General features: G+C 36.9%; 59 protein-coding genes (1 of these 59 running past the window's edge). 22 read left to right on the forward strand and 37 right to left on the reverse strand.

The features are described from left to right. Positions 1 to 483: 483 nt before the first annotated feature. Entirely contained in the window at positions 484 to 1,653 is a 1,170-nt protein-coding gene (locus RBU60_RS08015; protein ID WP_308864281.1) for a dicarboxylate/amino acid:cation symporter, read from the reverse strand. An 81-nt stretch (positions 1,654 to 1,734) separates the two neighbouring features. Between RBU60_RS08015 and RBU60_RS08020 the strand changes: the two genes are divergently transcribed. After that, entirely contained in the window at positions 1,735 to 2,301 is a 567-nt protein-coding gene (locus RBU60_RS08020) for a GNAT family N-acetyltransferase (RefSeq protein WP_308864282.1), read from the forward strand. Here the strand turns inward: RBU60_RS08020 and RBU60_RS08025 are convergent. The 3 genes from RBU60_RS08025 to RBU60_RS08035 form a co-directional block, all read right to left on the reverse strand. Next, positions 2,298 to 2,897 (reverse strand): acyltransferase, encoded by a 600-nt coding sequence (locus RBU60_RS08025; protein ID WP_308864283.1) that lies wholly within the window; start codon positions 2,895 to 2,897, stop codon positions 2,298 to 2,300. The genes RBU60_RS08020 and RBU60_RS08025 overlap by 4 nt on opposite strands. Before the next feature lie 36 nt (positions 2,898 to 2,933). Then, the gene (locus RBU60_RS08030; protein WP_308864284.1) at positions 2,934 to 3,302 is read right to left on the reverse strand and encodes a four helix bundle protein; all 369 of its coding nucleotides are present in this window, start codon (positions 3,300 to 3,302) and stop codon (positions 2,934 to 2,936) included. A gap of 72 nt (positions 3,303 to 3,374) precedes the next feature. Beyond that, positions 3,375 to 4,130, reverse strand: coding sequence for an enoyl-CoA hydratase/isomerase family protein (locus RBU60_RS08035; protein ID WP_308864285.1), 756 nt, complete (start codon positions 4,128 to 4,130; stop codon positions 3,375 to 3,377). Between the two features lie 253 nt (positions 4,131 to 4,383). Here RBU60_RS08035 and RBU60_RS08040 point away from each other — a divergent pair, with 253 nt between their 5' ends. Next, positions 4,384 to 6,525 (forward strand): S46 family peptidase, encoded by a 2,142-nt coding sequence (locus RBU60_RS08040; RefSeq protein ID WP_308864286.1) that lies wholly within the window; start codon positions 4,384 to 4,386, stop codon positions 6,523 to 6,525. 116 nt (positions 6,526 to 6,641) lie between these two features. On the opposite strand, the gene paaZ is transcribed toward RBU60_RS08040, so the two are convergent. The 19 genes from paaZ to RBU60_RS08135 form a co-directional block, all read right to left on the reverse strand. After that, on the reverse strand, positions 6,642 to 9,179 hold the full coding sequence (gene paaZ / locus RBU60_RS08045) for a phenylacetic acid degradation bifunctional protein PaaZ (RefSeq protein WP_308864288.1): 2,538 nt from the start codon (positions 9,177 to 9,179) through the stop codon (positions 6,642 to 6,644). 111 nt (positions 9,180 to 9,290) lie between these two features. Beyond that, positions 9,291 to 9,623: a type II toxin-antitoxin system PemK/MazF family toxin gene (locus RBU60_RS08050; RefSeq protein ID WP_308864289.1), complete on the reverse strand. Its 333-nt coding sequence runs from the start codon at positions 9,621 to 9,623 to the stop codon at positions 9,291 to 9,293. Next, a complete protein-coding gene (locus RBU60_RS08055; protein WP_308864290.1) occupies positions 9,620 to 9,865 on the reverse strand; it encodes a ribbon-helix-helix domain-containing protein in 246 nt (81 codons plus the stop codon). Before RBU60_RS08055 ends, RBU60_RS08050 begins: the two co-directional genes overlap by 4 nt. A gap of 307 nt (positions 9,866 to 10,172) precedes the next feature. Next, positions 10,173 to 11,378, reverse strand: coding sequence for a 3-oxoadipyl-CoA thiolase (gene pcaF / locus RBU60_RS08060; RefSeq protein ID WP_308864292.1), 1,206 nt, complete (start codon positions 11,376 to 11,378; stop codon positions 10,173 to 10,175). Positions 11,379 to 11,401: 23 nt separating this feature from the next. Then, the gene (ypfJ, locus tag RBU60_RS08065; protein ID WP_308864293.1) at positions 11,402 to 12,262 is read right to left on the reverse strand and encodes a KPN_02809 family neutral zinc metallopeptidase; all 861 of its coding nucleotides are present in this window, start codon (positions 12,260 to 12,262) and stop codon (positions 11,402 to 11,404) included. A 194-nt stretch (positions 12,263 to 12,456) separates the two neighbouring features. Further along, positions 12,457 to 12,891, reverse strand: coding sequence for a PaaI family thioesterase (locus RBU60_RS08070; protein WP_308864294.1), 435 nt, complete (start codon positions 12,889 to 12,891; stop codon positions 12,457 to 12,459). A gap of 31 nt (positions 12,892 to 12,922) precedes the next feature. After that, positions 12,923 to 13,336: a hypothetical protein gene (locus RBU60_RS08075; protein ID WP_308864295.1), complete on the reverse strand. Its 414-nt coding sequence runs from the start codon at positions 13,334 to 13,336 to the stop codon at positions 12,923 to 12,925. Positions 13,337 to 13,346: 10 nt separating this feature from the next. Further along, entirely contained in the window at positions 13,347 to 14,516 is a 1,170-nt protein-coding gene (locus RBU60_RS08080; protein WP_308864296.1) for a 3-hydroxyacyl-CoA dehydrogenase NAD-binding domain-containing protein, read from the reverse strand. 50 nt (positions 14,517 to 14,566) lie between these two features. Continuing rightward, the gene (locus tag RBU60_RS08085; protein WP_308864297.1) at positions 14,567 to 14,932 is read right to left on the reverse strand and encodes a four helix bundle protein; all 366 of its coding nucleotides are present in this window, start codon (positions 14,930 to 14,932) and stop codon (positions 14,567 to 14,569) included. Between the two features lie 95 nt (positions 14,933 to 15,027). Then, on the reverse strand, positions 15,028 to 15,810 hold the full coding sequence (locus RBU60_RS08090; RefSeq protein WP_308864298.1) for an enoyl-CoA hydratase-related protein: 783 nt from the start codon (positions 15,808 to 15,810) through the stop codon (positions 15,028 to 15,030). Positions 15,811 to 15,891: 81 nt separating this feature from the next. Next, positions 15,892 to 16,392 (reverse strand): 1,2-phenylacetyl-CoA epoxidase subunit PaaD, encoded by a 501-nt coding sequence (gene paaD / locus RBU60_RS08095; RefSeq protein ID WP_308864299.1) that lies wholly within the window; start codon positions 16,390 to 16,392, stop codon positions 15,892 to 15,894. Positions 16,393 to 16,464: 72 nt separating this feature from the next. After that, positions 16,465 to 17,244, reverse strand: a complete 780-nt coding sequence (paaC, locus tag RBU60_RS08100) for a 1,2-phenylacetyl-CoA epoxidase subunit PaaC (RefSeq protein WP_308864300.1) — start codon at positions 17,242 to 17,244, stop codon at positions 16,465 to 16,467. 246 nt (positions 17,245 to 17,490) lie between these two features. After that, complete coding sequence (gene paaB, locus RBU60_RS08105) at positions 17,491 to 17,790, reverse strand: 1,2-phenylacetyl-CoA epoxidase subunit PaaB (RefSeq protein ID WP_308864302.1); 300 nt, start codon at positions 17,788 to 17,790, stop codon at positions 17,491 to 17,493. A 47-nt stretch (positions 17,791 to 17,837) separates the two neighbouring features. Then, a complete protein-coding gene (locus RBU60_RS08110) occupies positions 17,838 to 18,188 on the reverse strand; it encodes a four helix bundle protein (protein WP_308864303.1) in 351 nt (116 codons plus the stop codon). A gap of 117 nt (positions 18,189 to 18,305) precedes the next feature. Further along, positions 18,306 to 19,262 carry a 1,2-phenylacetyl-CoA epoxidase subunit PaaA gene (gene paaA, locus RBU60_RS08115; RefSeq protein WP_308864304.1) on the reverse strand — a complete coding sequence of 319 codons (957 nt, stop codon included), beginning with the start codon at positions 19,260 to 19,262 and terminating at the stop codon, positions 18,306 to 18,308. Positions 19,263 to 19,329: 67 nt separating this feature from the next. Beyond that, positions 19,330 to 20,403, reverse strand: a complete 1,074-nt coding sequence (locus RBU60_RS08120) for a 2Fe-2S iron-sulfur cluster-binding protein (protein WP_308864305.1) — start codon at positions 20,401 to 20,403, stop codon at positions 19,330 to 19,332. A gap of 97 nt (positions 20,404 to 20,500) precedes the next feature. Then, positions 20,501 to 21,454, reverse strand: a complete 954-nt coding sequence (locus tag RBU60_RS08125) for a Fic family protein (RefSeq protein WP_308864307.1) — start codon at positions 21,452 to 21,454, stop codon at positions 20,501 to 20,503. 60 nt (positions 21,455 to 21,514) lie between these two features. After that, positions 21,515 to 22,084 (reverse strand): TetR/AcrR family transcriptional regulator, encoded by a 570-nt coding sequence (locus tag RBU60_RS08130; RefSeq protein WP_308864308.1) that lies wholly within the window; start codon positions 22,082 to 22,084, stop codon positions 21,515 to 21,517. Between the two features lie 11 nt (positions 22,085 to 22,095). Next, positions 22,096 to 22,704, reverse strand: coding sequence for a DUF4230 domain-containing protein (locus RBU60_RS08135; protein WP_308864310.1), 609 nt, complete (start codon positions 22,702 to 22,704; stop codon positions 22,096 to 22,098). Between the two features lie 304 nt (positions 22,705 to 23,008). On the opposite strand from RBU60_RS08135, the gene RBU60_RS08140 reads away from it, so the two are divergent. Both RBU60_RS08140 and RBU60_RS08145 read left to right on the forward strand, forming a co-directional pair. Next, positions 23,009 to 23,416, forward strand: coding sequence for a hypothetical protein (locus RBU60_RS08140; protein WP_308864311.1), 408 nt, complete (start codon positions 23,009 to 23,011; stop codon positions 23,414 to 23,416). Positions 23,417 to 23,574: 158 nt separating this feature from the next. After that, positions 23,575 to 23,883: a rhodanese-like domain-containing protein gene (locus RBU60_RS08145; protein WP_308864312.1), complete on the forward strand. Its 309-nt coding sequence runs from the start codon at positions 23,575 to 23,577 to the stop codon at positions 23,881 to 23,883. Positions 23,884 to 23,896: 13 nt separating this feature from the next. Here RBU60_RS08145 and RBU60_RS08150 read toward each other — a convergent pair whose 3' ends face one another. Together RBU60_RS08150 and alaS are read right to left on the reverse strand one after the other, a co-directional pair. Then, positions 23,897 to 24,847, reverse strand: coding sequence for a GSCFA domain-containing protein (locus RBU60_RS08150; RefSeq protein ID WP_308864315.1), 951 nt, complete (start codon positions 24,845 to 24,847; stop codon positions 23,897 to 23,899). Positions 24,848 to 24,959: 112 nt separating this feature from the next. Next, a complete protein-coding gene (gene alaS, locus RBU60_RS08155; RefSeq protein WP_308864317.1) occupies positions 24,960 to 27,584 on the reverse strand; it encodes an alanine--tRNA ligase in 2,625 nt (874 codons plus the stop codon). Between the two features lie 121 nt (positions 27,585 to 27,705). On the opposite strand from alaS, the gene RBU60_RS08160 reads away from it, so the two are divergent. Genes RBU60_RS08160 through RBU60_RS08180 form a run of 5 tightly spaced genes read left to right on the forward strand, consistent with a single transcriptional unit; the run spans position 27,706 to position 30,878 of the window. Beyond that, the gene (locus RBU60_RS08160; protein ID WP_308864319.1) at positions 27,706 to 28,680 is read left to right on the forward strand and encodes a M23 family metallopeptidase; all 975 of its coding nucleotides are present in this window, start codon (positions 27,706 to 27,708) and stop codon (positions 28,678 to 28,680) included. Beyond that, a complete protein-coding gene (locus tag RBU60_RS08165) occupies positions 28,680 to 29,009 on the forward strand; it encodes a MerR family transcriptional regulator (protein ID WP_308864320.1) in 330 nt (109 codons plus the stop codon). The genes RBU60_RS08160 and RBU60_RS08165 overlap by 1 nt, the downstream gene beginning before the upstream one ends. 12 nt (positions 29,010 to 29,021) lie before the next feature. Further along, positions 29,022 to 29,618, forward strand: coding sequence for a LemA family protein (locus RBU60_RS08170; RefSeq protein ID WP_308864322.1), 597 nt, complete (start codon positions 29,022 to 29,024; stop codon positions 29,616 to 29,618). 4 nt (positions 29,619 to 29,622) lie between these two features. Then, positions 29,623 to 30,054, forward strand: coding sequence for a TPM domain-containing protein (locus tag RBU60_RS08175; protein WP_308864323.1), 432 nt, complete (start codon positions 29,623 to 29,625; stop codon positions 30,052 to 30,054). Beyond that, positions 30,054 to 30,878 carry a TPM domain-containing protein gene (locus tag RBU60_RS08180; RefSeq protein ID WP_308864324.1) on the forward strand — a complete coding sequence of 275 codons (825 nt, stop codon included), beginning with the start codon at positions 30,054 to 30,056 and terminating at the stop codon, positions 30,876 to 30,878. The genes RBU60_RS08175 and RBU60_RS08180 overlap by 1 nt, the downstream gene beginning before the upstream one ends. Before the next feature lie 343 nt (positions 30,879 to 31,221). Here the strand turns inward: RBU60_RS08180 and RBU60_RS08185 are convergent, their stop codons facing one another. The 4 genes from RBU60_RS08185 to era all read right to left on the reverse strand — a co-directional run bounded on the left by RBU60_RS08185 (position 31,222) and on the right by era (position 37,032). Next, positions 31,222 to 34,014 carry an outer membrane beta-barrel protein gene (locus RBU60_RS08185; RefSeq protein WP_308864326.1) on the reverse strand — a complete coding sequence of 931 codons (2,793 nt, stop codon included), beginning with the start codon at positions 34,012 to 34,014 and terminating at the stop codon, positions 31,222 to 31,224. Positions 34,015 to 34,221: 207 nt separating this feature from the next. Continuing rightward, a complete protein-coding gene (gene der, locus RBU60_RS08190; RefSeq protein WP_308864327.1) occupies positions 34,222 to 35,526 on the reverse strand; it encodes a ribosome biogenesis GTPase Der in 1,305 nt (434 codons plus the stop codon). 64 nt (positions 35,527 to 35,590) lie between these two features. After that, positions 35,591 to 36,136, reverse strand: coding sequence for a hypothetical protein (locus tag RBU60_RS08195; protein ID WP_308864328.1), 546 nt, complete (start codon positions 36,134 to 36,136; stop codon positions 35,591 to 35,593). Between the two features lie 11 nt (positions 36,137 to 36,147). Further along, a complete protein-coding gene (gene era / locus RBU60_RS08200) occupies positions 36,148 to 37,032 on the reverse strand; it encodes a GTPase Era (protein WP_308864329.1) in 885 nt (294 codons plus the stop codon). A 121-nt stretch (positions 37,033 to 37,153) separates the two neighbouring features. Between era and RBU60_RS08205 the strand changes: the two genes are divergently transcribed. Beyond that, entirely contained in the window at positions 37,154 to 37,384 is a 231-nt protein-coding gene (locus RBU60_RS08205) for a hypothetical protein (protein ID WP_308864330.1), read from the forward strand. A gap of 54 nt (positions 37,385 to 37,438) precedes the next feature. Here the strand turns inward: RBU60_RS08205 and RBU60_RS08210 are convergent, their stop codons facing one another. From RBU60_RS08210 to RBU60_RS08225, 4 genes are all read right to left on the reverse strand, one after another. Then, a complete protein-coding gene (locus RBU60_RS08210) occupies positions 37,439 to 39,373 on the reverse strand; it encodes a M1 family metallopeptidase (RefSeq protein ID WP_407660196.1) in 1,935 nt (644 codons plus the stop codon). Further along, positions 39,370 to 40,053, reverse strand: a complete 684-nt coding sequence (locus RBU60_RS08215; protein WP_308864331.1) for an HAD family hydrolase — start codon at positions 40,051 to 40,053, stop codon at positions 39,370 to 39,372. Before RBU60_RS08215 ends, RBU60_RS08210 begins: the two co-directional genes overlap by 4 nt. A gap of 59 nt (positions 40,054 to 40,112) precedes the next feature. Further along, complete coding sequence (locus tag RBU60_RS08220; protein ID WP_308864332.1) at positions 40,113 to 40,595, reverse strand: glutathione peroxidase; 483 nt, start codon at positions 40,593 to 40,595, stop codon at positions 40,113 to 40,115. Positions 40,596 to 40,790: 195 nt separating this feature from the next. After that, a complete protein-coding gene (locus RBU60_RS08225) occupies positions 40,791 to 41,786 on the reverse strand; it encodes an NADP-dependent oxidoreductase (RefSeq protein WP_308864333.1) in 996 nt (331 codons plus the stop codon). A gap of 159 nt (positions 41,787 to 41,945) precedes the next feature. Between RBU60_RS08225 and RBU60_RS08230 the strand changes: the two genes are divergently transcribed. Beyond that, a complete protein-coding gene (locus tag RBU60_RS08230) occupies positions 41,946 to 43,184 on the forward strand; it encodes a carboxypeptidase-like regulatory domain-containing protein (protein WP_308864335.1) in 1,239 nt (412 codons plus the stop codon). Here RBU60_RS08230 and RBU60_RS08235 read toward each other — a convergent pair. Together RBU60_RS08235 and RBU60_RS08240 are read right to left on the reverse strand one after the other, a co-directional pair. Further along, positions 43,181 to 43,645 carry an RNA methyltransferase gene (locus RBU60_RS08235; protein ID WP_308864337.1) on the reverse strand — a complete coding sequence of 155 codons (465 nt, stop codon included), beginning with the start codon at positions 43,643 to 43,645 and terminating at the stop codon, positions 43,181 to 43,183. The two genes, RBU60_RS08230 and RBU60_RS08235, sit on opposite strands and share 4 nt — an antisense overlap. Before the next feature lie 37 nt (positions 43,646 to 43,682). Continuing rightward, positions 43,683 to 44,177 carry a GreA/GreB family elongation factor gene (locus RBU60_RS08240; protein ID WP_308864339.1) on the reverse strand — a complete coding sequence of 165 codons (495 nt, stop codon included), beginning with the start codon at positions 44,175 to 44,177 and terminating at the stop codon, positions 43,683 to 43,685. A gap of 470 nt (positions 44,178 to 44,647) precedes the next feature. On the opposite strand from RBU60_RS08240, the gene RBU60_RS08245 reads away from it, so the two are divergent. Both RBU60_RS08245 and RBU60_RS08250 read left to right on the forward strand, forming a co-directional pair. Then, positions 44,648 to 45,340 carry a sulfite exporter TauE/SafE family protein gene (locus tag RBU60_RS08245; protein ID WP_407660197.1) on the forward strand — a complete coding sequence of 231 codons (693 nt, stop codon included), beginning with the start codon at positions 44,648 to 44,650 and terminating at the stop codon, positions 45,338 to 45,340. 5 nt (positions 45,341 to 45,345) lie between these two features. Further along, positions 45,346 to 45,939 carry a methyltransferase domain-containing protein gene (locus RBU60_RS08250; protein ID WP_308864340.1) on the forward strand — a complete coding sequence of 198 codons (594 nt, stop codon included), beginning with the start codon at positions 45,346 to 45,348 and terminating at the stop codon, positions 45,937 to 45,939. A gap of 9 nt (positions 45,940 to 45,948) precedes the next feature. On the opposite strand, the gene RBU60_RS08255 is transcribed toward RBU60_RS08250, so the two are convergent. Then, positions 45,949 to 46,659 (reverse strand): pirin family protein, encoded by a 711-nt coding sequence (locus RBU60_RS08255; RefSeq protein ID WP_308864341.1) that lies wholly within the window; start codon positions 46,657 to 46,659, stop codon positions 45,949 to 45,951. 227 nt (positions 46,660 to 46,886) lie between these two features. On the opposite strand from RBU60_RS08255, the gene RBU60_RS08260 reads away from it, so the two are divergent. The 3 genes from RBU60_RS08260 to RBU60_RS08270 all read left to right on the forward strand — a co-directional run bounded on the left by RBU60_RS08260 (position 46,887) and on the right by RBU60_RS08270 (position 50,000). Beyond that, positions 46,887 to 47,855 carry a DUF481 domain-containing protein gene (locus RBU60_RS08260; protein WP_308864343.1) on the forward strand — a complete coding sequence of 323 codons (969 nt, stop codon included), beginning with the start codon at positions 46,887 to 46,889 and terminating at the stop codon, positions 47,853 to 47,855. A 120-nt stretch (positions 47,856 to 47,975) separates the two neighbouring features. Then, positions 47,976 to 48,548 (forward strand): pentapeptide repeat-containing protein, encoded by a 573-nt coding sequence (locus RBU60_RS08265; RefSeq protein WP_308864345.1) that lies wholly within the window; start codon positions 47,976 to 47,978, stop codon positions 48,546 to 48,548. A gap of 177 nt (positions 48,549 to 48,725) precedes the next feature. Next, entirely contained in the window at positions 48,726 to 50,000 is a 1,275-nt protein-coding gene (locus RBU60_RS08270) for an acetyl-CoA hydrolase/transferase family protein (RefSeq protein WP_308864346.1), read from the forward strand. A gap of 41 nt (positions 50,001 to 50,041) precedes the next feature. Here RBU60_RS08270 and RBU60_RS08275 read toward each other — a convergent pair whose 3' ends face one another. Then, entirely contained in the window at positions 50,042 to 50,731 is a 690-nt protein-coding gene (locus RBU60_RS08275; RefSeq protein WP_308864347.1) for a Crp/Fnr family transcriptional regulator, read from the reverse strand. Positions 50,732 to 50,966: 235 nt separating this feature from the next. Here RBU60_RS08275 and RBU60_RS08280 point away from each other — a divergent pair, with 235 nt between their 5' ends. From RBU60_RS08280 to ccoG, 6 genes are all read left to right on the forward strand, one after another. Then, entirely contained in the window at positions 50,967 to 53,396 is a 2,430-nt protein-coding gene (locus tag RBU60_RS08280) for a heavy metal translocating P-type ATPase (RefSeq protein ID WP_308864348.1), read from the forward strand. Positions 53,397 to 53,462: 66 nt separating this feature from the next. Beyond that, positions 53,463 to 53,663 (forward strand): cbb3-type cytochrome oxidase assembly protein CcoS, encoded by a 201-nt coding sequence (gene ccoS / locus RBU60_RS08285; protein ID WP_308864350.1) that lies wholly within the window; start codon positions 53,463 to 53,465, stop codon positions 53,661 to 53,663. Between the two features lie 14 nt (positions 53,664 to 53,677). Beyond that, on the forward strand, positions 53,678 to 55,882 hold the full coding sequence (ccoN, locus tag RBU60_RS08290; RefSeq protein ID WP_308864351.1) for a cytochrome-c oxidase, cbb3-type subunit I: 2,205 nt from the start codon (positions 53,678 to 53,680) through the stop codon (positions 55,880 to 55,882). 2 nt (positions 55,883 to 55,884) lie between these two features. Next, positions 55,885 to 56,082 carry a cbb3-type cytochrome c oxidase subunit 3 gene (locus RBU60_RS08295; protein ID WP_308864352.1) on the forward strand — a complete coding sequence of 66 codons (198 nt, stop codon included), beginning with the start codon at positions 55,885 to 55,887 and terminating at the stop codon, positions 56,080 to 56,082. Further along, the gene (locus RBU60_RS08300) at positions 56,079 to 56,969 is read left to right on the forward strand and encodes a cbb3-type cytochrome c oxidase N-terminal domain-containing protein (protein ID WP_308864354.1); all 891 of its coding nucleotides are present in this window, start codon (positions 56,079 to 56,081) and stop codon (positions 56,967 to 56,969) included. Before RBU60_RS08295 ends, RBU60_RS08300 begins: the two co-directional genes overlap by 4 nt. A 70-nt stretch (positions 56,970 to 57,039) precedes the next feature. After that, positions 57,040 to 57,671, forward strand: the start of a protein-coding gene (gene ccoG, locus RBU60_RS08305) for a cytochrome c oxidase accessory protein CcoG (RefSeq protein WP_308864355.1). It continues 790 nt past the right edge of the window; only the first 632 of its 1,422 coding nucleotides appear in the window; it begins with the start codon at positions 57,040 to 57,042; its stop codon lies off the right edge, out of view.

Below are 57,671 nucleotides of genomic sequence, written 5' to 3' on the forward strand. Positions count from 1 at the left end.
AAATGGAACTAAAATTAAAAGGATTTTTTAACAAAGCGGCCTAATAAAATTAGTCACAAAATTACTAGGAAGTCCACAAGTCTAAAGGAGCGAGTCGAGAACCAGAACATCCAAAGTTTAAAACACCTAGGTTTTCTGCCCGTTATATTCAAATAGATTTGTGAGAATGATTCTTTTGCACTATTAAAAGTGACATTTTCGGAAATCAAAGACTTCTCGATACATTTTTATTTTCACTATCGTTATAAGAAAAACACTCGAAGTGAAACGGAGTATTTTAAATTAGTCATGACTTAAAAATACTGTAAAATTGAGGAGTCTTTTAAATGTATGAAATCTAAAAAGTTCTTTGAAAAGATAATTTTAACTGAAAATAACTACTGCTTATCAATTAGTTAAAATCAAGTCTTTGATCTTGATTCTAATAGCACAGCGGGTCTTGGTTCTTTATCGAACAACAATAATCTTAAATATCAGTCTACACTAAAAATTACCTTTTTTCACTATCTTATCTACAATTAAGGCTATCGCCCCATCTCCCGTAATGTTAGCTGCGGTTCCAAAGCTATCCATTGCGATGTAAAGGGCAATCATCAAAGCTTGAGCTTCCGCATCAAAACCCAGCATCGATTGTAGAATTCCGATCGCCGCCATAATTGCGCCTCCGGGAACGCCAGGAGCGGCTACCATAGCTATACCCAACATCATGACAAAACCAGCAAACATTCCGAAGTTAAAATCCATTCCCTGCATCAGCATCAAGGCCACAGCACAGGCTACAATTTTCATCGTACTTCCCGCCAAATGTATGGTAGCACCCAACGGAATTACAAAATTGGCTACTTTAGGAGAAACGCCATTTAGTTCTGCCTGTTTCAGCGTAACCGGAATAGTCGCGGCAGAAGACTGCGTCCCCAAGGCTGTAAAGTAAGCCGGAGCCATATTCAGTAAAGCTTTAATCGAATTTTTCTTGGCAATCGCTCCCGCAATCAAATATTGAATAAGCATGAGTAAAATATGCATCACAAAAATAACTCCGATGATTTTTACAAAAACTCCCAATACCGATGCCACCTGACCTTTAAAGGCTATCGCCGAAAAAATACTTAAGATGTATAGCGGCAACAATGGGATAATGACTTTTTCGATGAGCATCATGATGATTTTTTGAAAATCAGACGCCACGTTTTTTAAATTACTTTCTCCCAAAGGCGCTAAGCCCAGGCCTATCAAAAATGCCAAGACCAAAGCAGACATCACATCCAAAACCGGAGGAATACTAATAGAAAAATAAGGCAATAATTCGCGTGAAGTTTCTTCTACCGTCGTCGCTGCTTGGGGATCTATAAATGAAGGAAAGATTCCCGAAGCTACAAAGTAGGTAGAAAAACCAGAAAATAAGGTAGAACCATAAGCGATTGCTGCGGTAATAACCAACAACTTTCCGGCACCTTTTCCTAAATCTCCAATGGCTGGCATAATTAATCCGAGGATAATCAAGGGAATGGCAAAACCTAGAAATTCACTAAAAAAGTGATTGAATGTATTAAAAACACGGTTCACAGATTCTGGCAAATACAATCCAAAAACGATTCCGAGAATGATGGCGACAAATACTCTAAAAAGTAGGTTACTGGTAATCTTTTTAAACATAATAGGGGGTTAAAATTATTGGAGATTTCCACAAAGATATTACCTTGCTTCTTCCTATTCTTGTTAAAAACGTACTAATTTATGCATTTCGAAATTATACCTGCTCAAAAGGAACATGCCTTAGCTTCCGCGGAATTGATCTTGCAAGCGATGGAAGATTTAATTTATTTCTACATCGGGAAGGAAGACAAAGTAAAAGCAGTAGCTTTTTTACAACAACAATTTCTCATGGAAGAGAGTCTGTATAGCTATTCTAATACGCTAATTGCTATTTATGACAAAAAAATTGTAGGCGTGCTCATCGCTTATGATTCAAAGAAGCACCAAAGACTTCAGCAGAAATTAAATCAATACCTTAAAGAAAATTATGCTTTTCATAATCGTTTAACTCCGGAAACGGAAGCTGAAGAGTTTTATTTGGATGCGCTGAGTGTAGATCCTACTTTTCGCGGACAAAAAATTGGAAGTCAACTTATACAGTTTGCCGAAAAACTAGCCCTAGAAAAGAAGCTTCCACACATAGGATTGCTAGTAGATGTAGAAAACCCAAAAGCCAAACGCTTATATGAGCGATTAGATTTTAAGGCCGTCAATAGCGTAAATTTAGGCAGACATGAATACGAGCATTTACAAAAGAAACTTTCCTAATCGGTTTTTTTCATCTCTTGTAACGTCTTATAAAAATTTTCTTGTTCAGGTCGGTTTTGAGGAATTTCCCGTAAAGGTTCTACCTCTTCCAAGCTTTCGTGACAGTCTGATGGAAGTCGCTGATATAATTTAGTGCCAGCGGTTTTCCAAGCAATCATCTCGTCTGAAACTTCTTTAATTACTCTTGCAGGATTTCCGACTACCAAACTCCGCTTCGGAATTTTGGTTTCGGCTTTAACAAAAGCCATTGCCCCAACAATAGATTCATCGCCAATCTCGGCATCGTCCATAATCACAGAATTCATTCCGATAAGGCAATTTTCACCTAAGTTCGCGCCATGAATAATGGCTCCGTGGCCCACGTGAGCCCCTTTTTTTAAGGTGATACTCTTTCCTGGAAACATATGTACCGTACAATTCTCTTGAACGTTCACGCCGTCTTCCAAAATAATTTCACCCCAATCTCCGCGAATCGCAGCACCTGGACCAATATAACAGTCTTTCCCAATAATAACATTTCCCGTCACCGCCGCCAGGGGATGCACAAAACTACTTTCGTGAATTACGGGAATGTGGTCTTTGAATTTGTAGATCATAAAATAGTATATTAGTTTGTAGAGGTGAGTGGTGAGTTATTTACTTTTTAAATGCTTTATTAAGGATGAAGTCATTTTAGAAATTTCGGTGATTTGCTTCCTATTTTCTTCATCTTCGTTAAAAGTGATATAACCTCTAATTCTAGCTTTTGTTGAAATAGCAACGCATTCATGAGAACTATCCCAAGCCATTTTTAAATACCTAATAAAGTTGGCATCAGTGCTGGCCGATCCTTCAGCTATATTTAAGGCTATAGAGTCTGCTGCTCTAATAAATTGAGAAGATAATTTATAAATTTCGTGAGTTGGAAAATTCTCTACTTGACTATTAACTGACTCGCCAAATCCCATTGCTCTTTGATAAACTTTTAAATCCTCAAATCTGAAATGGTATTGACTCTTCATATCAAAAAATATTTTTCTTTAACTTTTTCTCACGTCTCATCTCTCACCACTCACCTCTAAATATCTCACCTCTTATTTAAACTTCTTAAGCTTCTCTTTGGTAAAAGAAGAAAGAACCAAGCGTCCACTAATTTTTGCACGCTCGTTAAGGAGTTGATCCCAATCTTCGGTGCCGCGCCAAAACATTTGTTTCATTTCTTTTACGGCTTCGGGATTGTACCCACATAGATTTTTTGCTAAAGCGGCAATGCCTTCATCCAATTCTTCCGTATTGTCATATACGTTAGCGTACAAGCCTTTTTGCATCGCCCATTCTGGTGAATAAAAGGAATTGGCATCAATAGCGATTTGTGACATTCCGCTCGCGCCTAATTTACGTTGCACTGCTGGTCCAACCACAAAAGGTCCAATCCCCAGGTTTAATTCACTTAATTTGATAGATGCAAATTTAGTCGCCATACAATAATCCATAGCAGAAGCTAAACCTACTCCGCCCCCTACGGTTTTTCCTTGTATACGACCAATAATGAATTTAGGACACTTACGCATCGCATTAATCACATTAGCAAAGCCCATAAAGAACTTCTCGCCCACTACCTCATCTTGTATATTGATTAGCTCGGTAAAACTGGCTCCAGCACAAAAAGTACGGTCCCCACCAGATTTTAGAACAATCACCAACACTTCTTTATTTTGTCCCATTTCGGTAATCGTATCGGTCAGTTGTGCCAATATATTTCCTGGCAAGGAGTTATGCGCTGGATGAAAAAATTCTATCGTAGCAATCTTATCTTCTATGTGTTTGTTAACGTATGCTTCTTCGCTCATAGTATTTTTGTTTTGTATCCAAAAATAATGAATGTAAGCTATAATGACAATTAAAACCCATTGAAATAAGAAAGGCATATTCCGATTTCATTCCTTTACGGATTACTTTCAGATCAAAAAAAACAAATAATCCTTTATACACGTTAAACTTTTTCAGCTCATAGCAGTCTTACTTAGCGGAAAGAGGTATCTTTATTCAGTAAAAACACTTCAGAATTCACATTTATTTTAATTAATTAACATCATTTATTCCATGAAAAAATTACTTTTTTGTTTATTCTTGGCTACATTCATTCTACCGGTAAGGGCAAATGAAGGAATGTGGTTTTTAATGCATATTGAACGTTTAAACTACGTAGATATGCAAAAAATGGGGCTTCAGTTAACGCCCGAGGAAATCTATAGCATCAACAACCACAGTCTAAAAGATGCGATTGTACAATTTGGCGGTGGCTGTACCGCAGAAATTATTTCAGACAAAGGCTTGGTACTTACCAACCACCACTGTGGTTACGGTAATATCGCCGAACTTTCTACCGAAGAAAACGATTACCTCAACAATGGTTTTTGGGCGAAAAACTATGAAGAAGAACTTAAACCAGAAAATCTTTCGGTTCGGTTTTTTGTACGTATGGACGATGTTTCCAAGCGTATGTTAGCGCAAGTAAACGATTCTATGAGCGAAGATGAGCGCGAGGCAGCTCTTAACCGTGAAATCGCTAAAATACAGGAAGAGAATAATGAAGACGGCAAATATACCGTTTCTGTAAAGTCTTTTTATAGCGGTAACGAATTTTACTATTTTGTATATGAAGATTATAACGACGTACGCTTAGTAGGAACGCCTCCTAAAGATATTGGGAAATTTGGTGGAGATACAGATAACTGGGAATGGCCACGTCATACCGGAGACTTTTCTTTGTTTAGAGTTTATGCCGATCAGGATGGAAATCCGGCTGAATATTCTGAAGACAATGTGCCTTTAAATCCTAAATATCATTTACCAACGAGCATTAGAGGTTTTGAGGAAAATGATTTTGCTATGATTTTGGGTTACCCCGGAAGAACTAACCGATGGATGCCTGCTGGCGGAATTGAGCAAAATGTAGAGTACGCTTATCCTGCTTGGGTAGAAGCTTCAAAAGCATCGATGGATGTGATGAAGAAATATATGGATGAAAAGCCACAAGTGAATTTAGATTATGCTTCTAGTTATGCCGGAATTGCCAATTATTGGAAAAACAGACAAGGAATGATTGATGCGTTAAAGCAGCATAAAACGGCTAAAAGCAAACGCAAAGAAGAGAAGAAATTCCAACGATGGGCCAAGAAGCAGAAAACTGATAAGTATAAAAACGTGATGCCTGTTATTAACGAGTATTACAGCAAAACCAACAAGAGCAGCGAGCACGACAACTATTTGATGCTGATGCTTAGAACGCGATTAGCTACGCTACCTTATCGCTTAGGAAAAACCACGGAGTATTACATTGATCAAAATGAAGCCAAGCAAGCAGAGGTGCTTCCTAAATTGGAGAAAGAAATCAATAATTTATATGATGGCCTTTATCTTCCTTTAGAAAAAGAAGTATTAGCTACGCAGTTAAAGTTGTATTCCGACAAGGCCGATAATATTGCTCCTAAAGTAAAAGCAATTGCCGATGAAAATAACAATAGTCAAGAAGCTTGGCAAACCTATATCGATCAAGCCGTAGAGAATAGTATCTTTAAATCTGAAGAATCTTTTACCGCATTTTTGAACAATCCTGATATGGAGGTGCTTAAGAATGATCCTTTATATGTGCTTTCTACAGATTTATTAACGCGTTACAGAGCAAAGTCTGACGAAGAAAAAGAATGGGAAGACAAGTATCAAAAAGCTTTCCGATTGATGATTCAAGGAATGCGCAAGCAAAATCCTGATGAAAAGTATTACCCAGATGCGAACAGCACCTTGCGTTTGACTTACGGAAAAATCATTTCGCTTCCTAAAGATCCTAGCAATGATGCGAAGAAAAACTATTATACAACCTTAAAAGGAACCATCGCAAAATACCAACCGGGCGATGAGGAATTTAATATGCCTAAAAAGCTAGTTGATTTGTATGAAAGCAGAGATTTTGGTCAATATGCCGACAAAGACGGCTATTTACCAGTCAACTTTTTAACCGATAATGACATTACCGGTGGAAACTCTGGTTCTCCTGTTCTAAACGGAAAAGGAGAATTGATTGGATTGGCCTTTGATGGAAACATTGAAGCCATGGCCGGCGATGTTATTTTTGATGATAAATTACAACGTACCATTAGCGTTGACATCAGATACGTATTGTTTTTAATCGACAAATATGCCGGAGCCACACATCTTATTGATGAATTGACTTTAGTGAAGTAAACTTAGTTTGCTAAGATTAGAAAGCCGTCTAATTGAGGAAATTTGTAATCCTGAAACAAGTTCAGGATTACAAATTTCCTCAATTAGACGGCTTTTTCTATACCTTTACGGAAAGCTTACAGCAATCCAAACTGCTCAAAATGATGGTTAAGATGCTTACGCTCTAATAACTCCCATTCATACTTGGTGAGTTCTCCAAAAACTGCATTTTTAGTAATGGCTTCAGGGTTTTTCTTAAAAAACTCTAAGTACTCCTTACGGGATTCTTTTAGTTTTTCTTTTGCTTCTGCAAGCGTTTCGTGTTGCAAATCAGGAAGTTCTCCTTCTTCGTATAATGGAAAATTAAAATTCTTCGGCATCGCCTCATAATTCCATAAAGTTGCGCGGGTATCTTCCAAATATTTTTCGGGGATTGCTATTTCAAAATCTTGAAGCTCTCCCGAAGCGATACGGTAACTAGTTTCCAAATGTTCTAGCATATGCTGAGGTTTCATACTTCCCCAAGCTGGTTTTGTGTCTTCTTCTAATTTCGCTAAAGCGGATGTGATAACGTCTTCGTTTATTTCCGTAAAGGTAGTTTGTTTCTTTTGCACCATGGTTAAAATCGTAGCAATAGCAACCAAAGCTTCTTTTTCTTCCGCTTCATCTTCAGGAATTTTTCCATCGGTTATATTGGTATCAAAAACCTCTACATACCACTTTACAATTCCGCTAGGTAATTCTTGTCCTTTTTGTTCTCGATCTACTTTTTCTTTACACGTTAAACGCACGTGAATAGTGTCATTATGATACAACGGACGCAAAAATCGAATCTCTTCCAACCCATAATTAGCTGCTACCGGACCTTTGTTAGGATAAACAAATAATCCCGCTGCTGCGGAAATAATAAAATAGCCGTGCGCCGTTCTTTTTTCAAAAATACTTCCTTCTAAAGAAGTGATATCGGTATGTGCATAGAAATGATCCCAAGTAAGGTTTCCGAAATTCACAATATCCGTATCAGTTAAGGTACGGTTATGCGTTTTTAAAGACATTCCCGGTTGTATATCGTCCCAATGGTACGCAAAAGGATGTTTTTCTGCTTCTTTATACTTAGCATTAGCTTGATAAATCCCAGTAATTTCAGTCAATGTGGTTGGCGAACCTTGAATGGCACAACGCTGCATATAATGTTTTATACCTCGCTTACCTCCCATTTCTTCTCCGCCTCCAGCTCTTCCGGGACCACCGTGAACCAATAGAGGCAATGGCGAACCGTGACCGGTACTTTGTTTGGCGCTTTCTCTATTCAGCACCAATATACGACCGTGATGCGTCGCTGCTTTTATCGTATAATCACGCGCAATTTTATCATCATTGGTAGCGATAGAACTCACTAAAGAGCCTTTTCCCATTTTAGCCAGCTCAATGGCTTCATTTAGATTTTTATAAGGCATAATCGTACTCACCGGACCAAAAGCCTCGGTAGAATGCACGGCAATATTTTCAAACGGAGAATCTTCCCTCAACACGATAGGCGACATAAATGCTCCTTTCTTGGCATCGGCTCCAATGGTTTTTGGACTTTCTAAATTACCATACACCAAACTTGCGGTCTTAGTCATTTCTTGAATGCGTTCGTGTACTTCTTGCACTTGGTCTTTACTTACCAAGGCACCCATACGCACTTCTTTTAAACGCGGATCACCAATTGTTACTTTAGCTAAAGCTTTTCCTAAAGCAATTTGCACATCTTCTACCAAATTTTCTGGAACGATAACTCGGCGAATCGCTGTACATTTTTGTCCGCATTTTACCGTCATTTCATTGCGCACTTCTTTAATGAACAAATCAAATTCTGGCGTTCCTGGTTTTGCATCTTCGCCCAAAACAGAAGAGTTCAATGAATCAGCTTCCATATTAAAAGGAACCGACTCCTCTAATAAGCGTCGATGTGATTTCAGTAATCTTCCTGTATCTGCAGATCCTGTAAAGGTGACCACATCTTGAGATTCTACCGTATCTAAAATAGAACGTGCAGAACCCGAAATGAGTTGTAAAGAACCTTCTGGCAAGATCCCTGACTTAATAATTTCACGCACTACGGCTTCGGTAAGGAAAGAAGTGTTGGTAGCAGGTTTCACCACGGCAGCCATTCCGGCCATCCAGTTGACCGCACATTTCTCCAACATTCCCCATACGGGGAAGTTAAACGCATTAATATGAACGGCTACTCCTTCTTTTGGCACCAAAATATGATGCGCCATAAAGCGACCGCCTCGAGATAAATCGATAGGATCTCCCTCTACATCAAAAGGCTGATTAGGAAAGGTTTTTCTCAAGGAAGCATTGGCAAATAAGTTTCCAAAACCTCCTTCAATATCTATCCAGCTATCTACTTTGGTAGCTCCCGTGCGGAAACTTACCTCATAAAATTGCTTTTTTCTCTTCATCAAGTAGAACGCTAATTTTTTTAGCATCATTCCCCGTTCTTGAAAGGTCATATTTCTCAACGCCTCACCGTTTTTTCTACCGTATTTTAGCGCCTGATCGAAATCAAGCCCTTTAGTATCACTCAACGCGATGGTTTCTCCAGTGACAGCATCCACCATAGGTACGCCTTCTCCAGATCCTTCAACCCATTGCCCGTGAATATAACTTTGTAATTTTTGCATATTTATTTTTTTCGTGTTTAGGTGTAATCAATGATATTTTTTATTGAATTACTTACGCTTCAACATAAAATGAAGCTGGAAATAACAATCTAAAAAACTCTTTTTATATCTTCAATATTTCAAAATATCTTGAATTGTTTTTTTGATTTTTTCTAACTCTTGAAAGGTTATCTTACCACATTTTCGTTTAAATCGATCTTTTGAGAGTGAACGAATATGAAAGATTAGGATTTCAGATTCGTGTTTTAATCCATTTTCCTGTGAAGGGAACAAAACTGGATTTCCTTCAAAATTATGGATAGAACTGGAAAGTGGACAAACTATAATCACGCCTAAATTTTTATTTAAAGTATTCCCACTAACTATAACTGCTGGCCTATTTCCTCCTTGCTCATTTCCTTTTACAGGATCAAAATAGACTTGCCAAATTTCACCTTGCTTCATTCTTTTTCTAAATCTTGGAGCTGTTTAAAGTAATCTGCCATTCCCTCTTCTGCAATAGCCATCATATCTTTATCTTTTGCGGCTCTTCGATAGGATTCTGCATATTTAGCCCTTTGTATTTCATCTAAAAAAATTTCCAAAGCTTTTTCGATTAATTTATTCTTGGGCATTTTTAATTCTTTGGCAGTTTTGCCCAATTCTTCGAGTAAATGATCTGGAAGCGACGATGTGAATGTTGCCATTTTATATTTATTTTATGTAAATATAATTAATAATTATGAGATATACGAATCAGATTATCAATTGGTTAAATTTTTTTTAAACTCTGCAAAATAGGAATTTCTGAATGCACTATTCCCAAAACTTAAATTTGAGAAATGCACTTTTGCAACTGTTTTTCACTTATCGTTAAGTTAGTTCATCTTTACTTAAAGATTCCTTCCTGCGCAGTATTCCCACGTAGGTGGGAATCTCAATATCTTCATCTAAAAATTCTGTCCAAATTCAAAGTCTTTACTCTTGCATCTGAGATTCCTGCCTGCGCAGGAATTAAACACGCTCAATCACCGCAGCATACCCTTGGCCTACTCCTACACACATCGTTACAAGCGCGTATTTTTTACCAGTAAGTTGCAATTCTAAAGCGGCAGTATGCGCCAACCTAGCTCCAGTAACTCCCAAAGGATGACCTATAGCAATTGCTCCGCCATTTGGGTTTAATCTAGGATCGTTATCTTCTAATCCCCAAGCTCTGGTACAAGCCAAAGCTTGAGCTGCGAAAGCTTCATTCAATTCGATAATATCCATATCATCCATCGTTAAGCCTGCTTTTTTCAAGGCCTTATTGGAAGCTTCTACAGGACCTATTCCCATAATTCTTGGTTCTACACCCACTACAGCCGAACTTAAAATTTTAGCCATCGGTTTTAAACCGTATTTTTCTACTGCTTTTTCTGAAGCGATGATCGTTGCTGCAGCTCCGTCATTTAAACCTGAAGAGTTTCCTGCGGTTACGCTTCCTCCTTCTTTACGGAAAGCAGGTCGTAACTTAGCCAGTATTTCTTTACTCGTAGTAGGTTTTACAAATTCATCCTGACTAAACTGAATCGGGTCTTTTTTACGTTGCGGTATTTCTATCGTCATAATTTCTTTAGACAAGCGACCATTTTTTTGTGCTTCGGTAGCTTTCATCTGACTCCAATAAGCAAAAGCATCTTGATCTTCACGAGATATTTTATATTTATCTACTAAGTTTTCTGCCGTCACCCCCATGCCGTCAACACCATACATTTCTTTCATTTTGGGGTTGACAAAACGCCACCCGAAACTGGTGTCATACATTTTGGCATCGTTTCCGTAAGCGCTAGAAGGTTTAGCAATGGCATAAGGTCCGCGGGTCATATGTTCTACTCCGCCGCTAATAAACAAATCTCCGTCTCCCGCTTTGATTGCTCGATTGGCGTGAATAATAGCCGAAAGCCCACTACTACATAATCTGTTTACGGTTTCCCCAGGAACAGAATAAGGTAAACCTGCTAAAAGGGAACACATTCTGGCTACATTCCTATTGTCTTCTCCCGCTTGATTGGCACATCCTAAAATCACATCATCATAAGCTTCTTGCGGAATATTAGGGTTCCTTTTTACCAATTCTTTTATCACCAAGGCTCCCAAATCATCGGTTCTTACTGGAGATAAAGTTCCTTTGTAGTTTCCGATGGGAGTTCGTATTCCATCAATAATATAGCTGTTCATAGTTGTTTTGATTTTGTATTCTATTAATTTTTTAATGCTGAAAAAGTATCATGCTGGCTCATATCGCCCGTTTTATAACCCCGTAAGAACCATTCTTTACGTTGCTGAGAAGTCCCGTGAGTAAACGAATCTGGATTCACCGAACCTTGGACTTTTCTTTGCAAAGCATCATCTCCTACCGCATTGGCGGCACTTAAAGCTTCTTCAATATCGCCTTCTTCTAAATATTCTTTATTGTAATACGCCCAAAGACCTGCATAGAAATCGGCTTGCAATTCTAAAGCTACCGAAAGCTTATTGGCATCTACTTGACTCATTCCCTGTTGAGCCTGACGTACTTTTTGGGAGGTTCCCATAAGTGTTTGCACGTGATGTCCTATTTCGTGAGCGGTCACATAAGCCATAGCGAAATCACCTTTTTTTGCTCCAAACCGATTGTGCAATTCATTAAAGAAAACCAAATCCATATATAACTTTTGATCAGCTGGACAATAAAAAGGACCAGTTGCCGAAGTAGCATTTCCACATCCGGTTTGTACGGCATCGGTAAATAAAACCATATCGGGTTTTTTATAGTTTCCTAGATTATTTTCACTAAAAACCTGTGTCCATACATCTTCCGTATCGGCTAAAATAGTTCCCATAAAATCGCCTAATTCTTTTTCTTGGGCGGTAAGCTCTCTTGTTTCTACTTGTTGGGTTTGTTGACTGTTATTAAATTCATTCAATACGGGAGCAATCGCTTGACCGGTATCTCCGCCAAATATTTGTAATAAAACCACGATAATTCCTATAACCCCACCACCAGCAATTAACTTCCCTTTGGTACTCGAACCGCGACGATCGTCTAGGTTACCGCTTTTTCTTCTTCCTTTCCATTTCATAATAAGTGTATGTTTTAGCTGGCTTTAAAAATAATGAATTTAGAGTAAGATTTAATTTTTATACTCTATTTATTTTGTTTTGCGCAAGGGATTGAGCTATTGTTGGAGCTCTTTTGAGATTCCTGCCTACGCAGGAATTGAGAAAAGCGACTAGCGAAAGCCCGACCCGGTAGGGTTGCGCCCAAATTATTCGTCTAGTCTTCCCAAACCGCACTGGTTCTATAAGCAACTCCTTTAAACAAAGCCACCAGCTTTTCTTCTAAGTGGATTTCTACGGTATAAAACGCCAACTTATTCTTCATACTTTTTAATTGAGAAGTCGCGACAAGCACATCCCCTTCTTCTAAAGCTTCGATATGATTGATGGAAGTTTCTATAGAAACCGCCTTTTTCCCCATGGTATTGGTGGCAAACCCAAAAGCAGTATCGGCCAGCGAATAGGTGATGCCGCCGTGTGCTTTTTTCATACTGTTGAGCATTTCTTTACGGATTTGCATCTGCACTTTACAATAGCCTTCTTGTACTTCCACTATCTCAATCCCCAACCACTGACTGAAAGCGTCGTTCTCCAACATATAATGTGGGATTTCTAGTGCTGAAAATACTTTTTTATCTTCTTCCTTTTCCATATAAAGTTTAGCTTTACTAAATACGCTGCTATTAGAATTTCTTCCTAATTTTATATGCTAACCAAGCAAATGGAATGTAAGCCAATACTAAATCTAAAACAACAAACCATGTAGGTGCTGGGATCATAAAAGCTGCAGAAATTCCACCAATTAAAAAGAAAAAGCCAATCATCATTGCTAACATTAAATGACGATTTTTACCCACAATTACTGCTAACAAAGCTCCTATCAATGTTCCTATAGCATGTGCTAAAAACGGAAAAATAAAATGTATGGGTTCCAATAAACCTTTTGCAGCTTGTAAGCCTTCTGTAGTCGTTAAATCAACTCCTGCAGGTGATGGAATCACATAACTACCCAGCATTATTATTCCCATATTAATGAGACCTCCAAGCATAGCTCCAATGATTACCGCTATCATATTTCTTACAATTCCTTTTTTCATTTGCTATATATTAGAAGTTGAAATTGGTATTCTCTTTCTCCATCTTTCTTAAAAGCGGACTACAGCGATAGCGATCTTCATGGTATTCTTCATATAAAGCATCCATCTGATTAACGCACCAATCGATTCCTTTTTCATTGGCCCACGTAAGTAAGCCTTTGGGATAATTCACGCCTTTCGTCATCGCAAGATCTATATCTTTTGCGGTAGCAATATTTAAAAATAAAGCATCTGCCGCTTCGTTGATTAACATTACCAAGATGCGGTCTAGAATTTTTTCCCCATTGTCATCATTGAAGGACCCCTCGACTCCGCTCGGGGTGACAGGTTTGCCATCTTTATAGTTGTAAAAACCTTTTCCTGTTTTTCTACCTAGGTAACCGGCTTCAGAGAGACGTTTTTGAGTAAAGGAAGGTTTGTAACGCGGATCGTAATAAAATTCTTTAAAAACAGTTTCGGTAACGGTGTAATTTACGTCGTTTCCAATAAAGTCCATTAATTCAAAAGGGCCCATTCTAAAACCACCCAACTCTTTCATAGCGCGGTCAATCTCTGCAAAACTGGCTTTGCCTTCTTCATAAATTCGTAGTGCTTCTCCGTAGAAAGGTCGGGCTACTCGGTTGACAATAAAGCCCGGAGTGTCTTTAGCCAAAACACCAACTTTTTTCCAGTCGGCTATAATTTTTACCATTTTCTCTTGAACTTCCTTAGAAGTTTGAATGGCCGGAATAATTTCTACCAAAGGCATCAATGGTGCTGGATTGAAGAAATGAATTCCGATTACGCGTTCTGGATTCTCTAAAGAAGCGGCAATAGAAGCGATAGAAAGCGAAGAGGTATTCGAAGCGATAATTGCATCTTTAGCCTGATAGCTTTCTAGTTCTTGAAAAACTTTGCGCTTAATCTCTAAGTTTTCTACAATAGCCTCAATGGTTAAATTGGCTGTTGCTAAATCTTTTAAGGCACCAACATAAGAGATATTTCCTTGAATTCTGCTTTTTTCAGTTTCATCAATTCTTCCCTTCTCAATTAAACGCGCTAACACTTTTTCTAGTTTAGCTTTACTTTTATCTAGGGCCGTTTGTTGGGTATCATAAAGCATCACCTTGCATCCTGCGGTTGCCGCAACTTGTGCGATGCCACTTCCCATGGTTCCTGCTCCTATTATTCCTACTTTCATATGTTGATTAACGATTTATTTGATTGTCGATTAACGATTTTTGATTTTTCTTATTTGAAATTGAGTTTTGCTGTTGATGTTCTTATGCCAACTACAAATATGGAAATTAGCTCATTATTCTCATTGAGAAGTCTATCCAACTTCGTGAAGTCTGAGCTTAGTTTTGTTCCTTTTTGAATTTTTAGATTTATTAAGCTTTCTCTTAGTTCTTTTAAACAGATTTTCATTTTATGCAGAAAATCCCGTGTTGATTCTGCGCTTCTTGCTTCGCCATAATTTAGTGCTGAAGAACTTGCTGACCTAATTAGTTGTTTTGTTAAATGATCTCCAGCAAAAGATTTTTCGACGGTTTTACAGAAAAGAATGGTGTCGATTGCAAATTGGATAAGTCGATTTTCTAATTCAACAGGTTTCATAATAAGAGTTTTTTGACGAAATTACAAGTTAAGATTTTTTTCAGTCAAAAATTTTTAATCCCAAATCAAAAAATCTCCAATCAATAATCGTTAATCTATTCTCCCTTAAACTCTGGTTTTCTTTTCTCCATAAAAGCAGTTACGCCTTCCTTGTAGTCTTTTGAGGAAGCAGCTTCTATTTGAAATTTGCTTTCTAAAGCCAATTGTTCGTCTAGATTATTGCTAAGCGATTGATTCAATGCTTCCTTGGTTAACGCCAAAGCTTTGGTAGGCATTTTGGCCATTTTTAAAGCAAGTTTTTCGGCTTCATCTGCAAAGGTATCCGCAGGAAAGTACTTATAAATCATCCCTAAACGTTCCGCTTCTTGCGCATCTACTTTATCACCTAACATGGCTAAAGCCGAAGCTTTTTGAAAACCAATTAATCGTGGTAAGAAAAAAGTTCCAGCCGAATCTGGCACCAAGCCTATTTTACTAAACGCCTGAATAAAAGCAGCGCTTTCTGAAGCTACCACCACATCACAAGCTAAGGCAATATTGGCTCCGGCTCCTGCCGCCACACCATTTACCGCTGCAATTACTGGTTTTGCCGTTTCGCGAATTAACTGAATAATGGGGTTGTAATGTTCTTCAAGAATTGCTTTAAAACCCGGATTAAGATCGGGATCGGTTACTTCTTTTAAATCTTGTCCGGCACAAAAAGCTTTTCCGTTTCCGGTTAACAAAATAGCTCGAACCTCTTTATTCTTAGCCGCGTCTTTTAAAGCGTCTTGCAGCTCAAAAGCCATCTCTCTGTTAAAACTATTAAATACTTCAGGTCGGTTTAAGCTCAATTTAACCACCTGGTTTTTGATTTCTACTTGTATATTTTTATTCATATTTTTTGAAGTTGAAGTTGAAGTTGAAAAGGAAATTGAAACCTTATTCTTTTTCGATTTCAACTTCAATTTCGATTTATATTAGATTAAACATTTAAAATAATCGAAGGGTTCTTGGCAGTCATCACATTTAAATAAAGCTTTACAAGCGGTAGAACCAAACTGACTTACCAAATGGGTTTGTGTAGAACCACACTGCGGACATTTAACCAATTTTTCTTCTCCCAACAAAGCTCTTTTATCTGCGGAAGCATCCATAGGTGGTGCAATTCCATAATCTTCTAAGGCTTTTCTACCTGTTTCTGTAATCCAGTCGGTGCTCCAGGCTGGCGCGAGAATTAAATCAACTTTTGCTTCATATCCAGCTTGCGTCAAAGCCGTCACGATATCATCTCCTATCACATCCATCGCAGGACAACCGCTATACGTAGGTGTTATTTTTACACTCGCTTTTTTGCCGTCTAACCTAGCTTCGCGAACCACACCTAAATCTAAAATAGAAAGCACAGGAATCTCAGGATCTGGAATTTTCCTTAAGATGGGCTCTAATTCTTTCTCGATATGTACTTTTTCTTCCGTCATAAAAATTAAGGCTTTGGTATTTTTGATTTCAATCTAAAATCTTCCGTCTTCATTCAAAAATCTCCAATCTAATTACCATTTAGCGCCAGGATAAGCACGTTGCATATATTGCATTTCGCTTAAAATAAAGCCCATATGTTCGCTATGGATTCCTTTTTTTCCTCCTTTTTGAAAATATTTTAACTCGGGAACATCCAAAGTGGCTTCTTCTAAAATTTCCGATACATTCTTATAATACGTATCTTTTAGTTGCTTTACATCTACTCCTATTCCAGCTTTAATCATCGCTTCATCAGCTTCTGTAGTGTGGAATAATTCATCTGTAAATCGCCACAAATCATTGATAGCGGTTTGCATTTTCTCTTTACTCTCTTCGGTACCATCACCTAAACGTTTCACCCAATCTGATGAGAACCGCTTATGATAATTCACCTCTTTAATGCTTTTTTTAGCAATAGCGACCAAGGTGTCGTCTTTAGATTTTTGCAGTTCGGTCATTAAAAGAATATGGAAATGATCAAACAAAAATTGTCTACCAATGCTAAAAGCAAAATCGGTGTTGGGTTGTTCTACTAAAAGCACGTTTAAATATTCCCGCTCGGTTCTTAGAAAAGCCAAATCATCTTCGGTAACTTCTCCATCTGAAATTTGTGCCGCATACTGAAAATAACTACGCACCTGTCCAAATAAATCCAAGGAGATATTGGTTAACGCAATATCGGTTTCTAAGGTAGGTCCGTGACCGGTTAATTCTCCTAGCCGCTGACCTAATATTAAGCTATTATCGGCAATGCCGTAGATATATTTTATCTTATCTCCGTGTAAACGGATATTTTCTTGTTTTGAACTCATGGTATTTATTATTTATTCAAAAATCTTTTTGTTTTATCACTGAAGTCTAAATTCCTCCAATTATGATTTCATATACAAGATGAAATTCAACTGACAGAAATTTGATTGATTTACGCTTCCGCGGAAATTCATGCCGTCTTAAGGTTACTGGATAGACCAAAATTCACGATGACATAATGAAGTTACTGCCTATGTAGGTAAAAAAATAAAATTATTAAGCGATTAGATTCCTGCCTGCGCAGGAATTTACATATGTTTTACCTCATCTGGCAATTCGTAAAATGTAGGATGACGGTACACTTTATCTGCTGCCGGCTCAAACATTTCTCCGTTGTGTTCTGGATTAGAAGCCGTAATATTAATCGATTCTACCACCCAAATACTCACGCCTTCACTTCTTCTCGTATAGACATCACGGGCATTTTCTAGAGCCATATCTGCATCTGCAGCGTGGAGACTTCCAAAGTGACGATGCTCGAGTCCGTTTTTACTACGAACGAATATTTCCCATAAGGGCCAGTTCTTTGTTTTCTTATCTGTTGACATATTTTTTTGTTTAAAAAAATCGAATTCTAAGTTGAATTTGATTTTCTTCAATTAATATTTTTAATTCTTGTAACTATAATCCGAATTAATTGATCATTTTCATCCTTGAAAACGTTTAAGCTATCAATAGGCATTAATTTTGCCTTGGTTTGAATATTCAAATTTCTTAAACTCTCTCTTAATTCTTTTAAGACAATTCTTAATTTATTGATTTTATCCTTTTCTGTACCCGCCCCAAGTACTTCTCCGTAATTTAAGGCTGATGAACAAGAAGAACGAATAAGTTGCTTTGCAAGGTAATCTCCAGCATAACTCATAGGTTTTTGATCATAAACTAATATTATGCTTGCTGCAAAATCTTCTAATCGATCAGTTAAATCAAACCTTTTTTCATTCATTCTACCTAAAGTTGCAGTTCTATCATGAATATTTGAATGGAATTTAAGTTCAGTTCCAGTTTCATTTTACAATCATCTTTTCGATTTCAGCTTCAAATTCGATTTCAATTTCATTGCTTACCCCGCTTTCCTTACTTTTTTATCCGCTTGTTTTTCGGCGTAAGCCATAGCGGCATCACGCACCCATTCTCCGCCTTCCCATGCGCTTACGCGGGTTTGCATACGTTCTTTATTGCAAGGACCGTGACCTTTTACGACTTGCCAAAACTCATCCCAATCGATTGCACCAAAGTCATAATGACCAGTTTCTTCATTCCATTTTAAATCTTTATCTGGTACGGTAATGCCTAGAATATCGGCCTGTGGAACCGTTTGATCTATAAACTGCTGACGTAATTCGTCGTTGGTTTTACGTTTCAATTTCCATTTCATGGACTGCTCGGTATGGGTAGAAGCATCATCTGTAGGCCCTAACATCATTAAAGACGGCCACCACCAGCGATCTAATGCATCTTGAGCCATAGCTTTTTGCTCTGGTGTCCCATTACATAATGTGAGCATAATTTCATAGCCTTGACGTTGGTGAAAACTTTCTTCCTTACAAACACGCACCATAGCACGGGCATACGGCCCAAATGAAGTGCTACACAACGGCACTTGGTTGATAATTGCAGCTCCATCTACGAGCCAGCCAATCGCACCAATATCTGCCCAAGTAATGGTTGGATAGTTAAAAATACTAGAGTATTTCGCTTTTCCGGAATGCAATTGATTGTACATCTCCTCTCTGGAAATTCCCAAAGTTTCGGTGGCGCTGTAAAGGTACAGTCCATGACCTGCTTCATCTTGCACTTTCGCCAATAAAGCCACTTTGCGACGCAAAGAAGGCGCTCGGGTAATCCAATTTCCTTCTGGCAACATCCCTACAATTTCTGAATGGGCGTGTTGCGACATTTGCCGGATGTGCGTTTTACGGTACTTCTCTGGCATCCAATCTTTAGGTTCTATTTTTTCATCTCGGGCTATCTTAGCCTCGAATATATCTTCTAAATTTTTAATTTCTTTATCACTCATAATTCTTTTGTTTTTTATTGAAAGCGTAAAGCTGAATGTTTCTTTCTTTAAAACTTTCTAACTGATTTTACACATCAAAATCTACTTTTACTTTTCCTGAAGTAGGCACCGATTGACAACTCAATACCAAGTTTTGTGCTACTTCTTTTTCTTCTAGGGCATAATTCACTTTCATCTCTACGCTACCTTCTAAAACTTGACATTTACAAGTACTACAAACTCCGCCTTTACAAGCGAATGGTAGATCTGCTCCAGCACCTAAGGCTGCATCTAAAAGATTATCATATTCTTTGGTCATGGTAAAGCTAAATTCTTTACCACCGTCTACAATTGTCACTTGGGTTCCTTCTACATTTTGCTTAGCCAAACGCTTGGTTCTGGCAATATCTTCTTCAGAAAGACCGGTTACGAACAATTCAAAATGAATCAATTCTTTAGGTAAGCCGGCATTTACCAGATAATCGCCCACATAATTCACCATCGCTTCAGGTCCGCATAAAAATACTTCACTCGTATCTGGAATATCGATGAAATTATGAATTAAAACTTCCATCTTCTCATCATTAAATCTACCGTTAAACAATTCGATATCTCTTTTTTCTTCGGTAAGAAAGTAATAAATCTCTAACCTTCCAAAGTAAGTATTACGTAATTGCTCCAACTCTTCCTTAAAGATAATGGAATTTGCGGTTTTATTTACATAGAATAATTTACACGTCGAATTCGGTTCGGACGCTAAATGGGATTTTACCATAGATAACACCGGAGTAATTCCGCTTCCCGCTGCAAAAAACAAATAGTTCTTTGTTTTATCTGCTGCAACTTTCACTCCAAATTTCCCACTAGGCGCCATTACCTCTAAGGTTTCGCCCGCTTTTAAAGATTGATTTACATAAGTTGAAAAAATTCCTTCAGGGATTTCCTTAACCGCTACTTTCCATTCTTTGTCTAGCGGACTAGTACATAAAGAATAAGATCTTCTTACATCTTCGCCATTAATCTCTTTTCTTAAGGTTAAATGTTGCCCGTGATTAAAGTGAAAAGCTTCTCTTAAGTCTTCCGGAACATGAAAGGTAATTACGGTACAGTCTTTCGTTTCTTTATAAACGTGTTGTACTTCTAATTGATGAAATTTTGCCATAGTCTGATTTCTGCTTCCTTACAAAACTAACGATTGTTAGTTTTACATGCAAATTTAGCTTGTTAAAACCCTAGCTTCGAGCCTACCAACAGAGTATCTAGCGTTTACGTTGCCGATTCGCCATATAATCCTCTATAGCTTTTTTGGTAGTAAGCCAGTTTCTACCCTCTTTATAAGCATCTATTTTACCTTGACGCGCCAACAAACTGATGTATTCTTGCCCATAAGGCAATGACTCCTCTTTAACTAAACTGCTAATTTCACGATAATCATCATCACTACTAGGCAAAGCATTGAGGTAAATATTTAAACTACGCTCTAAAGCTTGAGCCATAAGAAGGCTTAGTTTATAGTAATTACCTTTATTGGCTTGGTTTAAAGCTTCGTAATATTTTTTACGGTCATTGGTTAAAATGATGGCGGGCGGAAAACCTTCTTGCATGAGTTTCAAATTCATGGCCAACCTCACCGTACGACCATTACCATTAAAAAAAGGATGAATCCAAACCAATTTATGATGAAAAACAGTAGCCAGTTCTACATTATTAAGCTGAAGCGGATTTTGAGCCATAAACTCTACAAGCTCATCGAGTAAACTAGAAACCTTTTGTGCATTGGGAGGAATAAAATTAGCTCCCGCAATGCGAACACCAGCATTTCTTAACCGACCTGCATAATCATCTTCTATGCTTCTTAACACATAACTATGCAGTTCTAAAATGCTTTTGGCATTTAAAGCCTGCTTGTTTTCTACCATTTTATACAATTGATTGAGTGCCGTTTCATGGTTTTTGGCCTCAAAATGTTCTCTTAAGGATTTACCTTTTATGGTTATACCTTCTTGCAAAACCAATTGAGTTTCGCGCAAGCTTAACGTATTTCCTTCAATACTATTGGTATTGTAGGTCCATTCTATGCTTAAAGCTTCTTTAATTTTTTGCAAAGCGATACCAGGCAAAGGTCTGCTTTGTTGCAAAATTTGCTTTTTCTCGTACAAGCGATCATAGGTGGCTTGTAATTTTTCTCGATATGCTAAGTTAATGTCCCACATATCACAAAGATACACTATTATCGGGTAAACTTAAAAAATACACTATCCGATATTAAGGTTTTACACGATAATTCCCTGAAGCAAGGTTTGGGTAAGATCTTTTTTAAGCACATTGGGATTAATATTTTTATTTTTAGCGTACCATAAATAAAAAGTACGCAAGGTAGAAAGAATAGAAAAAAGCATAATTTCTGGATCGCTTTCTTTTAATTCTTTCGCTGCGATACCTTCTTGAAGAATTTCCCGAAACTTCGTTTCATAATCGGCTCGCATGTCAATGTAGTTAGCTCTGTTCTCTTCCTCTAAATGCATCCAATCATTATTCATACACGCCAAGAAATCGGTTTTTTGAATCGTCAAATCGATATGCATTTGGATAATTTCTTCTAATTTTTGGATAGCGGAAATAGGCTTTGGTGAGACTTCATGTATATGCAATGTAAAATCCCGAGCGACTTGCATAATAATGCCTTCCAGTATTTCTTGTTTGGAGTGAATATGATTATACAAACTTGCCGCTTTAATGCCTAAGTCTTGCGCCAAATCGCGCATAGAAACAGCATTGTAACCTTTCTCTTTAAAAAGCTGTGCCGCTTTAAGGATAATTTCTTCTTTTCTGTTGGGTTTCATGAAAAGACCACTTAAAGTAAAATTTCTAATTCCTTTTCAGACTGAATGGGTTGTTTATGATACTCTAAGGTCCACCCCAAACTATTGGTTAAAATAAAGAGTTTTTGAAGCTCTGACGCCAATCTATTTTCTGCATTCTGCATTACAGCAGACTTTTCTATTTTTTTTCTAATTTGCTTGGTCACCCTTTTCTTGATTTCATTATAATCATCAGCCTCAAATTGATTGAGGTAATCCTGGGAAACATCATAGAAGTCAAACTCGGGGTAAATATTTAATTCCGCTTCTGGGACTTGAGTAATTCTAAGCACTTTTTTATCGGACATAATTTCATATTGCAGTTGTGCCAAATCATAAGCTACCGTCGCTTTTGTGTTGACAGCCAAAATAGCTTTCTTTTTAGCAGTAAGCCCCATAAACACATTTTGAGTGTTTTTATAGGTAAAAATCTGTGCATAAGAGCTTTCAATCACCACCAACTTACTCACATTCTTCACCTCCTTCTCGATAAGCGCAGAGGTTTGGGCCAATTCGGTTTTTTTATCTTTTCTATCTGTAAAATATTGATAAGCAAAAACCACTAAAACGGCAATGATGATTCCTATGATGAGTTTTTTCATAGTTTAATTTTTGCTCTAAAGTACAACTTTTTAAAAGACTCACTGCTTTCCTATTTTCTTTCAGCGTCAAGCGGAAATATATACGTAACAAATCAAATAACCATCTATACATGAAAACGAACCAGTTACAAAACACTTAGCACCACAGACACATTAGATCTTTAAAATCAAGCAACTATACCTTACTTTTGAATCGTCTGAGTTTTTAAAAAGAAATAAAACACAGTTGAATATTTTTAAAAAAACTCAGCAATAATTAAGAGTATCAGAAAATAATAAATCTTAAACCCAAATAAAATCAATTATGAAAACTACACTAAAATTTGCCTCTTTACTTTTATTATCGCTATTTGTGAGTTGCTCTTCAGATGATGATAGCGGAGAACAAACACCGTCTGAACTTGATCAAATTCAAGGCGAGTGGATTAGAGTTGGAGGAAATAACCCTGCAAACAACGGAATGGTTATCAATGTGAATGACAATAGCGGAGTTGTAGTAACCCCTGCTCCAGCACAACCTACTGGATTTACAGAAGGAGAAGTAAAATGGAAAGAAATTGTTTTGCAAGACGGCACACACTATAGATACGAAGAATTGGGAAGTAATGGAAGTTATTATCCTGCCTCGCTAAGATTTGGTGTTGATGACACGCTTAGAATATCTGTAGATGCGGCTCCAGGTGATGGATATATCCAAAAATGGGTACGCTAAAAATATTTTGATTAGCCTTAAAAGAGCGATGAGAAATTTAGATTTTCATCGCTCTTTTTACATCTAAAATCGAATTGTTTTATAAAAAGAGAGCTCCGTAACATGAGTTACCCATAGATTGAAATGTATACGTTTACTTTGTTAACAAATAACACGTTATGGGAATCTTCAGTTTTTTATTCGGAAATAAAGCTAAAATGATAAAAGATTTTAAAGCTCGAGGAGCCGTAATTATAGATGTGCGAAGTAAAGGAGAATATGCTGGCGGAGCCATTCCTGGCTCTAAAAATATCCCCTTACCTCAAATTAATACGAAAGTAGAGGAAATCAAGAAAATGAATAAACCTGTTATTACCTGTTGCGCAAGCGGAATGCGTTCTAGCAGTGCCGTCGCAGTTTTAAAGAGTAAAGGAGTTGAGTGTATAAATGGCGGCGGATGGTTCAACTTGTCGCAAAAATTGAATTAATCCCGGCTAAATATCAAGGAAACTGAATATGCGCGTATTGTATTCTTAATTCCGTTTTTTGTTGTTCTAACTTCGCCAAAAATTTTTGATGCGCTTCACTTTGAGGATGAAAGGCTTTGTGCTCCATATTCTTTTGAAGGCTTTCTACCTTTTTCATTACCGGCAAAGCAGAAGAATCTACCCAAGTATCTAGAAAATGCTGCCAAATATAGTCGATGGCCAAAGCATTTGGATGAAGCATATCGCGTTCATAAAAACGATAATCTCGCAACTCGTCCATCATGATTTCATAGGAAGGAAAATAAGTGCTTTGCTTTACGGAAGAAATACTTTGGTGCACTGCGGTGGTTAAAGTGGCTTTACTTTGCTGATTTTCTATGAACCCGTCTTTGATATGCCTAACAGGTGAAATCGTAAAAATACAATGTAATGACGGATTAATTTGCTGAAGAAGTTGCACTGTATTTTGAATACTTCCTTGAATCTGCTCCGTTGGAATTAATTTTTTATCGAAATCTCTTTGCGGGATTTTATGACAATTCGCTACAAAACTTCCCGTTTGTTTAAATTGATACACCCAAGACGTGCCGTAGGTGAAAATTACGTGAGTAGCTTCCTCCAACCACTGAAGCGTTTGCTTTAAAGAATCATTCAATTGCTGAAGAAGCTGATTCTTATCAGATGAACTCAATCTGGAATGTGCATCCAAGCAATGCCATTGCTCGTTATGAAAAATTAAATCTTCTTCTGTGTAAACATATTGATGTACCGTTCTCTCGATCAGGTTTTCGATGGCAAAAGGATGAAAAAGAATCCCAAACGGATTTTGCAGCTGCTGAAATTTATAATAAGAAAGTTTCTCCCCTATATTTTCAGAAAAACAAGACCCCAACAATACCAACTTAGCGTCGTAGCCTATTTTAGGCTCTTGCTTAGGAATGTTAATTTGGGTTTGTAATTTCATCTTTTTTATAAATTGAAATCGAAATTATCTGATCAACACATTTTCAAACTGACATCTCAACACATCTTCAAATTGGTACATTTTCAAATTGACACATCAACACATCTTCAAATTAAAGTATATAGATTTTACTTTCCGCTAAGGCTTTTTCAATTCCGTTTGGATCCTTACCTCCTGCCGTAGCAAAGAACGCTTGGCCTCCACCGCCACCTTGAATGTATTTCCCTAACTCCCGAATCATTTGTCCGGCATTTAAAGATTTTTCTTCGGCTAATTTTTTATCGATGTAAATAGAAAGTAAGGCTTTCCCGTTTTGCTTAGAGCCTAACACCATAAACAAACTCTCTACTTCACCTCCCAACTGAAAAGATAAATCTTTCATCGCTCCTGCATCCAAGTCTACCTCTTTTGCCAAAAACTGAACGCCGTTTACTTCCGTTAAGGCAGCTTTTAAATCTCCTTTTACATTTCCAGCTTTCTCTTTCTTAAGCTGTTCTATTTCTTTCTTTAACTGCGAATTTTCATCTTGTAAATCTCCAACCACTTTAAGCGGATTTTTAGTGTTCTTCACCAAGGTTTTTAGGTCATTAAAATGCTCACTTTGCTGAGTTAAAAAATCTTTAGCCGCATCGCCTGTAATGGCTTCAATACGTCTTACTCCAGAGGCTACAGCTCCTTCCGAAAGGATTTTAAAATGCCAAATATCACTGGTGTTACTTACGTGCGTACCGCCACAAAGCTCTATAGATTCTCCGTAGCTAACAATTCGCACGGTATCGCCATATTTCTCGCCAAACAACCCAATAGCGCCTTGTTCTAAAGCCTTATCGTAAGCGATATTACGTTGTTCTTCTAAAGGTAGTTGCTGTCGAATACGCGCATTGACAAAATTTTCTATTTGCTTTAATTCTTCCGAAGAAACTTTACTGAAATGAGAAAAGTCAAAACGTAAGTAACCGCTATGCACCATAGAACCTTTTTGCTCTACGTGTTCGCCTAAAACATTGCGCAAAGCTTGATGTAATAAATGTGTTCCCGTGTGATTGGCAGCAGCACGCTTACGTTGCTTTTCATCTACCGCAGCTTTAAAATTACCTTTTAGATCTTCGGGTAAAGTCTTAGTGATATGTATAATTAAATTGTTTTCTTTTTTGGTATCTACAATATAGGTAACGTTTCCATTGGCCGCTTCTAAATACCCCTTATCGCCTACTTGTCCTCCGCCTTCTGGATAGAAAGGCGTTAGATTGAACACCAATTGATACAATTCGCCCTCTTTGGTACTCTCTACTTTTCTATATTTCGCAATTTTCACATTAGCCTCAAGGTGATCGTAGCCAATAAATTCTTCCACGTCATCTTCAAATAAGATTTGCCAATCTTCTGCTTTCGTTTGTGCCGCAGAACGCGAACGTTCTTTTTGTTTTTGCAATTCGGTTTCAAAAGTAGCCTGATCTAAAGTGTATCCTTTTTCTTCTAAGATCAAGGCTGTTAAATCGATAGGAAAACCAAAAGTATCATAAAGCTCAAAGGCTTTTTTACCAGAAACCTCTTTCCCTTTGGTAGAATCAATAATACTATCTAACAACACCAAACCTTGATCTAAAGTTCTTAAGAATGAATTTTCTTCTTCCTTAATTACATTTTCACAAAGGTTTTTTTGCTTTTTAAGCTCTGGGAATTGTTTCCCCATTTGTTTGCTTAACGTCTCCACCAATTTGTAAATAAAAGGCTCTTTGGTATTTAAGAATGTAAATCCGTAACGAATGGCACGACGCAAAATACGTCGAATCACATACCCAGCTCCATTATTGCTTGGTAACTGCCCGTCGGCTATCGCAAAAGAAACCGCTCTTACGTGATCTGCAATTACGCGAATGGCGATATCTGTTTCTTCTCCCGAAGCTTCGGGATTCCCATAGGTAGAATTCGTAATCGCTTGTATTTCTCTAATAAGCGGTGTAAAAACATCGGTATCATAATTAGACTTCACATCTTGCATGACCATCGCCAAACGTTCAAAGCCCATTCCTGTATCGATATGCTTATTGGGAAGCTCCACCAATTTTCCCGTGGCCATTCGGTTGTACTGTATAAAAACCAAATTCCAAATCTCCACCACGTGACGATGATCCTGGTTCACTAAATCTTTTCCAGGGATCTTTGCTTTTTCTTCTTCAGAACGAATATCAATATGAATTTCAGAAGCAGGTCCGCAAGGTCCTTGATCTCCCATCTCCCAAAAGTTATCTTTTTTATCACCTAATAGAATACGTTCTTCAGGAACAATAGCTTTCCATAAATCAAAAGCCTCTTGATCTAAACCTAAGCCATCTTCTTTGTCTCCCTCAAAAACGGTTACATATAAATTTTCTGGGGTAATTTGAAACTCTTCCGTTAGCAACTCCCAAGCCCATTCTATGGCTTCTTTCTTAAAATAATCTCCAAAACTCCAGTTTCCAAGCATCTCAAACATGGTATGGTGATAAGTATCTTTTCCTACCTCTTCCAAGTCATTGTGTTTTCCGCTTACGCGTAAACATTTTTGCGTATCGGTGGCACGAGAGTTTTTAGGGGTAGCATTTCCTAAAAAATATTCTTTAAACTGATTCATTCCTGCATTGGTAAACATAAGACTAGGGTCATCTTTAATGACCATAGGCGCAGAAGGAACAATTTCGTGTTTTTTAGATTCAAAAAAAGCTAAAAATTTAGAACGGATTTCTTGTGATTTCATATACTTACCTTAATGGGATAAACGTTATAATTATGTTACTAGTGAAACAATTTCTATATTTGTTCGTCTTTCTAAGCATAACACTTAGTTGCAAGTCGCAAAAATAGTATAATTTAAAAGAATGTCGAAAGTTAAATATTATTACGATAGCGAAAGTCTTTCTTATAGAAAAATAGAAAGAAAAAAAGGGCGCCGTTTAGGCTTTATAGCGCTTGCTATTGCTGGGAGTTTTCTTTCTGGTTTTTTATTATTGTTGGTGTACCTCAACCTACCACAAATAGAAACGCCTAAAGAAAAAGAATTAAAAAGGGAACTTAACTACATGGGCTTGCAATACAAGATATTGAATAAAAAGATGGGACAAGCGCAGAAAGTCTTGGCTGAAGTTGAGAATAGAGATAACAATATTTATAGGGTTTATTTTGAAGCAAATCCCATTCCTGAAGAGCAGCGAAAAGCTGGTTTTGGAGGAATTAACCGCTATAAAAACCTAGAAGGCTACGACAACTCTCAACTGGTTATCGAGACAAAGAAGAAGATGGATATCTTAAAAAAGCAGATTGTGGTTCAGTCTAAATCACTCGATGAAATTGCGCTGTTAGCAGAAAAGAAAGAAAAATTATTAACCGCGATTCCTGCGATTCAACCTGTAAAAAACGAAAACCTTACCCGAATGGCTTCTGGTTACGGGATGCGTATGCACCCCATTTTAAAATACCGAAAAAAGCACAACGGCATGGATTTTACCGCAAAAACAGGAACTAAAGTTTACGCTACGGGAGATGCCGTGGTGAAAAAAGCTTCTAGAACTACTGGTTATGGAAACTTGGTGGTGTTGGATCATGGCTTTGGTTACGAAACTTATTATGCGCACTTAAGTAAATACAAAGTTAGAAAAGGACAAAAAGTAAGTCGGGGAGAAGTGATTGCAGAAGTGGGGAGTACCGGTCTTTCTACTGCACCTCACCTACATTATGAAGTGCATAAGAATGGAAATGTAATTAACCCCATTAACTTTTATCACGGAGATCTAACCGCTGAGGAGTACGACATTATGCTTAACCAGTCCAATTTGGAAAACCAATCGCTAGATTAATGAAAGTCAATTTACCAGAAAAATTGTATTACAGCATTGGGGAGGTGGCCAAAGCTTTTAAGGTGAACGCTTCGCTTATCCGCTTTTGGGAAAAGGAATTTGATGCCATTCAACCTAAGAAAAACGCCAAAGGAAACCGTAAATTTACTCCGCAAGACATTAAAAATCTAGAGTTTATTTATCATTTGGTAAAAGAACGAGGTTTTACGCTAGAAGGAGCCAAAATCCACCTGAAAGAAGAAGGCAAAAAAACACTACATAACTACGAGATTATTCGTAAATTAGAAACCATTAAATCAGAATTAACCAAAATCAAAAATCACATCTAACACACCTTACTTATGAAAAAGTGGCTTATTCCATTAATTATTATTGTAGTCCTTGGTTTTATTGCTGTTAGTGTTTTTGGCGGAATAAATAACACCGCCGTAGAACATGAAGAAAACGCAAAAACTGCCTGGGCAAATGTAGAGGGAGCATACCAACGTCGTTCAGATTTAATTCCTAATCTAGTAAGCACCGTAAAAGGAGCAGCAGATTTTGAACAAGAAACGCTTACAGCTGTTATTGAAGCTAGAGCAAAAGCAACTTCTGTTAATGTAAATGCCGACAATCTAGATGCGGCATCTATTGAAAAGTTTAAAGAAGCTCAAGGCGGATTAAGCTCTGCCCTATCTCGCCTATTAGTAAGTGTAGAACGTTATCCCGAACTAAAAGCAACAGAGAACTTTAAACAATTGCAATCCCAATTAGAAGGCACAGAAAACCGAATTAATGTAGAAAGAAACCGTTACAATGAAGCGGTTAGAAATTACAACACCTACATTAGAAAGTTCCCTAACAATATGGTGGTGGGTATGTTTGGTTTTGAAAGAATGACTCCTTTCTCTGCCGATGAGGGATCAGAAAAAGCTCCTGACGTAGATTTTAAAAACTAGACGTATGTCCATCAACCTGATTACTCCCGAAGACGAAAAAGAAATCGTTTCGGCCATACAAGAAGCCGAGAAAAACACCTCTGGAGAGATACGGGTGCATATAGAGAAAGAATGTAAAGAAGACGTTTTTAGCCGAGCTAAAAACGTCTTTGAATATTTAAAGATGCACGAAACCGAGTTAAAAAACGGTGTACTTTTTTACGTTTCTACTATAGATCGTCGATTTTATATTCTTGGCGATCAAGGAATCAATAAAGTTGTCACAGACGATTTTTGGGAAAGCACCAAAGAGGTTGTAATTGCTCACTTTAAAAAAGAGCAATTCAAACAAGGTTTGGTAGAGGGTATTTTAAAAGCAGGAGAACAGCTAAAGAAGTTTTTTCCTTACGCAACAGACGATATCAACGAATTGTCTGATGAAATTTCAAGAGGTTAATGATACAATTCAAAAAACAGAAATCACTAGTCTATTTCACGCTCCTTTTTTTAGGGTTTTTTCTTTGTTACACTTCCGCGGAAGCGCAATTAAATATCCCTGCAAAACCCAAAGAGCAAACCAGTGTCTATGACGGAGCAAATGTGCTCAATGCCGCAGAAAAAAGCAGGCTTGAGCAAAAATTGATTCGCTATGCGGATACGACTTCTACACAGATTGTGGTGGCTACCATCAAAGATCTTAACGGAGAATATATTGGGACTTATGCCGCCGAATGGGCACACGCATGGGGAATTGGACAAAGCGATAAAGACAACGGGTTGCTGATTCTCCTTTCTGAAAAAGATCGAAAAATTTGGATCACCACAGGTTACGGACTAGAATCTTACCTCACCGATTTTAAAAGCAAAGAAATTATAGATCGTATCATTACGCCAGAGTTTAAACGCGGCGATTACTACGCTGGTTTGGATAAAGGTACCACGGCGGTTTTTCAGGTTTTAAGCGGCACCTATAAGGGCGCCCCAAAACGAAAATCCTCTGGAGAAGGCGGTTCTGTTCCCTACTTATTTATAGCGTTTATCGTTTTTACCATCATCATTTCCCTTGTAAAAAACAATAAAGGAGGCGGTAAAAATGGCGGAAGACGTAGTGGCGCTAGTAGCCTTCTAGATGTACTTATTTTAGGCAGTATGGGACGTGGCTTTGGTGGCGGTTCTTCAGGCGGCTTTGGCGGTGGCGGAGGATTTGGCGGCGGAGGCGGCTTCAGTGGAGGTTTCGGCGGCGGCGGATTTGGCGGCGGTGGCGCTGGCGGAAGCTGGTAAAGATGAGACGTGAGAATGTTAGATGTGAGATGATAGCGTCTAGATTTAAAATTATTGATTTTCGATAAAGAGACAAGAACCAAGACTTGATTGTAACTAAACGATAAACAGCAATTATTTCCATTATAATTATCCTCTCACTATTAATAAAATCAGTAAAAAAAAGCGATGTCTCTATTTAAAATATTTTGAGACTTCATAGATCCAAAGAGCTCATTCACTTTACGCCATTTTTAACCGAACACTAATAAAAATAAAAAGGCCCAATTCTAAAATAGAATTGGGCCTTTTTATTTTTATTAAAGAGCCTTTAGAAATTAAACTCTCTATGAGAGCAAGAAGATTAGAATCTTCCTCCTTTTTTATTAGGGTCTTTTCCGCCAAACTTACTTAGTTTATACGTAAAGCTAAACATCACATATTGTTCTAAAACCAACTCTTGGGTATCTTGTACAAAATCATCTCCTGTATTTCTGCTTGTAGAAATATTTTGATCTAACACATCAAATACTTTCACTTTAAAAATACCATCATCCCCCATTACTTTATATCCTAAACTCATATTCCACAACACAAAATCATTCTTAAAACCCGGAGCTATATTTCCCAAATGACGGTAAGAAATGTCGTTTCCAAACACAAAATTTTTAGGCCAATACGAAGTAACTTCTAAAGCAATATCGTGATTAATGTAGTTTTGATCTCGGGTATTATTTAAACTGTACTTGGCATTGTTAAAGCTGATATCATAGGAAGGCTCTACCGTTAGAACATCTATAATATCATATTGAACTCCAACGCGCGGACTTACAATGTAGCGATTAGAATCAAATTTAACGCCGTTAGAAAAACCTAAGTCTTTACTAAAGTTCCCATTCACTCCTGCATCAATTTTAATGGTGTTTTTACTTTCTAACGTAATGGTTTTATCCAAACTCGCACCTACAAACATACTATAAACTCCATCTACGTTAGTATAAGTCGTTGTTCTTACCAAATCCTCATTCGTGGTAGTGATGGCCACCACTTTATCATTGGTAAGGTTTCCTCCTAAATAAGCATAAAAACCTGAGCGACTTTTAAAATCATAGTTATTAAAGTTCATATACATTCTATGCTCCAATGAAGGATCCAAATTAGGATTACCTGTTACCACATTTAAAGGATTGGTTGTATTGGTTACCGGCTGTAACTGAGTGATAGAAGGCGTATCTCTAGAGTTTCTATAGTTAAAATAAATCGACTTAGTTTTATTGATTTTATACCTAAAATAAGCATTAGAATAGAGGTTGTTATACGTATTATCAAAAGACGTTTCAGAAAATAAATCCTCATTCTTTAACCTCACATTCTCTAACCCTCCAGAGATGCTTGCTCTTAATTTATCATCTTTATACACCAAGCCAATATTTGGACGGTGGTTAAAAGTTTCTGAATTAAAATCATTACTTAACGTATCTACAAGCACGTCATACTCGCCAGTGACATCATCTTTCTCGTAGATTAAACGCTCACTCTTACCCTTAGATTTCGTGTAGCTATAAGAAACATCTAAAGATAATTTTTCGCTTAACGGAAGTCTCGTATTCGCTCTAACACTATACTCGTCCTTTCTAGTATTTTGATTGATAAATTGATCCTGAATATCTGTATCTTCTAGATTTCCTAAATCATCATATATTTCTCTAGAAGAGAAGTATACATTTTCTTCTTCGGAAGTGTTATTGGTATTATCAAAACCAAGACTTATAAAACCACCTTTAGACCCAAATTTTCTAGTTACATTTAATCGGTTACTAAAATTGGTGCTCGAAAGGTTTGAGAATTGTTCGGTTTCTGCATTGTTAATAGGATTTCCATCTTCTCCAAAAGAACTTGTATTAGAGTTACTCTTAGAGAAACCTTTGTTCACCGTCATATTAGGACGAAAAGAAATCCGCGTAAGCGTATCGGGTTGAAATTCAAATCCGAATCTAGCTCTATGGTTGTCATTTTTTCTATCTGAGGAAGAAATAGAATTATTAAAATAAGTCCGGTCTGGAAGAATATTTTCTCTTTCAATCTGTGTTCTCGTTTTGGTATCGCCTCTATTAAAAAAGTAATTGGCAGAAAGCTCTGTCTCATCATCCCATTCGTTCACCAAACTGATTCCGCCGTTATCAGATTTTGTGACTCCGCCGCCACCGCCAAACGAGTTTCCATTTATACTAAAACTGCCATTGCTGCTTCTAGCAATGGAATAAGCACTTCTTCCCATGGCGTCAAAAACCTCATCAAAGGTAAAACCAGAAGAGTTGATATTGTTAGAACTTGCCAAAATACTCACTCTTAAATCGTCTTTAAAGTAATTTCCTATTCCGCTAAGTTCATAGCGCTCATCGGTTCCTCCTCCTGCGGTTAAACGGGCGAAATAACCTTTATTTTTATCTTCATCGATGGTGATGTTAATGGTCTTGTTTTCTGAATCTCCTTCTTTTCCCGTAAATTCTTCCGACTTGGTTTTGGTATCTACCACCTGGATTTTATTAATGATTTCTTTTGGCAGGTTTTTGGTTGCAATTTTAGGATCGTCTCCAAAAAACTCTTTTCCGTTTACTAAAACCCTAGATACTTTTTTTCCGTTTACTGAAACTGCCCCGTCTTTATCTACGGTAACGCCAGGTAATTTCTTTAAAACCTCCTCCAAATTGGCATCTGCCTTGGTCTTAAAAGAAGATGCATTAAACTCTAGCGTATCTGTTTTTATAGAAACGGGAGCTTTGGTTGCTTGCACCACAACTTCACCAAGCGTGTTATCGGCTAGATTTAGCGTAATACTTCCGGTATTAATCATGCTATTTTCAGAAAGTTGGTATTTTTTCTTATAGGTTTGAAATCCGGTAAAAGAGATGTATAAGTTCACTTCGGTTGCATCGGTAGAACCTTCAATGACAAAACTTCCATCCACATCAGTAATCGTATAGTCTACCAAAGAACTGTCTTTTACAGTTTCTACGTAAATAGTAGCCGACTCTAGAGCCACATTCTCACTGTCAATAACTTTACCTTGAATCTTGTATTCTTGCGCTTCCGCGGAAGCGAAAATCAATAAAAAACCCAGTAAAAAAAACTGGGTAAGCATGTTTTTAAATGCCATAGATGGTGTTTTAATCATTAGTTTACTATTAATAGACTTAAAAAAAGCATAAAAGTTTCATTAGAAAGCTAAATTATTTTTGAAAATCCTTTTTTCTCACTCCTTAACTGGTGTAAAAAGACATTCCATTAATTTCAAAAACTCCAATAAAAAAGGAGATAAAGTCAAAATGGCTTCTCTCCTTTGGTATTATATTTAAACTAAAATTTATTTTTTACGCATATAAACGGAAATGGGTACTCCTTTAAAATCAAATTCGTCTCTTAATTTGTTTTCTAAAAATCGCTTGTAAGGATCTCTCACATATTGAGGCAAATTACAGAAAAAAGCAAACTGTGGTTGCGGTGTTGGCAACTGCGTGATAAATTTAATTTTTACATATTTTCCTTTGTAGGCTGGCGGCGGATAGTTTTCTATCATAGGAAGCAAAGTTTCGTTAAGCACGCTGGTCTTAATTTTCTTGCTTCGGTTTTTGTAGACTTCCACTGCCGTTTCCATGGCTTTAAAAATACGCTGTTTGTTCAAAACCGAGATAAATACAATAGGCACATCTGTAAAAGGCTCTATCTCTCTACGTATTTTAGCTTCAAACTCTTTCATGGTGTTGGTTTCTTTCTCCAACAAATCCCATTTATTTACCAAAATCACAATTCCTTTACGATTGCGTTGTGCCAGCCAAAAGATGTTTTGTACCTGCCCATCAAATCCGCGAGTGGCATCTAAAATCAATAGGCAAACATCGGCGTGTTCAATAGCACGAACACTTCGCATCACCGAGTAAAATTCTATATCTTCTTTAACTTTCGTTTTTCTTCTTATTCCTGCAGTATCTACCAAATTGAATTCGAATCCAAAGCGGTTGTATCTTGTATCGATAGAATCTCTTGTGGTTCCCGCAATATCGGTTACGATGTAACGCTCTTCTCCAATCAACGCATTAATGAAAGAAGATTTTCCTGCATTAGGCCTTCCAACTACCGCAAAACGTGGCAATTCTTCTTCTTCTACCTCTTCTACTTCTGGTAAAGCTTTTACCACAGCATCTAGCAAATCTCCAGTTCCACTACCATTAATTCCAGCAATGGTATAATATTCGCCTAAACCAAGAGAGTAAAACTCCATCGCTTGTTCTTCACGAGCGCCGTTATCTACTTTATTCACAGTTAAGAAAACCGGCTTTTTTACTTTTCTAAGTAACTGGGCCACATCTTCATCCATAGGGCTAATTCCGCCTTCTACATCTACCATAAAGATGATCACATCTGCCTCTTCAATAGCCAAAACTACTTGTTTATCTATTTCTGCTTCAAAGGCATCATCACTTCCAATAGCGTAACCTCCTGTATCAATAACAGAGAATTCCCTTCCATTCCAGTCAGATTTTCCATAGTGACGATCTCTGGTAACTCCGCTCACCGCATCAACAATAGCTTCTCTTCTTTGAATTAATCGGTTAAAGAAAGTAGACTTCCCTACATTTGGTCTTCCTACAATAGCTACGATATTTCCCATAATCTTTCTTTTAGGCTGCAAAAGTACATGTTAAATAGAATAAAATATACGTTTGGGTATGATTTTAAAGAGAAGTTTTATTTGACATAGCGCTTAAGCTTTGCTTGGTCGCTTTGGCCAATTTGAATTTAAGATAATATAACGAGCTCATCAAGGCTCCTTTTAAATTCAATTTTCTCTCTTCGATGCTAAGTTTTTCAAGGTTAATCTTTGCTTCCTTTGGGGAGTGTGACTGTAATGTCTCCTTAAAAGCGGCAAGTTTTTCTTCGAGCTGAGCCACAACTTCTTCCATCTCATCTTCAGACTCCAGCGCACTTATTTTCTCAATAGAAAGATCTAATTCTGCATTCATTTTCTTTAATTCAGTATAAAGACTATCGCTAGGTTTACTCCAATTACCTTCTTGTTGCTGGACATGTTGATAAATAGAATCTACTATCTCGTTTTCCTGAGCGGCTTTTTCATTAAACTTTCTGCTCATATCTACAAAAGCGTGTTCCACTTGATGATCCATATGTGTAGGATCTAAGGTTTCTTTATAAGGGTTTTTTTCATCTTTACAAGAAAAGAGAAAAACTCCGACACACAAAAGGACTAAAATTTTATTCACTTTATACCGTATTATTTATTATTGTATCCAAAACGTTTTAACTGTCGCTCATCACTTCTCCAGTTTTTATTCACTTTTACATAAAGCTCTAAATGCACTTGCTTTCCAAAAAATTTCTCTAAGTCTTTTCTAGCTTCTACTCCTACTCGCTTTAAAGCACTTCCTTTATGACCAATGATAATTCCTTTTTGAGTTTCGCGTTCTACCATAATCACACTTCGCATGCGGATGATGTTCTCTTCTTCAAAAAACTCTTCGGTATCTATTTCTACACTGTACGGAATTTCCTTTTTGTAATGAATAAGAATTTTTTCTCGTACAATTTCATTCACAAAAAATCGCTCGGGCTTATCGGTTAAAGCTTCTTTATCATAAAACGGTGGAGATTCTGGAAGAAGGGCTAAAATGCGATTAAAGACTTCTGGCACTCCAAAATTCTCCAAAGCTGAAATAGCAAAAACCTCTGCATTAGGAACTTTTGCTTTCCACAAATCTACTTGCTCTTCTACCATTTCTTGGTTTCCTTTATCTACTTTATTCAGCAGTAATAAAACCGGTATTTTTGCTTTCGTGATTTTTTCAAAGAAATTCTCATCCTTTAATTCTTTCTCTCCCAATTCTACCAAATAGATAAGCACATCGGCATCTTCAAAAGCCGATTTCACAAAATCCATCATGGAAGCCTGAAGCTCATAAGCCGGTTTAATGATTCCCGGAGTGTCACTTAACACCACTTGAAAATCTTCTCCGTTTACAATTCCTAGAATTCTATGTCTGGTGGTTTGCGCTTTACTGGTAATAATCGATAGACGTTCCCCAACAAAGGCGTTCATTAACGTAGACTTTCCCACATTAGGATTTCCTACAATATTTACAAAACCTGCTTTATGTGCCATGCTTTTTTTTTGCAAAGATAGAATTTATTGAGTCAACTTGTTGATTCTCTATCTATTTAGAAAATTTTACCATTTTTTAAACACATTATCTTACTGATATGATGTAACTTAAAACAAAAAGATGAAGAATTTAGGACTTCCGCTTTTAGCGATAACTACATTTATACTCTTAACGGTGACTATTTTTGCCGCTATGGGTTTCTCCTTTTCTTGGATATTTTATCTAACAATTCTAGGAAAAACCTTCTTGGTATTTACCGTTTACAGAGTATTGAAAGATCATTACAGCACTAAAAAGACCTTTGCAGATGGTTACGAAGATGTGCCTTATAGAGATGAATATAAATTATAAAAAAAGCCTAGTCTTTTAAAACTAGGCTCTTTTGTACTCTTATAAATAGATGAATTATTTTTTCTCCCATCTATCATTCATACCATCAATATCTGATACTTTCTTCTGTGGATCAAATTCAACCGATTTAATTTCTCCATCGGTTGCCATAAAGTGCTCCCAAGTATCCCCACGCTGCCAAATCTCTACTGGCAAATCGATTAATTTAGAAGAACCATCTTCCATTTTCACCAATAACTTTACAGGCATAGGAATTTCGGCTACTTTTTCAATTTTGATAAGGAAACCGTTTTCTTCTTTCTCTACACCTTTTACGGCGATATCAATATTATCTGTTCCGTAGAACCAACTTTTCCAAAACCATGCTAAATCTTCTCCCGTAGCATTTTCCATATGATTGAAAAAATCTGAAGGTTGTGGGTGCTTATAAGCCCAAGTTTTAATGTAAGATTTAAACGCATAATCAAAACGTTCCTCTCCAAGAATATACTCTCTAAGCATAATTAAACCAGCAGCGGGTTTGTAGTATGCTGTATAGCCTAAGTTTCTTAAGTTGGTCACATCGGGATAGTTGTCTATTCCTTCTCTATTCTCACTCGTTAAATAACTCTTTAATATTCTTACACTTCCTACACGAGAAGGATATTCTCCATCGTTAAACGCCAACGTGCTGTAGTGGTTAATAAAGGTATTAAAACCTTCGTCCATCCAAGCAAATCTTCTCTCGTTGCTTCCTACAATCATAGGAAACCAGTTGTGACCAAATTCGTGATCTGTCACGCCCCAAAGAGAAGAGCCTTTACTCTTCCAGCTACAAAAGCTAACTCCAGGATATTCCATTCCGCCTACTTCTGCTGCTACATTAATAGCATTCACATAAGGATATTCAAAATAGTTTTCAGAATAAAACTCTATAGATTTTTTGGTATATTCTGTAGATCTAGACCAAGCTTCTTGTCCGTCACTTTCTTTCGGGTAAACCGATTGTGCCAATCCTGTATTGTCTTTAGATAAGTTCATTTTTGCTGCATCCCAAATAAAAGCGGGTGATGATGCAAAAGCAACATCTCTCGTATTATCCATTTTAAAATGCCACGTAAGCGTTCCTTTATTTTTCACACGAGAAGACTTTTTCCCTACCTCCTCTGGCTTAATAATGTAAACCGTTTCATCGCTTTCTTGCGCTTTCTTCCATCTCTTTAGTTGTGTTTTTGTCAACACATCTTTAGGGTTTTGAAGCACTCCAGATCCTATTACCGTATGGTTATAAGGCGCTGTAATTTTATAATCGTAGTTTCCATAATCTACATAAAACTCTCCTGCTCCCAAATATGGGTCAGTGTTCCATCCTAATACGTCATCAAAAACAGCTACTTTAGGAAACCATTGTGCCAACGCATAAATAGTACCTTGCTCTACGTCTAATCTTCCCATACGATCCATTCCTTCTACGGGAATTTTATAAGAGAAGTTCATTTTTACCGTTGCTTTTCCACCATTGGCTTTTATAGGCTTATCAAAGAACACTTGCATTCTGGTGTCGTTAACAAGGTATTTGTTAGAAGTTACTCCATTCGCTTTCGCGGAAAAATTAGAAACGCTATATCCACCTTCCACGTCACCATTGTAACGGTTTCCTTTCATTGGGGTGGTTAAAGTTCCACGAGAATCTTCAGTAAATCTGTTTTGTTCTAAGTACAGCCAGATAAAGTTTAAATCTTCTGGACTGTTGTTGGTATACTCAATCTCAATATTACCGCTAATGTTGTGCGTTTTATCATCTAAGCTTACTGCGATATTGTAGTCTGCACTGTTTTGCCAATATTCTGGTCCCGGTTTACCCGAAGCCGTTCTATAGGCAGAACCTTGACGATACATAAGGTCTGTAAAGTTATGCTGATTGTTTTCTTTTGCTTCTGGCACCTGCGCCCAAGTCACAAAAGAGCATAGCATCGTTAAAATTAAAAAATAGGAATTAAAGTTTCTCATAATTTTATTCTCGAATTTGATTTATTAAAATAAGGGTTGATTTTGGAGTAATGTATATCGCTAAAATTGCTGATAAGTTTATCTGCTTTTGAATAATCTTGGTTTTTAGAATTCGGGCTTTTAAACGCCACACAGTAAATTTGAGCTGCTTTCGCGGCTTTTATTCCGCTGGTAGAATCTTCAATTACCATACAATTTTCGATGCCAAAGCCTGAAGATTGCGCTGCTTTTTGAAAAATCTCGGGATGCGGTTTGGAAGCTTTTAAATCGGCTCCGCTTAGTTTCTCCACAAAATACTGATTTAAATCAAAACGTTCAAAAACGCTGTTGATGGTTCCCATAGACGCCGAAGACGCCAAAACCAAGGTCAATCCTGCTTCATGATAGTTTTGAATCAACTCCCGAACGCCTTCGATTAAATCTAAATCTGGATCGCTTTTAAAAAGCTTTTTAAAAATAGATCTTTTCTTATCTACCAGTTCTTGCGGCGGATTGGGAAGCTCAAAAAACTCACACAATTGCCTACACACATTTATGGTAGATTGTCCCGTAAAGCTTTGGTATTGCTTTGCTGAAACTTCTATTTGATAATGATCAAACATTCCAAAATAGGCCTTATAGTGGAGAGGTTCTGTATCTACAATCACCCCGTCCATATCAAATAATACAGCTTTTAGCACGATAACTTAATTTTACGCCGAAGATACGAGCAATGTCTTAGTTTTAAAAATAAAAGCATTTACATTTTCAAGAGCACCTCAATATCCTTCTGCATTTTCTTAGGAGCAGTCGTTGAAGTGTATCTTTTAAAGGGTTTTCCGTCTTTATCGATTAAGAACTTAGTAAAATTCCATTTAATTTTACTGCTCAAAAATCCGCTAAGGTGACTTTTAAGATAGTTAAATATAGGATGTGCGTTCTTTCCATTGACTTTTACTTTTTCCGTTAACGGAAAAGTAACTCCATAGATATGCTCACAAGTAGATTTCATTTCCTCATTACCTAAAGGTTCTTGCCTCATAAATTGATTACAAGGAAAACCAATGACCACCAAACCCTGATCTTTATATTTTTGATGAAGACGCTCTAATTCTTTAAATTGAGGCGTTAATCCGCATTTAGTGGCCGTATTCACTACAAGCACCACTTTATTTTTAAAATCTTTAAAGTCGATTTCTTCACCACTAGAACTAGCTATTTGATAGGTATGAAACTTACTCATGTTTTTCTACAAAGGTCTTTTTAAAAATTTAAGTAGCAGTTTAACAGATGTTAATTTAAAATAAGGCTGCTCAAAGAATGAAACAAGTAAAGTGATTTTTAATAAAGACGCTTCACATAATTCTAAACGAATCTTCAACACTAAAAACTTAGCCCACTTGAGATTATATTCTTTGGACAGCCTTAAAAATGATCCTTAAATTTTAACAATCATCTTTCCTTTATTTTTTCCATCAAAAAGATCTATAAATGCTTGTGGCGTATTTTCAAAACCTTCCACTATAGTTTCTTCAAATTTTAATTTACCTTCTTTTAGCCAAGTGGCTAATTGTTTAATTCCCTCCCCAAATTCATCTTCGTAGTTACTTACAATAAAGCCTTGCATTTTTGCACTGTTTTTTATCAATAAGGGCTCTACCCTAGGACCTGTAGGAATTTCGGTATCATTATATAGAGAAATAGCTCCGCAATTAATGATCCGCGCAAATTGATTGATATTGACTAAAACGCCATCAGAAACTTCACCTCCCACGTTATCATAATAAACGTCAACCCCATTGGGAGCAGCTTCTTTTATCGCTTTAGACATAGTTTCGGTGCTTTTATAATTGATGCCCACATCATACCCAAACTTATTTTTTATCATTTCAATTTTTTCCTCGCTACCAGCAATTCCAATGGTTTTTAATCCTTTGATTTTAGCAATTTGTCCCACGGTACTTCCTACGGCACCAGCCGCGCCAGACACCACAATAGTTTCACCTTTTTTAGGTTCGCCAATGTGTGTTAGTCCAAAATAAGCGGTTAACCCTGTCATCCCTAAAATCCCTAAATAAGCTGAAAGAGGAACTTCCCCTTCGTCTATCTTTCTTAATCCTTTAGCTTTACTGACTTGCCTTTTCTTCCAAGGAAGCATTCCCGTTAAATAATCTCCTTCTTTAAAGGAATCGTTTTTAGACTCTAATACTTTTACTACAAGAGCCGAGCTTAGGGGCTCGTTTAACTTAAAGGCTTCAATGTAAGATTTCTCATCTCGCATTCTCCCTCTTAAATAAGGATCTACAGAAATGTATTGAGTTTCTAACAAAACTTCGCCTTCTTTTAATTGAGGCTCGTCAATTTTATTGATTTCAAAATCTGAATTGGTGGGTTTTCCTTTAGGTCTACTTTTTAAAATGATTTCTTGATTCATAGTTTTTTGTTTAAAGTTAAGCCGATTCAACCTTAATCGCTGTTAAGTTCTTTTTAAACTTAGCTTCTTAAACGTTAAGACTAGTTAGGTGAAAATTTAACTTTTATAACTCGCTAATTTTCAGTATTTTGTATAAGGAACCCCCATAAACTGAAAGTCATGAAAACAAAGCTCTATTTTCCCCGTATTGCGATCCTATTTTTTTTAATAAGCCTTAGCATTTCGGCTCAAGAAAAATATACTTCTTACAAAGGACTTGTGATCAACCAGCAGACCGAAGAACCAGTAGTTTCTGCAAAAGTTGAAGTTGAAAATCATGATTTCTCTACCGTAACCAATAACGAAGGAGAATTTACCCTGAAAATTCCAGCAGATTTAACAAATGCTATCATCACCACTTCTTATTTGGGCTACGAAAGTAAGTCCCTTCATTTAAGAAATTTCGATCAAGAACGAACTTTAATTCAGTTGATAGAATCTTCAGAAAAGCTTTCTGAAATTAATTTATACCAAGTAAAAGATGCTAAATCTTTAGTAAAAGAATGCTTTTCCAAAAGAGGAGAAAATTACATTAATCATTCCGTAGTAATGAGCGGCTTTTATAGAGAAACCATTCAGAAAGGAAGAAGAAATGTTTCCTTATCTGAAGCCGTAATAAAAATTCATAAAGAATCTTATACTTCCAATAGAAGAGATAAGATTTCGATTTTAAAAGCAAGAAAAAGCACCGATTATTCTAGGCTAGACACCTTGGCTCTAAAATTAAGAGGCGGTCCTTATAGCTCTCTTTATCTTGATGTGATGGAATATCCCGAGTTTCTATTTGAAGACGAACAACTTTCTGACTACAGTTTTACTTTAGAAAACCCTACTAGCATCAACAATAGGTATGTGCATCAAGTTAGTTTTGAAGAGAATTCTAAAGGAAATGCTTGGTATAACGGCACTTTGTATATTGATGCTGCTACCTTAACATTATTAAAAGCCGATTACAACTTAACGATTGAGAACCGAAAATTAGCTTCAAGAATGTTTGTGGTTAAAAAACCCGGAAGCGTAAAAGTGTATCCAGAAAAAATTCAATACCACGTCAATTATTTTGAAAAAGATGGAAAATGGTATTACGGTCACAGCAATGCAATGTTAGAATTTGTAGTTAATTGGAAAAAGAAATTATTCAACTCTAGATTCACGCTCACCAATGAAATGATCGTGACCAAAAGAGAGGAAGTCGAAAACAAAAAATTTATAAAAGCCAATTACATCAAGCCTTCTATTGTGATGGCCGACGATGTTTCGGGATTTAGAGATAAAAATTTTTGGGGAGCCAGCAATATCATTGAACCCGAAAAATCGATTCAAAATGCCATCGAAAAAATTAAAGCGAATCTAGATTAATAAATCTCCGTTCCTTTGGTGTTGCGATCATACATCACAATACTTCCGGCAACGGAAACATTTAAGCTTAACGCGGAAGAAAATTTAACCAATTTATGAGATTTCTCTATGGCTTGTTTAGATAAGCCGTGATCTTCTGCTCCCAATAAATAAACACCTCTTCGGGGGTGTTTAAATTTTTCTAAGGCTTCGGCCTCATCGGTTAATTCTACTCCAATTAATAAAGCTCCCTTGGGAAGATGCTTGTAAAAATCATCAAAAGTATCGTAATGGAAATAAGGCATAGCGCCAACAGCTTTATGCGTATCTGAAGCTTGTTTCGCATAACGGTTTCCTATAGTGAAAATAAAACTTGCGCCTAAGTTTTGTGCTGTACGCCATAAAACGCCTAAGTTTTCTGGGGTTTTTCCATTTTGTATTCCTATCCCAAAAAAACCTTGTTCTAAATTATCTACTTTCATCAGTTTTATAATTTACTACAAAGATGCAAGAAGATTTTTAATACGCAATCGCTAACACCTTAATGCTTTTAGACTCCGCTCCCAATTGAAAGTCAACTTTCTCATTTACTTTTGCTCCCATTAAAGCTTTGGCTATGGGAGCAGTAAAACTAATTTTCTTATTTTTTACATCGGCTTCATCTACGCCAACAATCTGAAATTCTTGCATAGTTTTATTTAAAACAAATTCAACTTTGGCACCAAAACGTACTTCCTCTTGTGGCTGTTTCTCTAAAGGAATAACTCTAGCTGAAGCTATTCGCTCATTTAAAAGCTGTATTTTCCCATCGATCACCACTTGTTCTCTCCGCTTGGCTTGTTCATCTTCAAGATCTATATTTGCACGTTTTTCTTCTAAATCTTTTCTTTCCTCAAGCAAAGCATCCTTTCCGTTTTGAGTGACATAATTGGTAACTCCCATTGGCAAAGCTGCCCTTGGCGGAATTAAGGGAGCTTCCTCTTGATCTTCTTCTTTTACAAAGCCTCTACTCATGATTACATGTTTTAAGAAACTTAATCATTTTTACCATACTAATGTCTTAACAGACTGTTATAAACCCCAAAAAAGCCCTTTTTCTAAATAGAAAAAAGACCTTACTGTGCATAAAACGGTTATTGGGGGTAGATAATAACAGTTTAGTAGATTGCACAACTAAATAATAAAACCGATAACTTCAGTTTTTTTATTATGAAAAACTAAAAACAGACAAATTTTAAGATATTCAATCCTCAATATGCTTCTCTTTTTAATCTAATTTAACTCATAATCGAAGAAAGTAACTTATAATCGAAAGTTTAAAGATAATAAAACAATCATTTTTAAAAACTCTAAGTTTGCAACTCATTGCAATCTCTCATAATGCTTGAATTTTTTGGTTACCTTGGTGCTCTCTTTATAGGTTTAGTTTTAGGCTTAATCGGCGGTGGCGGGTCCATACTTACCGTCCCATCTTGGTGTATCTTATGTTTCTCAATCCTGTTGTGGCCACGGCCTACTCCTTATTTGTGGTGGGTACCTCCTCCCTCGTTGGCGCCATTAAGAACATTCAAAAGGGCTTGGTAGATTTTAAAACGGCCCTTGTTTTTGCTACTCCCGCTTTTATAGCGGTCTATATCACTAGAAAATTTTTGGTTCCCGCTATTCCCGAAGAGCTCTTTTATATAGGAGATTTTCTTCTTAGCAAAGACATCGCCATCATGGTTTTCTTTGCATCTATTATGTTACTCGCCTCTATATCGATGATTCGAGGTCGCAAAGAATTAACCGAAGACGAGTCCAAAAACACGCATTTTAATTACATTTCATTAATCTTACAAGGTTTTGGTATTGGTTTGGTCACAGGAACTGTGGGTGCTGGAGGCGGATTTTTAATTATTCCCGCTTTGGTCTTTTTAGCTAAACTCCCCATGAAGAAGGCTGTCGCGACTTCGTTGTTTATCATCGCTATCAATTCGCTAATTGGTTTCTTGGGAGACGTGCAAAATTTTGAAATCGATTGGCCTTTTCTACTCGTGTTTTCTTCTATTTCTGTTGTGGGAATTTTCATCGGAATTTATTTGAATAAGTTTATTGAAGGAAAAAAACTCAAGAAAATTTTTGGCTGGTTTGTTTTATTGATGGGAATTTATATTCTTTACAAAGAACTTTTAGCTTAAAACCTATGGATAATTCAGAGTCTAGTTATTGGGAAAATCGATATCAAAATCAGCAGACAGGTTGGGATTTAGGAGAAATCTCTTCTCCCCTAAAAGCTTATATCGATCAGTTGGAAGACAAATCTATCAAAATATTAATTCCGGGGGCGGGCAATTCTTATGAAGCAGAATATCTTTTTCTTAACGGATTTGAAAACGTCTACGCAGCCGATTTTGCTGCTTCTCCCCTGCAAAATATTAAAAACAGACTTCCCAATTTTCCTGAAAATCAGCTTTTGCACAGCGACTTCTTTAAATTAGAAGATCAATTTGACCTTATTCTAGAGCAAACCTTTTTTTGTGCGCTTCCGAAATCTTTCCGTAGCGCTTACGCGGATAAGATGCAGCAACTGCTTTTGCCTGAAGGAAAACTTGTCGGGATTTTGTTTGATGATGAACTTCCTGGCGATAATCCGCCTTTTGGAGGAAGTAAAAAAGAATACCTCAGCTATTTTAATCCTCTCTTTGATATCCTCACTATTGAAACTGCCTACAATTCAATTCCGCCAAGGAAAAACCGAGAATTATTTATACGACTTCAGCCTAAAATCAAATCCTAAAAATAAAAATTACTCCATAGGAACTTCCATAAATAATACCTGAGCACCCGCTTGAGCTGTCAAACAAAACTCTTGTGTTTCCCAAATTCCTATGGCATCTCTAGCGTTTATTTTTTCACTTTCAACGTTCAAACTTCCTTCTAATACAAAGATGTAAACTCCATTCTTATTGTCTTTCAGCTTGTAGGTTATAGAGGTCTCCTGAGTGAAATCACCCCTGGAAAACCAAGCATTTTGATGAATCCAAACTCCAGAATCCTCTTTGAAAGGAGATAAAATTTGATACAATTCATTCTCTTTTTTTAACTCTAAGGTTGAGATTTGATGGTAGCGCGGACTCACATTTTCCTCCTTGGGAATCACCCAAATTTGAAGAAACTTAACATCCTTCTCGGGACTTTTGTTATACTCGCTATGCATTACTCCGGTACCAGCACTCATAACTTGTATATCCCCTTCTTTAATAAGCGTCGTATTTCCCATAGTATCCTGATGTTCTAAATCTCCTGAGAGTGGAATGGAAATAATTTCCATATTTTGATGCGGATGCTTTCCAAAACCCTTGCCTGCGCTTACCTCATCATCATTAAACACACGTAGTTTACCAAAATTCATTCGCTCTGGATTAAAATAATTAGCAAAGCTAAAGCTGTGGTAACTTTTTAACCAACCGTGATTGGCTTCTCCCCTCGTATTGGAAAGATGTATTATTTTTTTCATTCTTTTATTTTTAATAAAGCTATGTACAATTTATGAATTTTAAAGGAAATCATTTTTTAACTTTGCAAAAAATTTAAGGGACATAGCTGTGGGGTTTATTTAACAAACCTTCTCGTTTGTGGTCCATTTAACACCTATTCATTTAACTAATACTCAATTTTGTGATTCGTTTTTCTAGTTACCTTTCATGGATGATTTTCCTATGTTTTTTCAGCTTTGCTAACTCCTTGTTTGCGCAACAGGATTCTTTAGTACTCAAGAACGGTAATCAGATTGTAGGAGAGGTTAAAAGTCTAAAGCAAGCTGTGGTGAGTATGAAAACCAGCTACAGCGATTCCGATTTTAAAATTGAATGGGACAAAATCACTTCTATTCACACGCAAACAGAGTTTTTAATCACCTTAGAGTCTGGTTTGCGTTACAATGCAACTTTAAAAAGTAAAAACGAAAAAGAAGTGTTTCTTTTAAGCCAAACCGATACGCTCGCCACCGTAAATTTAAACGATATTGTATTCTTTAAGGAAGTGAAATCTAACTTTTTAAGCAATTTGGATGCTTCAGTAAGTGTAGGTTTTAATTATACAAAAGCAAAAGACCTGTCCCAACTTAGCGTGAGAAGTAATTTGGGATACCGTGCTAAATATTGGGAACTAAGCGCCAATTATAACGACGTAAGATCAAGTCAAAATGAAACCGAATCTGTAAAAAGAATTGATGCCTCCATAGGATACAAGTATTATCTAAAACGCAAATGGTTCTTATTGGCAGAAACCTCTTGGCTTTCTAATACAGAGCAAAATCTTAATTTGCGTACCTTAGGAAAATTGGGAGCAGGACGGTATTTAATTCAAACCAATAGTACTTATTGGGGATTACAACTCGGAGTTTCTTACAACAACGAAAATTTTGAGGTAGAAGGATTAGAGATATCAAACAACAGTGCAGAAGCTTTTTTAGGCACCGAATTGAATCTATATAATATTGGTGATTTAAGTTTACTCACTCGGGCGGCGGCATATCCTAGTTTAACTGAATCTGGACGCTGGCGTTTAGATTATAATCTTGATGTAAAATACGATCTTCCACTCAATCTATTCGTCAACTTAGGAATTACCTTAAACTATGACAATCAACCAGCAGAAAACGCTAGTGAAACTGATTATATTTTTCAGACTACGGTAGGTTGGGATTTTTAAGACAAAGTAGTTTATCTCGTTGACACGAATAAAAAACACTTAAAATTTCATTCTCCTTAAATCAAAAAAAAGAGGGAACCTCGGTAAATCAAACCCTTCATTAGCTATTAAAAAAGAATTATGAACGAGTTATACGAAGATGAAAATTTTAGCAATCTAAATTATAGTCAGGATCGCTTCAATATAGGAGAATACGACCATTGCACATTTACCAGTTGCGATTTTTCTAATGTCAAATTATCTGGCGCTACCTTTTTATCTTGCGAATTTATCAATTGCAATTTTACCGGTGTAGAAATGCAAAAAACCTCCTTTCAGGAAACATTTTTTGACGGCTGCAAAATGTTAGGCTTAGGTTTTAACACCTGCGAATCTTTTGGGTTCTCGGTTAAATTTAAACGATGTAATTTAAGTCACAGTGTGTTTTACCGCGTAAATTTAAAGAAAACGCTATTTGATCACTGCCAATTAGATCAAGTAGACTTTGCGGAAGCTGACTTACAAGAAGCGCTTTTTAAAGAATCTGATTTAAACGGAAGCACTTTCTTTAATTCTAAGCTTCAGAAATGCAATTTTAAAACGGCTAAAAATTACAGTTTCGATCTGGAAGAAAATATGCTCAAAGGAGCCAAATTTTCTTCCCCTGAAGTATTGCGATTATTAAAAAAATACAAAATAAAAATAGAGAATTAAGCTACAGGTTATACCTAATTGTCTCTAAGGATTTAAATTCTTAATCGTTTCCATAAACACTTCCGCGAAAGCGTAAATTTTACACCGAATTTAACCGCTAAAATTTTGAATACTTAAAACTTAATTGTAGTATATACGCTAAGGTTTACGAACCATTATTAAACTAAAATTAGTACTATGAAACTAACCTATTCTTCTGTTGATCAAGCCGTAGGAAAAATAAAATCTGGAGACCGTATTTTTTTTCAAGGTGCTGCCATGACTCCTCTTTTTTTAATTGATGCGATTTGCCAACGCTATCAAGAATTAAAGAATGTAGAGATTGTTCAAATTCATACCGAAGGTGAAGCGCTTTACACGCAAGAGCCTTATAATAATTCTTTTAAGGTCAATAGTTGTTTTGTAGGAAGCAACGTGAGAAGTGCGATTAATGGCGGCCACGGAGATTATATTCCTATTTTCTTAAGTGAAATTCACAGCTTGTTTAGAAATGACATTCTTCCCTTAGATGTGGCTGTGATTCATGTGTCCCCTCCAGATGCACACGGTTTTTGTTCTTTAGGAACCTCTGTAGACATCACGATACCGGCTATAGAAAAAGCAAAGATTGTAATTGCGCAAGTAAATCCTAATGCCCCAAGAACGCATGGGGACGGGATTATACATATTTCAAAAATTGATTACGCTGTAGAAATTGATATTCCTATGAGAACGGCGCATCAACAAGCTCTTTCTGAAATTGAAATACAAATTGGAAAAAATGTTGCCGAATTGATAGATGATGGTGCTACTTTGCAAATGGGTATCGGGAACATCCCTAATGCAGTACTCTCTAACCTTCACAATCACAAAGGCTTGGGAATACATACCGAAATGTTTTCTGACGGAATTTTGCCTTTGGTAAAAAGTGGCGTGATTACAGGAGAGCATAAAATAGTAAAAAACAGTAAAATTGTCACCTGCTTTGCGGTAGGAAGTCAAGAACTCTACGATTTTGTAGATGACAATCCTTTAGTTCATTTTAAAGAAGCAGCTTATACCAACGACACCTCAATTATTAGACGAAATCCTAGAGTGACTGCTATTAATAGTGCCATAGAAATTGATCTCACCGGACAAATCTGCGCCGATACCATTGGAGGAAGACAGTATAGCGGGGTTGGAGGACAAATGGACTTTATACGAGGTGCGTCACTCTCTAAAGGAGGAAAACCTATTTTTGCGATGCCTTCTACTACCAATAAAGGGATCTCTAAAATCACTCCGTTTTTAAATAAAGGAGCGGGCGTAACTACTACAAGGGCTCACGTTCATTATGTAGTCACCGAATATGGAGTAGCTAATTTATACGGAAAAAATCTAAAACAGCGCGCGGCGGCTTTAATTAGTATAGCGCACCCTAAATATAGAGAAGAGTTGACACAGGAAGCTTTTCAGCGATTTGGAGGATAAATATGTAAAATGGATGGGCTTTATAAAATAGGTTGGTAGACTTAAATACCTTGGATAATATTATATAAAGCCTTTTCGTCTTCAATTTTAATACGTTTTCCTTGCGTGGAAATGATTTTATCTTTTTTAAGACTCGTTAGGGTTCGTATACAGGCTTCTTTGGCAGTTCCCACCACATTGGCAATATCTTCACGGGTTAATATCACGCCAATATAACCGTCTTTATCCTTTTCAAAATTATCATCTAGATAAGATATGGTTTCTGCCACCCGTTGCTTGACCGTTTTTTGAGCCATATTTACAATCACAGTGTCGGCAAATTTTAGATCATTAGCCATATGCTTTAGTAAAGCCTTAGTGAACTCTACATTTTTACTAATGTTATCAATAAGGTGGTTTTTAGGAATAAAGCACACCTCCATATCATCAAGCGCAACTGCACTCAAATTGGTTTGCTCCTCAGAAATAATGGAACGTTGTCCTATCATTTCACCTTTACTAGCAATTTTTACAATTTGTCCTTTCCCATTTTCACTAATCTTAGAAAGTTTAGAAACTCCGGACCTCACACAAAAAATACCATTCAGTTTTTCACCTTCAGAAAAAAGAGATTCTCCTTTCTTAATGCTTCTGGTCACTTTATGATCTGAAATCGCTTTAAGTTCCTCTTTCTTTAAGACTTTAAGAGAGTTTAATTGTCTTACAATACAGTTTTCGCACCTATTTCCCATACCTATCAAAATAGAACATAAAGATACAAAAAACAGTCTCATTATAGCAAGTATTAGATAGGCGCTAAATCACTATATACGAGCCATTTAGGTTATTCATTAAAAAAAAGGAGGCTAATTATTGGTTTATGAAGACAAATATGCTGGTTTTCAAACAAAACCTGACAAAAGTCATCTTTTGTCATACTTTATCGGGTGAGATTTGCAGTAGGTATAATGAGCAAATTTTATAGATATGGAAAATTGTTTCCATTGTGGAGATGAGTGTCCTAGCACCCCCATTTCCTATCAAGACAAGTCGTTTTGTTGCCATGGCTGCAAAACGGTTTACGAGATCCTTCATGATAATGATCTCTCCTATTACTATGACCTAGAAAAATCTCCAGGCACAAGCCCTTTACTTTCTTCTAGCAAATATGATTTTTTAAAAAACAAAAAAATAGAAGCTCAGCTTTTAGAGTTTAATGAGCAAGAAACCCAAGTGGTATCTTTGCTTATTCCTAGCATTCACTGTAGTTCATGTATTTGGGTACTAGAAAACCTCAACAAACTTCATCCCGCCATTAAAACGGCACAGGTTAATTTTCCCAAGAAAACGGTGAGAATTACCTACAGCAGCAAAGCGTATTCATTGTACGATTTGGTGATCTTACTTGCCAAAATAGGCTATGAACCTTACATTTCATTAGATGACGCCACAAAGAAAAAGTCTTCCATAGACCGGAGTTTAATTTATAAATTAGGAGTCGCTGGATTTGCTTTTGGAAACATCATGTTCTTGTCTTTCCCTGAGTATTTTGAAGTCAATGATTTTTGGTTAGATAAATTTAAGTACCTCTTTCGCTGGTTGATGTTTGCTTTTGCCGTTCCAGTAGCCTTTTATTCTGGTCGGGATTATTTTATATCGGCATATAAAGGCTTAAGATCTGGAATTCTAAATATCGATGTGCCTATTGCCATGGGGATTTTGGTCTTGTTTATAAGATCTACCGTAGAAATTGCGATGGATTGGGGTACTGGTTTCTTTGATAGCATGGCTGGATTGGTATTTTTTTTACTTCTAGGAAAGTTCTTTCAGCAGAAAACCTATGCCTTTTTATCTTTTGAAAGAGATTATAAATCTTATTTCCCCATTGCGGTAACCCGTTTAGTGAAAAATTCTGCGAAAGCGAACTTTACGGAAGAGCAAACACAAGTATATGAACTTAAAAAAGGAGACCGAATCTTACTTAGACACGAAGAGTTATTGCCTGTAGACGCGATTCTCATCAAAGGAAAAGCCCTTATCGATTATAGCTTTGTAACAGGAGAAGCAGAACCCGTAGGCAAAGTAAGCGGCGACCAACTTTTTGCAGGAGGAAGGCAGCAAGGAAACTCTATAGAAGTAGAGGTGTTACATGCTGTAGAACAAAGTTACTTAACCCAATTATGGTCCAATGAGATCTTTAGCAAAACCAAACAAAGTAGGTTTGAATCCTTAACGGATAGCATCAGCAAAAGATTTACATTGAGTTTGCTAAGCATTGCTGTAGTAGGAACTATTGTTTGGCTTTTTATAGATCCTAGTAAAGCTTTAAATGTATTTACTGCGGTTCTTATTGTGGCTTGCCCGTGTGCGATTGCCTTAGCGGCGCCTTTTACATTAGGTAATTTGCTTCGTATTTTTGGGAAGAACCAACTTTACTTAAAAAATAGCGGGGTAATTGAGCAAATGGCGAGAATTGATACCATTGTATTTGATAAAACTGGAACTTTAACTACCAGTGCTAAGCAAGTTATTTCTTATGAGGGTATGGAATTGACCTCTCAGGAAGAATCCCTACTAACCAGCACCTTACGCTCTTCTAATCATCCTTTAAGCCGATCTTTATATGAAATGCTTCGCAATGAAGACATCATGACTTTAGATGATTTTGATGAAGAAGTAGGAAAAGGAATTATAGGAGTGCAGAACAATCAACGTATTAAAATAGGTTCGTATACTTTTGTTAATGAAGGAGAGTCGCCATCTAATCCTACCCACAACCAAACGGCGGTTCACGTAAGCAGCAATGAAACGTATAAAGGGTATTTTGTTTTTAAGAACGAATATAGACAAGGGATTCAGGAAGTTTTTAAGAATTTAAAAGAGGGAAGAAAAATGGTTATTCTCTCTGGCGATAACGAAGGAGAAAAAGCTCATTTAGAAGAGTTGCTTCCTAAAGAAACACAGTTATTGTTCAATCAAAAACCAGAAGATAAATTAAATTTTATTCGGCAGCTTCAGGATGAGCATAGAACGGTAATGATGGTTGGGGATGGGTTAAATGATGCGGGAGCTTTGCAGCAAAGTGATGTGGGAATTTCGCTTTCAGAAAATGTAAATATCTTTTCCCCTGCGTGCGACGGAATATTTGACGCATCCCGCTTTCAAGAATTACCAGAATTTATAGATCTTTCAAAAAAAGGAATACGCACCATAAATCAAGCATTTGTGTTTTCACTCTGCTATAATCTCATTGGATTAGGTTTCGCCTTAACCGGGCATTTGGCTCCGGTAGTTGCGGCAATTTTAATGCCTTTAAGCTCTATAAGTATTGTAGTTTTTACCACAATTAGCACGCATTTTTTAGGAAAAAAATTAGAAAAATCAATTCCCGGAAAAAGTAGAAGGAAAATGTCTTAAAAACTGATAAATGTCATCTTTTATAAAGACTTCTCCTTGTAATTTTACACCATAATTCAGGTAGGTATGAGTATTATTTATATGCTGTTAGGCATTAGTGTTGTTGTAGCGCTTATTTTCTTTGTCGCATTTATAGTGTCGGTAAGAAAAGGGCAATATGACGATACCTATACGCCTTCAGTACGCATGCTTTTTGACGACGAACTTGTTAAAAATCCAGATGCTTCTTCCCTTGATGAACAACAGAAAACCAATCACATTAATTGAACATTTAAGAAACTATGGAATTAGAAAAGTTCTATTACGATAACCAAGTCGTACGTAAATTCATCATTGCCACCATGTTTTGGGGTGTTGTAGGGATGAGTATTGGGCTATTATTAGCATTAATGTTTTTATTCCCCAATCTTACCGACGGCATTTCTTGGTTAAGTTTTGGTCGTTTACGACCTCTACATACCAACGCGGTAATTTTTGCCTTTGTAGGTAATGCCATTTTTGCTGGGGTTTATTATTCTTCACAACGACTTCTAAAGGCAAGAATGTGGAAAGATTGGTTAAGTAATCTTAACTTTTGGGGTTGGCAAGCAATTATTGTAGCAGCAGCTATTACCCTTCCTTTAGGTTATACAACTTCTAAAGAATATGCAGAGTTAGAATGGCCTATTGATATTGCCATTGCGGTAATTTGGGTGGCTTTTGGAGCTAACCTTATTGGTACTATTCTTAAACGTAGACAACGTCACTTATATGTAGCACTCTGGTTTTACCTAGGTACTTTTGTAACTGTTGCTGTATTGCATATTGTAAACAGTATGGAGATTCCAGTAAGTGCTTTAAAAAGTTATTCTGCTTATGCAGGAGTTCAAGATGCTTTGGTACAATGGTGGTACGGTCACAATGCGGTTGCCTTTTTCTTAACTACCCCATTCTTAGGATTGATGTATTATTTTGTTCCTAAAGCTGCAAATAGACCTGTATATTCATACCGTCTATCAATTGTACACTTTTGGTCCTTAATCTTTATTTACATTTGGGCTGGACCTCACCACTTATTATATTCTTCTTTACCAGAATGGGCGCAAAACTTAGGGGTAGCTTTTTCTATTATGCTTTTGGCACCATCTTGGGGAGGGATGATTAACGGTTTACTTACCCTTCGTGGAGCTTGGGATAAAGTACGTACAGATCCTGTTTTAAAATTTATGGTGGTCGCCATTACAGGTTACGGGATGGCTACTTTTGAAGGTCCTATGCTTTCACTTAAAAATGTAAATGCCATTGCGCATTTTAGTGACTGGGTAATTGCACACGTTCACGTTGGTGCCTTAGCTTGGAATGGTTTCTTAGCTTTTGGTATGATCTATTGGTTGGTACCACGTATGTTTAAAACGAAATTATGGTCTACTGGTTTGGCCAACGCTCACTTTTGGATAGGTACTTTAGGGATTATTTTGTATGCCTTACCTTTATACGTAGCTGGTTTTGTGCAAGCTTCTATGTGGAAACAATTTAATCCTGACGGATCACTTACCTACGGAAATTTTCTAGAGACGGTTACAGAGATTATGCCTATGTATTGGATGCGTGCCATTGGAGGTAGTTTATATATATTAGGAGCTATTTTAGGAGTATATAACTTAATAAGAACTGCCCGCGCTGGTAGCAAAGTGAGTGATGAGCTGGCCGAAGCTGCACCACTACAAAAAGTAACTAAGAAACGTACTTCAAAGGAGGCTTATCATACTTGGTTAGAAAGACGTCCTGTAAAACTTACTATTTTTGCCACAATTGCTATTTTAATTGGAGGGATGGTTCAAATTATACCTTCGTTAATGGTAGACGATTATGTACCCGTAATTTCTAGTGTAAAACCTTACACTCCATTAGAGTTAGAGGGTAGAGATATTTACATCCGCGAAGGTTGTGTATCTTGTCACTCCCAAATGGTTCGTCCTTTTAGAAGTGAGGTAGAACGTTATGGCGAATACTCTAAAGCTGGAGAATATGTGTACGACCACCCTTTCTTATGGGGCAGTAAACGTACAGGACCAGATTTAATGCGCATTGGTGGTAAATACAATGACAACTGGCACTTTAACCACTTTTATGATCCGCAAAGTACATCTGCAGGCTCTATTATGCCTTCTTATAAATGGATTATCAAAGACGAATTAGATAAGAGCCTTACCGAAAAGAAAATGCAAGCTATGATTACTTTAGGTGTACCTTATACGCAAGAAGAAGTGGATAGAGCCCAAGAATGGATGGAGGAACAAGGTAAAGAAATTGAACAAAACCTATATACAGATCCAGATTTTGCTAGAACCTATGAAGCCGATAAAACTTATGCAGAAGAAAACGGAGAAGAATTTGTAGAAATGCATAATCGAGAAGTAGTTGCTTTAATCGCATACATTCAGCGCTTAGGAACAGACATTAAGATTAAGAACGCAGATGATACTGCATTAAACATCCAACCCTAGTCATGTTAAAATTTATAAAAGGAAACCTAGAAAATATTGATGGGGTAGCAATCTACCCTATGATTTCTTTAATGATATTCTTTTTGTTTTTTGCTGGTTTATTTTGGTGGGTTTTCACTGCTAAGAAATCACATATTAAAGAAGTTAGTAATATTCCATTAGAAGACGATACCATAACCCCTAATACCAAAAAATCATGAAAACTACCGCTTCTTATATAAGACTATTCTTACTTTTTGTGGTGGCTATTTGCCTCATGGAGTGGGTTTACGACAAAGGTGATGATTGGGCGATGTTTACAGAGCCTATGTTCTGGTTAATTATTGGTGTTCTCATGCTTTTCGCCATTGCTTTCGAGATTTCTGCAACTGCTTTAAATAGCGTGCTGTATAGATCCTTATCGGAAGAAAAGAAGTTGATTTACGACACTAAATTAAGAACAAGTGAAAAAAATCGATTTAAATGGGTGACCGAGAACTATAATAAATTATTAGGTCAAAAATCTGTTGAAAGCGAACATGAAATTGAACTAGATCATAATTATGATGGCATTAAAGAACTAGATAACAATTTACCACCATGGTGGGTATATAGTTTTTATGCAACCATTTTATTCGCGATTATTTATATGCTTAGGTTTGAAGTCTTTAATGAGTATAATCAAATTGACGAGTATGAGAATGCTGTTGCTGAAGCCAAGATAGAGGTTGAAGAATGGAAAAAAACGGCAAAAGACCTCATCGATGCAAATACGGTAGAGTTACTCACCGATAAAGAAGATCTTAGTGCAGGGAAAGCTATTTATACCGCCAACTGTGTCGCCTGTCATAAAGATAATGGTGGAGGTGGAATTGGTCCCAACCTTACTGATGATCATTGGGTTTTAGGAGGAGGAATCAAAAATGTATTCCATACCATTTCAGAAGGAGGTCGTAGTGGAAAAGGGATGATTGCCTGGAAATCTGACTTAAAGCCTTCGGAAATGGCGCAAGTAGCGAGTTACGTTATTAGCCTTCACGGAACAAATCCGGCAGACGGAAAAGAGCCGGAAGGAGAAATCTGGGTTGATGAAAATGCTTCGGAATAAGCTATTCAAGAATAAAGCAAACCCTAAATTTTAACCTCAATAAAAGAGTAAATCACCTAACCAATTTATCATGGCAGAGCAAGGCAAAGATAATTTTAGAGATACTATAGGTACTCTCAACGAAGATGGGGATCGTGCTTTTGTATTTCCTAAAAAACCTTCAGGTAAGTGGTACGAGTATCGCAAATATGTGAGTTATGTGTTGCTAATTTTCTTAGTAGCTGCCCCTTTTATTAAAATTAACGGAAATCAATTCTTGATGTTCAATGTGCTGGAACGCCGTTTTAACATCTTTGGTTTCCCTTTTTGGCCACAAGATCTTTACCTCTTCGTGATCATGATGATCATTGGAGTCGTTTTTATCCTTCTGTTTACCGCTGCTTTTGGTAGATTATTTTGTGGATGGATTTGTCCGCAGACTATTTTTATGGAAATGGTTTTCAGAAGAATTGAATACTGGATTGATGGAGACCGAGGAAAACAAATTAGGCTTAGTAAAATGCCTTGGAATGCTGAAAAAATAAAAAAACGAGTTCTTAAATGGATTATTTTCTTTATCATTTCTTTCTTGATTGCCAACGTGTTTCTAGCTTATCTTATTGGAAGTGATCAATTGCTTCGTTACATTACCGATGGTCCTTTTACCCATCTAAGCACCTTTGTTTCTTTACTTATTTTTACTGGTGTATTTTATTTCGTCTT

The organism is Mesonia profundi (genome assembly GCF_031085155.1).
In the GTDB taxonomy this organism is placed as follows: domain Bacteria; phylum Bacteroidota; class Bacteroidia; order Flavobacteriales; family Flavobacteriaceae; genus Mesonia; species Mesonia profundi.

Coding starts and splice junctions, on each gene's coding strand:
- RBU60_RS08015 (WP_308864281.1), bottom strand. CDS start 1,653: ATGTTTAAAAAGATTACCAGTAACCTACTTTTTAGAGTATTTGTCGCC.
- RBU60_RS08020 (WP_308864282.1), top strand. CDS start 1,735: ATGCATTTCGAAATTATACCTGCTCAAAAGGAACATGCCTTAGCTTCC.
- RBU60_RS08025 (WP_308864283.1), bottom strand. CDS start 2,897: ATGATCTACAAATTCAAAGACCACATTCCCGTAATTCACGAAAGTAGT.
- RBU60_RS08030 (WP_308864284.1), bottom strand. CDS start 3,302: ATGAAGAGTCAATACCATTTCAGATTTGAGGATTTAAAAGTTTATCAA.
- RBU60_RS08035 (WP_308864285.1), bottom strand. CDS start 4,130: ATGAGCGAAGAAGCATACGTTAACAAACACATAGAAGATAAGATTGCT.
- RBU60_RS08040 (WP_308864286.1), top strand. CDS start 4,384: ATGAAAAAATTACTTTTTTGTTTATTCTTGGCTACATTCATTCTACCG.
- paaZ (WP_308864288.1), bottom strand. CDS start 9,179: ATGCAAAAATTACAAAGTTATATTCACGGGCAATGGGTTGAAGGATCT.
- RBU60_RS08050 (WP_308864289.1), bottom strand. CDS start 9,623: ATGAAGCAAGGTGAAATTTGGCAAGTCTATTTTGATCCTGTAAAAGGA.
- RBU60_RS08055 (WP_308864290.1), bottom strand. CDS start 9,865: ATGGCAACATTCACATCGTCGCTTCCAGATCATTTACTCGAAGAATTG.
- pcaF (WP_308864292.1), bottom strand. CDS start 11,378: ATGAACAGCTATATTATTGATGGAATACGAACTCCCATCGGAAACTAC.
- ypfJ (WP_308864293.1), bottom strand. CDS start 12,262: ATGAAATGGAAAGGAAGAAGAAAAAGCGGTAACCTAGACGATCGTCGC.
- RBU60_RS08070 (WP_308864294.1), bottom strand. CDS start 12,891: ATGGAAAAGGAAGAAGATAAAAAAGTATTTTCAGCACTAGAAATCCCA.
- RBU60_RS08075 (WP_308864295.1), bottom strand. CDS start 13,336: ATGAAAAAAGGAATTGTAAGAAATATGATAGCGGTAATCATTGGAGCT.
- RBU60_RS08080 (WP_308864296.1), bottom strand. CDS start 14,516: ATGAAAGTAGGAATAATAGGAGCAGGAACCATGGGAAGTGGCATCGCA.
- RBU60_RS08085 (WP_308864297.1), bottom strand. CDS start 14,932: ATGAAACCTGTTGAATTAGAAAATCGACTTATCCAATTTGCAATCGAC.
- RBU60_RS08090 (WP_308864298.1), bottom strand. CDS start 15,810: ATGAATAAAAATATACAAGTAGAAATCAAAAACCAGGTGGTTAAATTG.
- paaD (WP_308864299.1), bottom strand. CDS start 16,392: ATGACGGAAGAAAAAGTACATATCGAGAAAGAATTAGAGCCCATCTTA.
- paaC (WP_308864300.1), bottom strand. CDS start 17,244: ATGAGTTCAAAACAAGAAAATATCCGTTTACACGGAGATAAGATAAAA.
- paaB (WP_308864302.1), bottom strand. CDS start 17,790: ATGTCAACAGATAAGAAAACAAAGAACTGGCCCTTATGGGAAATATTC.
- RBU60_RS08110 (WP_308864303.1), bottom strand. CDS start 18,188: ATGAATGAAAAAAGGTTTGATTTAACTGATCGATTAGAAGATTTTGCA.
- paaA (WP_308864304.1), bottom strand. CDS start 19,262: ATGAGTGATAAAGAAATTAAAAATTTAGAAGATATATTCGAGGCTAAG.
- RBU60_RS08120 (WP_308864305.1), bottom strand. CDS start 20,403: ATGGCAAAATTTCATCAATTAGAAGTACAACACGTTTATAAAGAAACG.
- RBU60_RS08125 (WP_308864307.1), bottom strand. CDS start 21,454: ATGTGGGACATTAACTTAGCATATCGAGAAAAATTACAAGCCACCTAT.
- RBU60_RS08130 (WP_308864308.1), bottom strand. CDS start 22,084: ATGAAACCCAACAGAAAAGAAGAAATTATCCTTAAAGCGGCACAGCTT.
- RBU60_RS08135 (WP_308864310.1), bottom strand. CDS start 22,704: ATGAAAAAACTCATCATAGGAATCATCATTGCCGTTTTAGTGGTTTTT.
- RBU60_RS08140 (WP_308864311.1), top strand. CDS start 23,009: ATGAAAACTACACTAAAATTTGCCTCTTTACTTTTATTATCGCTATTT.
- RBU60_RS08145 (WP_308864312.1), top strand. CDS start 23,575: ATGGGAATCTTCAGTTTTTTATTCGGAAATAAAGCTAAAATGATAAAA.
- RBU60_RS08150 (WP_308864315.1), bottom strand. CDS start 24,847: ATGAAATTACAAACCCAAATTAACATTCCTAAGCAAGAGCCTAAAATA.
- alaS (WP_308864317.1), bottom strand. CDS start 27,584: ATGAAATCACAAGAAATCCGTTCTAAATTTTTAGCTTTTTTTGAATCT.
- RBU60_RS08160 (WP_308864319.1), top strand. CDS start 27,706: ATGTCGAAAGTTAAATATTATTACGATAGCGAAAGTCTTTCTTATAGA.
- RBU60_RS08165 (WP_308864320.1), top strand. CDS start 28,680: ATGAAAGTCAATTTACCAGAAAAATTGTATTACAGCATTGGGGAGGTG.
- RBU60_RS08170 (WP_308864322.1), top strand. CDS start 29,022: ATGAAAAAGTGGCTTATTCCATTAATTATTATTGTAGTCCTTGGTTTT.
- RBU60_RS08175 (WP_308864323.1), top strand. CDS start 29,623: ATGTCCATCAACCTGATTACTCCCGAAGACGAAAAAGAAATCGTTTCG.
- RBU60_RS08180 (WP_308864324.1), top strand. CDS start 30,054: ATGATACAATTCAAAAAACAGAAATCACTAGTCTATTTCACGCTCCTT.
- RBU60_RS08185 (WP_308864326.1), bottom strand. CDS start 34,014: ATGGCATTTAAAAACATGCTTACCCAGTTTTTTTTACTGGGTTTTTTA.
- der (WP_308864327.1), bottom strand. CDS start 35,526: ATGGGAAATATCGTAGCTATTGTAGGAAGACCAAATGTAGGGAAGTCT.
- era (WP_308864329.1), bottom strand. CDS start 37,032: ATGGCACATAAAGCAGGTTTTGTAAATATTGTAGGAAATCCTAATGTG.
- RBU60_RS08205 (WP_308864330.1), top strand. CDS start 37,154: ATGAAGAATTTAGGACTTCCGCTTTTAGCGATAACTACATTTATACTC.
- RBU60_RS08210 (WP_407660196.1), bottom strand. CDS start 39,373: ATGAGAAACTTTAATTCCTATTTTTTAATTTTAACGATGCTATGCTCT.
- RBU60_RS08220 (WP_308864332.1), bottom strand. CDS start 40,595: ATGAGTAAGTTTCATACCTATCAAATAGCTAGTTCTAGTGGTGAAGAA.
- RBU60_RS08225 (WP_308864333.1), bottom strand. CDS start 41,786: ATGAATCAAGAAATCATTTTAAAAAGTAGACCTAAAGGAAAACCCACC.
- RBU60_RS08230 (WP_308864335.1), top strand. CDS start 41,946: ATGAAAACAAAGCTCTATTTTCCCCGTATTGCGATCCTATTTTTTTTA.
- RBU60_RS08235 (WP_308864337.1), bottom strand. CDS start 43,645: ATGAAAGTAGATAATTTAGAACAAGGTTTTTTTGGGATAGGAATACAA.
- RBU60_RS08240 (WP_308864339.1), bottom strand. CDS start 44,177: ATGAGTAGAGGCTTTGTAAAAGAAGAAGATCAAGAGGAAGCTCCCTTA.
- RBU60_RS08245 (WP_407660197.1), top strand. CDS start 44,648: ATGTTTCTCAATCCTGTTGTGGCCACGGCCTACTCCTTATTTGTGGTG.
- RBU60_RS08250 (WP_308864340.1), top strand. CDS start 45,346: ATGGATAATTCAGAGTCTAGTTATTGGGAAAATCGATATCAAAATCAG.
- RBU60_RS08255 (WP_308864341.1), bottom strand. CDS start 46,659: ATGAAAAAAATAATACATCTTTCCAATACGAGGGGAGAAGCCAATCAC.
- RBU60_RS08265 (WP_308864345.1), top strand. CDS start 47,976: ATGAACGAGTTATACGAAGATGAAAATTTTAGCAATCTAAATTATAGT.
- RBU60_RS08270 (WP_308864346.1), top strand. CDS start 48,726: ATGAAACTAACCTATTCTTCTGTTGATCAAGCCGTAGGAAAAATAAAA.
- RBU60_RS08275 (WP_308864347.1), bottom strand. CDS start 50,731: ATGGGAAATAGGTGCGAAAACTGTATTGTAAGACAATTAAACTCTCTT.
- RBU60_RS08280 (WP_308864348.1), top strand. CDS start 50,967: ATGGAAAATTGTTTCCATTGTGGAGATGAGTGTCCTAGCACCCCCATT.
- ccoS (WP_308864350.1), top strand. CDS start 53,463: ATGAGTATTATTTATATGCTGTTAGGCATTAGTGTTGTTGTAGCGCTT.
- ccoN (WP_308864351.1), top strand. CDS start 53,678: ATGGAATTAGAAAAGTTCTATTACGATAACCAAGTCGTACGTAAATTC.
- RBU60_RS08295 (WP_308864352.1), top strand. CDS start 55,885: ATGTTAAAATTTATAAAAGGAAACCTAGAAAATATTGATGGGGTAGCA.
- RBU60_RS08300 (WP_308864354.1), top strand. CDS start 56,079: ATGAAAACTACCGCTTCTTATATAAGACTATTCTTACTTTTTGTGGTG.